The organism is Collinsella aerofaciens, assembly GCF_025289055.1.
Classification (GTDB): Bacteria; Actinomycetota; Coriobacteriia; order Coriobacteriales; family Coriobacteriaceae; genus Collinsella.
Map to the genome: position 1 here is coordinate 42,606 of NZ_JAESIQ010000003.1, position 57,671 is coordinate 100,276.

53 protein-coding genes and 1 tRNA gene (2 of these 54 cut by a window edge) are annotated in these 57,671 nt (G+C 60.3%); 50 read left to right on the top strand and 4 right to left on the bottom strand.

Translation table 11 applies throughout. The annotated features are described in order from the left end of the window. The 15 genes from JMJ97_RS01645 to ffh form a co-directional block, all read left to right on the top strand. Positions 1-23: transfer RNA gene (locus tag JMJ97_RS01645), tRNA-Asn, on the top strand; it begins 152 nt to the left of the window's first position. A 195-nt stretch (positions 24-218) separates the two neighbouring features. Continuing rightward, positions 219-575 (top strand): Asp23/Gls24 family envelope stress response protein, encoded by a 357-nt coding sequence (locus tag JMJ97_RS01650; protein ID WP_022093773.1) that lies wholly within the window; start codon positions 219-221, stop codon positions 573-575. Positions 576-602: 27 nt separating this feature from the next. Continuing rightward, the gene (locus JMJ97_RS01655; protein ID WP_055309525.1) at positions 603-2,264 is read left to right on the top strand and encodes a DAK2 domain-containing protein; all 1,662 of its coding nucleotides are present in this window, start codon (positions 603-605) and stop codon (positions 2,262-2,264) included. Positions 2,265-2,274: 10 nt separating this feature from the next. Beyond that, positions 2,275-4,452 (top strand): ATP-dependent DNA helicase RecG, encoded by a 2,178-nt coding sequence (gene recG / locus JMJ97_RS01660; protein ID WP_260698932.1) that lies wholly within the window; start codon positions 2,275-2,277, stop codon positions 4,450-4,452. Then, a complete protein-coding gene (gene rsmD / locus JMJ97_RS01665) occupies positions 4,449-5,105 on the top strand; it encodes a 16S rRNA (guanine(966)-N(2))-methyltransferase RsmD (protein ID WP_260698933.1) in 657 nt (218 codons plus the stop codon). Before recG ends, rsmD begins: the two co-directional genes overlap by 4 nt. Further along, on the top strand, positions 5,098-5,595 hold the full coding sequence (gene coaD, locus JMJ97_RS01670; RefSeq protein ID WP_152068081.1) for a pantetheine-phosphate adenylyltransferase: 498 nt from the start codon (positions 5,098-5,100) through the stop codon (positions 5,593-5,595). Before rsmD ends, coaD begins: the two co-directional genes overlap by 8 nt. A gap of 68 nt (positions 5,596-5,663) precedes the next feature. Beyond that, positions 5,664-6,161 carry an ATP synthase subunit B family protein gene (locus JMJ97_RS01675; protein WP_260698934.1) on the top strand — a complete coding sequence of 166 codons (498 nt, stop codon included), beginning with the start codon at positions 5,664-5,666 and terminating at the stop codon, positions 6,159-6,161. Beyond that, positions 6,161-6,715: a YceD family protein gene (locus JMJ97_RS01680; protein WP_260698935.1), complete on the top strand. Its 555-nt coding sequence runs from the start codon at positions 6,161-6,163 to the stop codon at positions 6,713-6,715. Before JMJ97_RS01675 ends, JMJ97_RS01680 begins: the two co-directional genes overlap by 1 nt. Before the next feature lie 64 nt (positions 6,716-6,779). Further along, on the top strand, positions 6,780-6,959 hold the full coding sequence (gene rpmF / locus JMJ97_RS01685) for a 50S ribosomal protein L32 (RefSeq protein ID WP_022094017.1): 180 nt from the start codon (positions 6,780-6,782) through the stop codon (positions 6,957-6,959). An 87-nt stretch (positions 6,960-7,046) separates the two neighbouring features. Further along, positions 7,047-8,066 (top strand): phosphate acyltransferase PlsX, encoded by a 1,020-nt coding sequence (gene plsX / locus JMJ97_RS01690; RefSeq protein WP_195363929.1) that lies wholly within the window; start codon positions 7,047-7,049, stop codon positions 8,064-8,066. A gap of 124 nt (positions 8,067-8,190) precedes the next feature. Then, positions 8,191-8,433, top strand: a complete 243-nt coding sequence (locus JMJ97_RS01695; RefSeq protein ID WP_055286398.1) for an acyl carrier protein — start codon at positions 8,191-8,193, stop codon at positions 8,431-8,433. A 3-nt stretch (positions 8,434-8,436) separates the two neighbouring features. Next, on the top strand, positions 8,437-9,162 hold the full coding sequence (rnc, locus tag JMJ97_RS01700) for a ribonuclease III (RefSeq protein WP_138112385.1): 726 nt from the start codon (positions 8,437-8,439) through the stop codon (positions 9,160-9,162). A 10-nt stretch (positions 9,163-9,172) separates the two neighbouring features. After that, a complete protein-coding gene (gene smc, locus JMJ97_RS01705; RefSeq protein ID WP_260698936.1) occupies positions 9,173-12,709 on the top strand; it encodes a chromosome segregation protein SMC in 3,537 nt (1,178 codons plus the stop codon). Next, on the top strand, positions 12,709-13,626 hold the full coding sequence (ftsY, locus tag JMJ97_RS01710; RefSeq protein WP_260698937.1) for a signal recognition particle-docking protein FtsY: 918 nt from the start codon (positions 12,709-12,711) through the stop codon (positions 13,624-13,626). The genes smc and ftsY overlap by 1 nt, the downstream gene beginning before the upstream one ends. Positions 13,627-13,636: 10 nt before the next feature. Further along, positions 13,637-15,112: a signal recognition particle protein gene (gene ffh, locus JMJ97_RS01715; RefSeq protein ID WP_260698938.1), complete on the top strand. Its 1,476-nt coding sequence runs from the start codon at positions 13,637-13,639 to the stop codon at positions 15,110-15,112. 116 nt (positions 15,113-15,228) lie between these two features. Here the strand turns inward: ffh and JMJ97_RS01720 are convergent, their stop codons facing one another. Beyond that, a complete protein-coding gene (locus JMJ97_RS01720; protein WP_260698939.1) occupies positions 15,229-15,993 on the bottom strand; it encodes a NifB/NifX family molybdenum-iron cluster-binding protein in 765 nt (254 codons plus the stop codon). Positions 15,994-16,211: 218 nt separating this feature from the next. Between JMJ97_RS01720 and thyA the strand changes: the two genes are divergently transcribed. From thyA to JMJ97_RS01740, 4 genes are all read left to right on the top strand, one after another. Next, the gene (gene thyA / locus JMJ97_RS01725; RefSeq protein WP_260698940.1) at positions 16,212-17,060 is read left to right on the top strand and encodes a thymidylate synthase; all 849 of its coding nucleotides are present in this window, start codon (positions 16,212-16,214) and stop codon (positions 17,058-17,060) included. Between the two features lie 9 nt (positions 17,061-17,069). Further along, on the top strand, positions 17,070-17,588 hold the full coding sequence (locus JMJ97_RS01730; protein ID WP_260698941.1) for a dihydrofolate reductase: 519 nt from the start codon (positions 17,070-17,072) through the stop codon (positions 17,586-17,588). Between the two features lie 109 nt (positions 17,589-17,697). Beyond that, a complete protein-coding gene (locus JMJ97_RS01735) occupies positions 17,698-18,612 on the top strand; it encodes a TrmH family RNA methyltransferase (protein ID WP_260698942.1) in 915 nt (304 codons plus the stop codon). 125 nt (positions 18,613-18,737) lie between these two features. After that, entirely contained in the window at positions 18,738-20,087 is a 1,350-nt protein-coding gene (locus JMJ97_RS01740; protein WP_260698943.1) for an MATE family efflux transporter, read from the top strand. A 129-nt stretch (positions 20,088-20,216) separates the two neighbouring features. Here JMJ97_RS01740 and JMJ97_RS01745 read toward each other — a convergent pair whose 3' ends face one another. Beyond that, positions 20,217-20,702, bottom strand: a complete 486-nt coding sequence (locus JMJ97_RS01745) for a cob(I)yrinic acid a,c-diamide adenosyltransferase (RefSeq protein ID WP_260698944.1) — start codon at positions 20,700-20,702, stop codon at positions 20,217-20,219. A 92-nt stretch (positions 20,703-20,794) separates the two neighbouring features. Here JMJ97_RS01745 and ftsH point away from each other — a divergent pair, with 92 nt between their 5' ends. Next, positions 20,795-22,687 carry an ATP-dependent zinc metalloprotease FtsH gene (gene ftsH, locus JMJ97_RS01750; protein ID WP_172544932.1) on the top strand — a complete coding sequence of 631 codons (1,893 nt, stop codon included), beginning with the start codon at positions 20,795-20,797 and terminating at the stop codon, positions 22,685-22,687. A 76-nt stretch (positions 22,688-22,763) separates the two neighbouring features. Further along, positions 22,764-23,216, top strand: a complete 453-nt coding sequence (locus JMJ97_RS01755; RefSeq protein WP_260698945.1) for a 2-thiouracil desulfurase family protein — start codon at positions 22,764-22,766, stop codon at positions 23,214-23,216. Positions 23,217-23,345: 129 nt separating this feature from the next. Here JMJ97_RS01755 and JMJ97_RS01760 read toward each other — a convergent pair whose 3' ends face one another. Beyond that, a complete protein-coding gene (locus JMJ97_RS01760) occupies positions 23,346-24,434 on the bottom strand; it encodes an iron-containing alcohol dehydrogenase family protein (protein WP_260698946.1) in 1,089 nt (362 codons plus the stop codon). A 511-nt stretch (positions 24,435-24,945) separates the two neighbouring features. On the opposite strand from JMJ97_RS01760, the gene ileS reads away from it, so the two are divergent. The 25 genes from ileS (at position 24,946) to JMJ97_RS01885 (ending at position 50,886) form a co-directional block, all read left to right on the top strand. Next, on the top strand, positions 24,946-27,723 hold the full coding sequence (gene ileS / locus JMJ97_RS01765; protein WP_276550520.1) for an isoleucine--tRNA ligase: 2,778 nt from the start codon (positions 24,946-24,948) through the stop codon (positions 27,721-27,723). Between the two features lie 445 nt (positions 27,724-28,168). Further along, a complete protein-coding gene (gene lspA / locus JMJ97_RS01770; RefSeq protein ID WP_260698948.1) occupies positions 28,169-28,696 on the top strand; it encodes a signal peptidase II in 528 nt (175 codons plus the stop codon). Beyond that, complete coding sequence (locus JMJ97_RS01775; RefSeq protein ID WP_260698949.1) at positions 28,696-29,709, top strand: RluA family pseudouridine synthase; 1,014 nt, start codon at positions 28,696-28,698, stop codon at positions 29,707-29,709. The genes lspA and JMJ97_RS01775 overlap by 1 nt, the downstream gene beginning before the upstream one ends. 82 nt (positions 29,710-29,791) lie before the next feature. After that, positions 29,792-31,087 carry a glycosyltransferase family 2 protein gene (locus JMJ97_RS01780; RefSeq protein WP_260698950.1) on the top strand — a complete coding sequence of 432 codons (1,296 nt, stop codon included), beginning with the start codon at positions 29,792-29,794 and terminating at the stop codon, positions 31,085-31,087. Between the two features lie 81 nt (positions 31,088-31,168). Further along, positions 31,169-31,591, top strand: coding sequence for a prepilin peptidase (locus JMJ97_RS01785; protein ID WP_260698951.1), 423 nt, complete (start codon positions 31,169-31,171; stop codon positions 31,589-31,591). Between the two features lie 31 nt (positions 31,592-31,622). Next, entirely contained in the window at positions 31,623-32,870 is a 1,248-nt protein-coding gene (locus JMJ97_RS01790) for a deoxyguanosinetriphosphate triphosphohydrolase family protein (RefSeq protein ID WP_260698952.1), read from the top strand. 61 nt (positions 32,871-32,931) lie between these two features. Beyond that, positions 32,932-34,281 carry a replication-associated recombination protein A gene (locus JMJ97_RS01795; RefSeq protein WP_260698953.1) on the top strand — a complete coding sequence of 450 codons (1,350 nt, stop codon included), beginning with the start codon at positions 32,932-32,934 and terminating at the stop codon, positions 34,279-34,281. A 100-nt stretch (positions 34,282-34,381) separates the two neighbouring features. After that, a complete protein-coding gene (locus JMJ97_RS01800; RefSeq protein ID WP_260698954.1) occupies positions 34,382-34,969 on the top strand; it encodes a hypothetical protein in 588 nt (195 codons plus the stop codon). Then, complete coding sequence (locus tag JMJ97_RS01805) at positions 34,962-35,339, top strand: ATP-binding protein (protein WP_117746030.1); 378 nt, start codon at positions 34,962-34,964, stop codon at positions 35,337-35,339. The genes JMJ97_RS01800 and JMJ97_RS01805 overlap by 8 nt, the downstream gene beginning before the upstream one ends. A gap of 1 nt (position 35,340) precedes the next feature. Then, positions 35,341-36,132, top strand: coding sequence for an RNA polymerase sigma factor SigF (locus JMJ97_RS01810; protein WP_022094589.1), 792 nt, complete (start codon positions 35,341-35,343; stop codon positions 36,130-36,132). Next, a complete protein-coding gene (locus tag JMJ97_RS01815; RefSeq protein WP_260698955.1) occupies positions 36,129-37,538 on the top strand; it encodes an AI-2E family transporter in 1,410 nt (469 codons plus the stop codon). The genes JMJ97_RS01810 and JMJ97_RS01815 overlap by 4 nt, the downstream gene beginning before the upstream one ends. A 151-nt stretch (positions 37,539-37,689) precedes the next feature. Then, positions 37,690-40,347 carry an alanine--tRNA ligase gene (gene alaS, locus JMJ97_RS01820; RefSeq protein WP_260698956.1) on the top strand — a complete coding sequence of 886 codons (2,658 nt, stop codon included), beginning with the start codon at positions 37,690-37,692 and terminating at the stop codon, positions 40,345-40,347. Between the two features lie 17 nt (positions 40,348-40,364). Continuing rightward, on the top strand, positions 40,365-40,793 hold the full coding sequence (gene ruvX / locus JMJ97_RS01825; RefSeq protein WP_089571740.1) for a Holliday junction resolvase RuvX: 429 nt from the start codon (positions 40,365-40,367) through the stop codon (positions 40,791-40,793). After that, positions 40,786-42,219, top strand: a complete 1,434-nt coding sequence (gene mltG, locus JMJ97_RS01830; protein WP_260698957.1) for an endolytic transglycosylase MltG — start codon at positions 40,786-40,788, stop codon at positions 42,217-42,219. The genes ruvX and mltG overlap by 8 nt, the downstream gene beginning before the upstream one ends. 1 nt (position 42,220) lies before the next feature. Continuing rightward, positions 42,221-42,718, top strand: a complete 498-nt coding sequence (locus JMJ97_RS01835) for a YqeG family HAD IIIA-type phosphatase (RefSeq protein ID WP_260698958.1) — start codon at positions 42,221-42,223, stop codon at positions 42,716-42,718. An 8-nt stretch (positions 42,719-42,726) separates the two neighbouring features. Beyond that, entirely contained in the window at positions 42,727-43,260 is a 534-nt protein-coding gene (locus JMJ97_RS01840; protein WP_260698959.1) for a shikimate kinase, read from the top strand. Next, entirely contained in the window at positions 43,257-44,366 is a 1,110-nt protein-coding gene (locus JMJ97_RS01845; RefSeq protein WP_260698960.1) for a hypothetical protein, read from the top strand. The genes JMJ97_RS01840 and JMJ97_RS01845 overlap by 4 nt, the downstream gene beginning before the upstream one ends. 132 nt (positions 44,367-44,498) lie before the next feature. Next, entirely contained in the window at positions 44,499-45,629 is a 1,131-nt protein-coding gene (locus JMJ97_RS01850) for a M24 family metallopeptidase (RefSeq protein WP_117635154.1), read from the top strand. A gap of 159 nt (positions 45,630-45,788) precedes the next feature. Continuing rightward, positions 45,789-46,352 carry an elongation factor P gene (gene efp / locus JMJ97_RS01855; protein WP_006233983.1) on the top strand — a complete coding sequence of 188 codons (564 nt, stop codon included), beginning with the start codon at positions 45,789-45,791 and terminating at the stop codon, positions 46,350-46,352. Between the two features lie 24 nt (positions 46,353-46,376). Beyond that, on the top strand, positions 46,377-46,739 hold the full coding sequence (locus tag JMJ97_RS01860; RefSeq protein ID WP_006233982.1) for an Asp23/Gls24 family envelope stress response protein: 363 nt from the start codon (positions 46,377-46,379) through the stop codon (positions 46,737-46,739). Positions 46,740-46,742: 3 nt separating this feature from the next. Next, on the top strand, positions 46,743-47,330 hold the full coding sequence (gene nusB, locus JMJ97_RS01865; RefSeq protein WP_260698961.1) for a transcription antitermination factor NusB: 588 nt from the start codon (positions 46,743-46,745) through the stop codon (positions 47,328-47,330). A 2-nt stretch (positions 47,331-47,332) separates the two neighbouring features. Beyond that, positions 47,333-47,599 (top strand): exodeoxyribonuclease VII small subunit, encoded by a 267-nt coding sequence (locus JMJ97_RS01870; protein WP_260698962.1) that lies wholly within the window; start codon positions 47,333-47,335, stop codon positions 47,597-47,599. 8 nt (positions 47,600-47,607) lie between these two features. Further along, positions 47,608-48,411, top strand: a complete 804-nt coding sequence (locus JMJ97_RS01875) for a TlyA family RNA methyltransferase (protein ID WP_260698970.1) — start codon at positions 47,608-47,610, stop codon at positions 48,409-48,411. After that, positions 48,408-49,268, top strand: a complete 861-nt coding sequence (locus tag JMJ97_RS01880; RefSeq protein WP_260698963.1) for an NAD(+)/NADH kinase — start codon at positions 48,408-48,410, stop codon at positions 49,266-49,268. The genes JMJ97_RS01875 and JMJ97_RS01880 overlap by 4 nt, the downstream gene beginning before the upstream one ends. Next, on the top strand, positions 49,258-50,886 hold the full coding sequence (locus JMJ97_RS01885; protein WP_260698964.1) for a DNA repair protein RecN: 1,629 nt from the start codon (positions 49,258-49,260) through the stop codon (positions 50,884-50,886). The genes JMJ97_RS01880 and JMJ97_RS01885 overlap by 11 nt, the downstream gene beginning before the upstream one ends. Positions 50,887-50,945: 59 nt before the next feature. Here the strand turns inward: JMJ97_RS01885 and JMJ97_RS01890 are convergent, their stop codons facing one another. After that, positions 50,946-51,803 carry a MurR/RpiR family transcriptional regulator gene (locus JMJ97_RS01890; RefSeq protein WP_260698965.1) on the bottom strand — a complete coding sequence of 286 codons (858 nt, stop codon included), beginning with the start codon at positions 51,801-51,803 and terminating at the stop codon, positions 50,946-50,948. A gap of 272 nt (positions 51,804-52,075) precedes the next feature. Here JMJ97_RS01890 and JMJ97_RS01895 point away from each other — a divergent pair, with 272 nt between their 5' ends. The 4 genes from JMJ97_RS01895 to JMJ97_RS01910 all read left to right on the top strand — a co-directional run. Then, positions 52,076-54,079: a fructose-specific PTS transporter subunit EIIC gene (locus JMJ97_RS01895; RefSeq protein ID WP_138341158.1), complete on the top strand. Its 2,004-nt coding sequence runs from the start codon at positions 52,076-52,078 to the stop codon at positions 54,077-54,079. Between the two features lie 538 nt (positions 54,080-54,617). Further along, positions 54,618-54,881 carry an HPr family phosphocarrier protein gene (locus JMJ97_RS01900; RefSeq protein ID WP_260698966.1) on the top strand — a complete coding sequence of 88 codons (264 nt, stop codon included), beginning with the start codon at positions 54,618-54,620 and terminating at the stop codon, positions 54,879-54,881. A gap of 133 nt (positions 54,882-55,014) precedes the next feature. Further along, complete coding sequence (ptsP, locus tag JMJ97_RS01905; RefSeq protein WP_260698967.1) at positions 55,015-56,718, top strand: phosphoenolpyruvate--protein phosphotransferase; 1,704 nt, start codon at positions 55,015-55,017, stop codon at positions 56,716-56,718. Positions 56,719-56,792: 74 nt separating this feature from the next. Next, on the top strand, positions 56,793-57,671 hold the 5' portion of the coding sequence (locus tag JMJ97_RS01910; protein WP_006233969.1) for a 1-phosphofructokinase family hexose kinase. Its footprint extends 54 nt past the window's final position; only the first 879 of its 933 coding nucleotides appear in the window; its start codon is at positions 56,793-56,795; its stop codon lies beyond the right edge, outside the window.

A 57,671-nucleotide genomic window follows, 5' to 3' on the forward strand; every position in this document is an offset into this window, starting at 1 on the left:
TTCGAGTCCTACCCGGGGAGCCAGGTTGTAAAACCCGTCGCTTATGCGGCGGGTTTTTTCATGCCGCGATCGCCGTTCGCGAACGTTACCATATCAACATTTCGTGTCGAGGATGTAATCCCGAGGCCCGCCACCTCAACATGGCGCGGTCGTTGTAGAATATTGCAATGATTGCTCCCACGACATGGTGCCGCGAGCACCAAGAAAAGGAGATTCTTGTGTCTGAGACCATTAACGGCAGCCTGAGCGTCTCGAACGACGTTATTGCCGATATTGCCGGTTATGCCGCGATGACGTGCTATGGCGTTGTCGGTATGGCTGAGCAGCTCCAGGGCGCCGAGAGCGTGCGCCTGCTTGCCGGTCAGCGCCTCCGCAAGGGCGTGCTTGTCTCCGCCGACGAGAACGGCCTTACGGTCGATCTTCACGTCGTGCTCGAGAACGGCGTCAACATGAAGTCCGTCTGCCACAATCTTTCGAGCTCCGTTGCCTTCACCCTGCAGGAGATCGCCCAGATCGATCCCGCCAGCCTTAAGATCGGCATCCATATCGACGCGCTCAAGAGCCGTCTGAACTAGCATCCGAAAACGGAGATTCAAATACCCATGATTGCAAAGACCATTCGCACCTGTTTTCCGATCGCTGCGGCTGCCGTTTCCGACAAGGCCGAGGAGATCAACAAGCTCAACGTCTTCCCCGTACCCGACGGCGACACCGGTACCAACATGTCGCTCACGCTCGCCTCGGTGACCAAGGAGCTTTCCGCCCTTCCCGCCGATGCCGACATGGAGGCCATCGCCGGCGCCATCACCCACGGTTCCCTGATGGGCGCCCGCGGTAACTCCGGCGTCATCACCTCGCAGATTCTGCGCGGTGTGGCCGAGGGCCTTGTCTCTGCCGACGAGCCCATTACGTCCGCCAACATTGCCTTCGCCTTCCGTCGCGCCGTCAAGGTCGCCTTCCAGGCTGTCCGCAAGCCCATCGAGGGCACGATCCTCACGGTCCTGCGCGATGTCTCGACCAAGGCCGACGAGTGCGAGAAGAAGAAGTTCTCGGCCGAGGATGCGCTCGATGCCATCGTCGTCGAGGCGTACCAGTCCGTCGCCCGCACGCCCGACTTGCTGCCCGTCCTCAAAGAGAACGGCGTGGTCGACTCAGGCGCCTTCGGCTTTGCCATCTTCCTGGAGAACTTTGTTGCCGCCGCGCTTGGTCGCAGCACCGTTGTCGAGGATTTCTCCGCTACGTTTGACTCCGCCGGCTCTGCCCGCGATGCCGCTCTTGGCCGTGTTGAGATCGAGGCTAACGACGACTGGGAGGGCTCGGAGTTCCGCTACTGCAACGAGTTCCTGTTTAAGGCCGACGCCCCGTTTGACGAGGACGAGTGCCTTAAGTTCCTAGGCTCCATGGGCGACTGTGAGCTGCTCGTGGGCGCCTATCCCGACTACAAGATCCATGTGCACTCCAACACCCCCAACCTGGTGCTCGAGCACATGCTGCAGCTCGGTCAGATCTATGAGGTCTTTATCCACAACATGGAGATGGAGGCCCACGACCGTACCGCCAAGATCCACGAGGATCAGGAAAAGGCCGCCGAGCCCGCCAAGGCGCTGGGCTTTGTCGCCGTTGCCGCCGGTTCCGGCGAGGCCGACATCCTCAAGTCCCTTGGCGTCGACGTGGTCGTCTCCGGTGGCCAGACCATGAACCCCTCGACCGCCGACCTGCTGGGCGCGGTGGACCAGGTCAACGCGACCTCAGTCATCATCCTGCCCAATAACGGTAACATCCGCATGGCTGCCGAGGCCGCAGCTTCTGCCTGCACCGACAAGAAGGTCGCCGTCGTTCCCACCAAGACCGTCCCGCAGGCGTTCTCCGCGCTGTTCGCGGTCCTGCCCGATTCCGAGCTCGAGGATGCCGTCGCCGCTATGGTCGACGCCATCAGCGAGGTCCGCGATGGCGAGGTCACCCGCGCCGTGCGCGACTCCAGCGCATCTGATGGCTCTCCGATTCACTCCGGTGACGTCATGGGTATCATCGCCGGCTCCATCGACGTGGTCGGCTCCGACGTGAAGCAGGTCACGCTCGATTGCATCAACCGCATGCAGGAGGAAGAGGAGGGCGACGCGCTGACGATTCTGGCCGGCGAGGAGCTGTCCGATGAGGCCTTCCAGGAGATCGTCGACGCTATTGAGGAGGCTCAGCCCGACCTGGAGATCGACGCCCATCGTGGCGAGCAGCCGCTCTATCCCGTGATCTTCTCGATCGAGTAGGCAACTGCCCATGTCCGAGCTGTGCTCCGTGCCGCGCGTCTCGGAGCGCTTTGCCCAGAGCAATGCGCTCGACGAGGATATCGCGCGACTCAAATATGTTTCGGGTAAACGCGAGGAGGCCCTTCGCCGTCTGGGAATTCGGACGGTGGGGGACCTCCTTCTCCATATCCCTCATCGATACCTCGACTTTACCCGTTCTTGGTCTATCGAGATGGCGCCCATCGGTACCGTGTGCACCATCATCGCCACGGTCGACCGTATCGTCCAAAAGCAGCCGCGTCCGCGCATGCAGGTGACCGAGGTCTCGCTTGTTGACGAGACGGGCGTGCTGCAGGTCGCCTTTTTCCGCCAGCCCTGGATTGCCCAGCAGCTTAAACAGGGCGACCGCCTGGCCGTGATGGGCAAGGTCGAGTTTGCCTACGGCTTTAAGCAGATGGCCTCGCCGCACTTTGAAAAGCTCGAGGACGGGCGTGCCACAGGCACCATCCTGCCGGTCCATTACGTGAGTGATGGCGTGAGCCAGGCGTGGATGCGCCGCATCGTAAGCGGCGCGCTCGAGGTCGTCGGCAATCCCTTTGATCCCATTCCGGCACGCTTACGCGTTAAGCGTCGCCTGATGAGCAATGCTCGTGCGCTTCGAGCGATCCACTTTCCTTCGAGCATGGCAGAGCGCGACATCGCGCGCGCACGGCTTGCCTACGAGGAGTGCCTCTACCTGCAGCTGGCGTTGCGTCTGCGCAACGATGGCGGCCTGGTCGATGTGGTGCCCTATGCCCATACCGCGGGCGAGCACCTGGCCGCGCTCAAGCAAGCCCTGCCGTTTTCGCTGAGCGACGAGCAGGAGGCCGCGTTCCAGGAAATCCTGCGCGATATGTGCGATGACGGGCGCGTGATGAACCGCCTGCTGCTGGGTGATGTCGGTACCGGTAAGACCGCCGTTGCCGCCTGCGCGCTGGCTGTGGCTGCCGATAGCGGCACGCAGGCCTGCGTTATGGCGCCCACGGGCGTGCTGGCGCGCCAATATGCCGATAAGACCGGCCCTCTGCTCTCCCAGGCCGGCATGTCCTGGGCACTTCTGACGGGTGCCACGCCGGCCGCAGAGCGCGAGCGCATCCATGCACAGCTGGAATCGGGCGAGCTTGACGTGCTCTTTGGCACCCACGCGGTTCTTTCGGATAACGTTGCGTTCAAGCATCTGTCGCTCGTGGTCATCGATGAACAGCACCGGTTTGGTGTGGGCCAACGCAACGCCCTGCGCGCGAAGGGACCGGGTGCCGATCTGCTCGTTATGACGGCGACGCCCATCCCGCGTACGCTGGCGCTTTCGGTCTACGGCGATCTGGACACGAGCGTCATTCGCCATCGGCCCGTCCCTGGTGCTGGCGTGACGACACGCGTGCTCACCGAGTCGAGCCGTGACCTCGCCTATGGCGCCATCCGCGAGGCGCATGAAAAGGGTCAGCAGGCCTACGTGATTTGTCCGCTCGTGGAGCCGAGTGACTCGGCCGATGAGCTGGAAGATGTGCCCGGTATCGCCCGCGACGACGAGGGCCGCGTGACGGTCCCCGTGCCACTGCACGATACGGCAACCGAGCTCGACCGCCTGCGTCTGGCGTTGCCGGGTCTTGCCATCGAGCGCCTTCACGGCCGTATGCCAGCGGGGGAGAAGGATCGGGTCATCGATGCCTTCAAGCGTGGCGAGATCGACGTGCTCGTCTCGACTACGGTGGTCGAGGTGGGCGTCGACGTGCCTAACGCCACCGTTATGGTCATCGAGAACGGTGAGCGCTTTGGCTTGGCGGCCTTGCACCAGCTGCGCGGTCGCGTGGGCCGCGGCAGCGTGTCGGGCACCTGCCTGGTTATGACGCACTCCAAGGGCAACGGCGGCGCATCGGCGGCGCAAGACCGTCTCCAGTCGCTCGAAAAGACCTCGGACGGCTTTACGCTCGCCCAAATGGACCTGCGTTTGCGCCACGAGGGCGAAATTCTGGGGTACCGCCAGCATGGTGGTGTGACCCTGCGCTTTGTCGACCTGGATGCCGATGAGGACCTTATCGAATGGGCCCATTTGGACGCGGTCGAGCTCTTGCGGTATGCTTGCAACCTTGACTCTGTGGCGACGCGTCCCTTGCGCGAGGCGGTCGCCATGCGTTATCGACATATCTTTAAGGAGGTCAGCGGAGGATGAGAATCATCGGCGGCGAATGGCGCGGTCGTAAGATCGAGGAGCCCCGTGGTCGCGATGTCACCCGCCCCACGACTGATCGCGTGCGCGAGGCGTGCGCATCTATGGTCATGTCGGCATTCGATTTCGATTTGGACGAGGTTCGTGTGCTGGACGCCTTTGGCGGCTCCGGTGCCTTAGGGTTAGAGATGCTCTCTCGTGGGGCCCGCTCGCTCACGACGTTTGAGATCGATCGCAACGCCGCGCGGCTCATTACCAAGAATATCGAGTCGCTCTGCCGTGACCGTGCGCGTTGGCGTGTGGTCACGGGCGACATGCTGGCAAGTGCCTCGCGCGGTCGTGTACCGGGCGGCCCCTTTGATTTGGTCCTGCTCGACCCGCCCTATGCTTTTGGTGCCGAGCCGGTCGAGGAACTGCTGCAGAACCTGGCTCAGCAGGGTCTGCTTGCGCCTGGCGCTTATGCCCTGTTTGAGCATGCCTCCGCCGATGCGGGCGCGCATCCGGCAGGCTTTGAGACTGTACGTGAGAAGCGCTACGGCATTACCTCGGTCGACCTGCTTCGTTGGGTCGGCGATGACGACGGTGAGGACGATAGTGCCGTCACCGATGCCGATAACAACGATGCCACGACGTTTCAGGAGGACGCCCATGAATGACACCATCAACCGCGTGATCGTCCCGGGCACCTTCGATCCCATCACGTTTGGCCATATCGATGTGATCCGCCGCGCCCGCCGCATCTTTCCCAGTGTGATCGTCGCTGTTGCAGAGTCGCAGGGTAAAAACGGTGTGGGCACCACGTTTATGCTCGATGAGCGCGTGGCGCTGGCCCGCGAGGCGCTCGGTAATATCGACGGCGTCGAAGTCCTGCCCTTTACCGGCCTCTTGGTCGACTTCGCTCGTGAGCAGGGGGCGGGGGCCGTGGTCAAGGGCCTGCGCGCCATGACCGACTTTGAGTATGAGCTGCAGCAGGCCGACCTCAATTATCGCTTGGATAGCGAGCTGGAGTCCATCTTTGTCATGAGTGCTCCGCAGTACGGTTACATCTCGAGCTCGGTCGTTCGCCAGATCGCCTCGCTCGGCAGCGATGTATCGACGTTTGTGCCGCCCAACGTGGTCGAAGCGCTCAGACATCGCTTTTCGTGACGTTTTTTATTGCCTGGTGGCATGTGGTAAACTAGCACGATGATATGTTACCTATGAAAGGAGACCGGATGCCGGGCGAGAATTTTCCTGGCGATAGGATCGTCAGCTTGGTCGATGAGCTCGAAGGGCTGATCGAGGAAGCCAAGCCGCCTTTCGGCAAGAACGCTCAGTTCAAGGTCATCGACGCCGACGTGTCCTTCAATATCCTCGACGAGATCCGCATGAGCTATCCCGAGGAGTGGCAGAAGTCCCGCCGTATCCTTAAGGAGCGCGAGGAGCTTATGGCTTCCGCCGCCGCTCAGGCCGATTCCATCATCGCCGACGCTCAGCAGCAGGCCCTCACCATTGCCGGTGAGCAGGAGATCGTCCGACTTGCGCAGCAGCAGGCCGACGACATCCGCGATCGTGCCCAGCAGTACGAGCGCGAGACGCGTTATGCTGCCGAGGACTACGCAGAGCAGGTCTTTACGCACCTGGAGGAGAACCTCAAGAGCCTGACCGGCACCGTTACCCGTTGCCGTCAGCAGCTCAACGAGGGTGCCGCCCAACAGAATGGTCAGTGGTAATGGCTGAGTTCCCGAGCGTTACCGTCGATCTTTCCGAGCAGCTCGAGTTTCCTGGAGATTCGTATCCGCTGACCGGTAAGGTCGATGTCGCCACCTACACGGTGGGCGAGAAGGAGTACCAGCTACAGGACGGCATCGACTACGACGTTGTCTTTACCAATGCCGGTACCGGTGTCTTGCTCACGGGCATGGTCCGCGCGCACGCCACCGGCGAGTGCGACCGTTGCCTGGAGCCCGCCTCGTTTGATATCGCTGGCGAGATCGAGGAGTTCTACCTCTTTGAGGAGCCCGAGGATCCCGAGGCCTACGAGGATGGCTACGAGCTCCTGGGTGAGGACCGCATCGTCGATCTGGGCGAGCCCATCAATGACGCGGTCGTTATGGACACGTCGTTTGTGGTGCTTTGCAAGCCCGATTGTCGCGGTCTGTGCCCCACTTGCGGTTGCAATCTCAACGTCGAGCAATGCGATTGCGCCGCCCAGGCAGAGGCAGAATGGGCCGCTGCCACGGAAAATCCATTTGCAGCATTGAAGAATCTCAAGCTTGATGAGTAAAACTGTGGTAGTATCGCTACTTGCGCGTAATCGCCACACTGGATAGTTCATAAGGAAGGTCACTATGCCCGTACCTAAACAAAAGCAGGGTCGTATCCGCACTCACACCCGTCGTTCCGCCAACATGAAGATCTCGGCTGCGGCTCAGTCCACGTGCCCCCGTTGCGGCGCTGTTAAGCTTCCGCACCACGTGTGCCCCAGCTGCGGTTTCTACAAGGACCGCGAGGTTATCGTTACCGAGTAACGGTATACTCTGGATGCGATGCCGTTCCAAATGGAACCACAATGGCCGGCTCAATGAGTCGGCCATTTTTGTATAAGGAGCATGTATATGAGTAACGTTCGCGTTTGTGTAGACGTTGTGGGCGGAGACGAAAAACCTCAGGTTGTTCTCGATGGTATCGAGGCTGCACTTGCTGCCGATCCCGATATTGAGGTCTTGGCAGCTGGCCCCGCCGAAATCGTCAATCCCTTTGCAGCTTCTCACGCACGTGTTGAGGCCCTTGAGGCGCCTGACGTTATCGCCATGGATGACGATCCCATTCGCGCCGTGATGACCAAGCGTAAGTCGTCGATCGTGCTTTCTTGCCGCGCCATTAAGAAGGGCAACGCGGATGCGTTCTTCTCCGCCGGTTCCACCGGTGCCATGACCGCTGCCGCCACCGCCTACGTGACGCCGTTTAGGTATCAGGCCGAAGGCAAGAAGCAGCCGGTGCGCCCCTGTCTGACCAATGCGCTGCCCAATCGTGCCGGCGGTCTGACGGTGCTGTGCGATATGGGCGCCAACCCCGATGTTGAGGTCGATGACATGGTGCGTTTTGCTCAGATGGGTAGCGCTTATGCCCGCGTTGTCCTGGGCATCGAGCATCCCCGCGTGGGCCTGCTTGCCAACGGCACCGAGGACGAGAAGGGCTCCAACTTTACCAAGGCCTGCTTCCCGGCCATGAAAGCCGCCGTTCCCGGCTTTGTTGGTAACTGCGAGGGAACGGACATCACCTCAGGTAACTTCGATGTCATCGTTGCCGATGGCATGTCGGGCAATATTGCGCTCAAGGCCACCGAGGGCGCTGCCAAGTTTTTGCTGCAGGAGCTCAAGGGTGTCTTTATGTCTTCGCTCGGCACCAAGATTGCCGCGCTGCTCATCAAAAAGCAGATGCGCGAGATTAAAGCCAAGCTCTCTGGCGACGCCAAGGGCGGCGCGATTCTTTTGGGCCTGCGCGGCGTGGTCCTGATCGGCCATGGTGCCACCTCGGTCGAGGCTGTCAAAAACGGTACGCTCGCGGCGGCCGAAGCCGTGCGCGCCGGGCTGGTCGAGAATGTCGCCAACTCTATGGACGGTATCGTTTTATAAGAGCGAGTTAGAGCGCTGTTATGTGCTTCGCGGTGCACGTCGTGGGGTAGAATCAGAACCGTGTCTTGGTACCGCCCGGGCGGTACCATTCTTTTGGTATTCATGCACTATGAGAGGAAGCGCTATGGACCGCTCCGAAATCTTCGACAAGATCGCCGAGGTCGCTGCTGACGTTCTGGGCGTCGATGTTGCCGAAATTAGCGAGGAGACCACCTTTGACGACCTCGATGCCAACTCGCTCGAGCGCCTGCAGCTGGTTACGGCTATCGAGGACGAGTTCAACCTCGAGATCGATGACGAGACTCTGCTCTCGCTCAACTCTGTCGCCGACGCCGTCGACGCTATCGAAGCTGCCAAGGAGGCTTAAGTCTTGGCTTTATCCGACCGACTTACGCGCGCCCAGGAAATCCTGGGCCACGAGTTCAACAATAAGGTGCTGCTGCGCGCGGCGCTTACGCATCCCTCGGCAGTCGAGGGCCAGCCGGTTTCAGCCAGCTATGAGCGCCTTGAGTTCTTGGGCGATTCCATTTTGGGCGCTGTGGTCGCACGCTCCCTGTTTGAGTCCTATCCGGAGTTTGACGAGGGCAAGCTCACGCGCTTGAAGGTGTCGCTTGTCTCGGGCGCTACGCTGTCCGAGGTTTCTCACGAGCTGGGCATCGACGACATCATCATCTTTGGTGCCTCCGAGACCGGTACCGGTGCGCGCGGCCTGCATTCGGCCCTCGAGAACGTCTATGAGTCGCTCGTGGGCGCGCTGTACCTGGATGCCGGCTGGGACGTTGCGGCGGAGTTCATTCACCGTACGCTTAAGCCGCATTTGGCTTCCGAGCGTGCCGAGCATCCTGCGAACCCCAAGTCGTTTTTGCAGGAGTGCGTGCAAGCCGACGGTCACGAACCTCCGGCGTACAAGCTCGTTGGCTCCGAGGGCCCGGCGCATGCGCCCACCTTTACCGCTGTGGTTTTGATCGATGGTATTCGCCAGGGTCGCGGCTCCGGCTCCTCAAAGAAGGAAGCCGAGGGAGCTGCCGCGCTCGAAGCGCTCGACCGCATGGGTTACACCACCAACGGCGTGATTCTGAACAAGAAGCACGTGTAAGCGAGGAACCGTGTATCTCAAGTCCCTCACGCTCAAAGGGTTCAAGTCGTTTGCCGACCGCGCCCATATGACGTTTGAGCCGGGCCTGACCGTCATCGTCGGTCCAAACGGCTCGGGAAAATCGAACATCTCTGACTCGATTCTGTGGGTCCTGGGCGAGCAGAGCGCCAAGCAGCTGCGTGGCCAGGCCATGGAGGATGTCATCTTCTCGGGCTCGTCGGCGCGCAAGCCGGTGGGTGTCGCCGAGGTCACGCTGGTGCTCGATAACTCGGACCATATGTTGCCCGTCGACTTTGACGAGGTCGCTATCACCCGTCGCATGTATCGCTCGGGCGAAAGCGAGTACCTCATCAACTCGAGTCCGTGCCGCCTGATGGACATTCAGGACATCCTGCACGATTCGGGCCTGGGCAAGGATACGCATTCCATCATCAGCCAGGGCAAGCTCGACGCCATTTTGCAGAGCCGCCCCGAGGAGCGTCGCGCCCTCATCGAGGAGGCCGCCGGCATTTCCAAGCACAAGCGCCGCAAGGAGCGTGCGCTCAAAAAGATTAAGTCGATGGACGAGCACCTGACGCGTGCCCGCGACATCAATAAGGAAATCGCCCGTCAGCTGCGACCGCTGGAGCGTCAGGTCGATCGCGCGCGCAAGTACAAAGAGCTGTCCTCGCGCGCGAACGAGCTTACGCAGATGCTGGCTGTCGATGAGCTTCGTTCGCTGCAGTCGCAGTGGAACGACCTGGAGAGCCGCTCCAAGGAAGGTGCTGCCGAGCTGGAGCTTGCGCAGTACCGCATGAGCGAAAAGGAGCGCGAGCTCGAGAAGCTCCAGGTTATGCTTGAGGAAAAGGGCCTGTTTGTGGGCGACCTGGGCGAGCAACGCCGTCATATGCAAGATGTGGTCGGCCGCATTAACTCCGACATGCGCCTGCTCGAGGAAAAGGGCCACAACATGGTGTCGCGCCTGTCTGACATGCGCGGTCAGATTTCGAGCTCCGAGCATCAGCGTCGTCGCGTGGTCGAGGAGCTCGAGGACGCGCGTGCGCAGCTTGAGGAAGTGACCGGTGCGCACATGCAGGCCCAGGAGGACGTTGACGCCGCTGGTCCTGCTGCCGCTGAGCTCCACGAGCGGCGCGTGGCGCTCGACAATCAGATTTCGCAGCTTACGCGCGAGCAACGCGATGTGCAGCGCGTGGCCGATAACGCCGCGCTCGAGCTCGCCAAGGTGAAGGACTCGCTGAGCAACGCCGAGGTCGAGGACAACATGTACGCCTCGCGCCTGGAGCAGATCGACGAGCAGCTCGAGGAGGTCACGGCCTCGCTCGAGAGCCGTCGCGACCGCGCTGAGGAGCTTGAAGGCGCGCTCGATCAGGCCCGCCAGGCTCAGGTCGATGCGCGCGAGGCCACCGAGGTCGCCCGTGCAGCCCTTAAGGACCTGCGTAATCGCGAGAGCAAGGCGCGCAACAAGCTGTCCGAGGTGCGCTCGGAGCTTGCCAGCCAAAAGAAGCTCGATGCCCGCATGGCCGATAGCTCGCCGCTGGTGAGCCGTCTGATGGGTGCGCTGGGCGATGATGTCTCGGGTCGTTTGGGCGACGTGCTCGAGGCTCCTCGTGAGCTCGAGGGCCTGGTCGAGCAGCTGCTTGCCGGCGATATCGATGCTCTTTTGTTTGATGACGCCGCCACGCTTGAGCGTGCCGGTCGTGCGGCTCTGGACCAAAAGAAGGCCTCGGGCGAGGCACTGCTGATGGCGCGCGGCGTGAGCGGCTCTGCTGCCGCTAAGGGTGCTGCCGGTTCGCGTCTGGTCGATCACCTGTCCGTGCGCTCCGGTTATGGCCCGGTTGTCGAGGCCCTGCTCGGCGGCTATTACGTGGTCGATGATTTGGCTGCCGCTCTGGCGGCGCCTGTCGTTGACGATGTGACCTATGTGACGCCCGATGGCGCCCGTGTGAGCTGTGGCGGCCTGGTGCGGGTGGGGCTCGATGCCGGCGAGGCTTCGGGTGCCCTGGAGCGCAAGCGTCGTATTCGCGAGCTAGAGGGCCTGGAGCCCGATCTGGCTGCCGTGTTTGAGCATGTGTCGGATCAGGTCGTCGAGGCCAATGCGGCCGTCGAGGAGGCACGTGCCGCCGAGGGCGATGCTGCCGGCGAGATTGCCCGTCTTGAGGGCGAGCGCCGCTCGCTGCTCTCCGAGATTGGCCGCTTGGAGCAAAGCGCCAACAATGCCGAGGTCGAGCGCGTGCGCATCTCCAAGCGCCGCGAGCAGGCCGCCGAGGCCGTTCGCGCTGCGCGCCCGCGCGTTGACGAGCTCACCCGTTCGCGCGACGAGGCCCGTGCGCAGGCAAGCGACCTGGGTCTTCAGATTGCCGAAGCCAACGACGAGCTCGATCGCGTGCGCCGTGACGACTCCGAGGCAGCCGGTAAGCTCGCCGATGCCAAGGTCCGCCTGGCTCAGACGAGCGAGCGTCTGCGTTCGCTGAAGGGCCGTGTGCCTGACCTGGAGCATCGCCTGGAGGGCATCGACCGCCGTATCCGCGGAACACGCCAGGCCTCGCGCTCGCTCGAGTTGCTGCGCCTGCGCGTCGATCCCATGCACGAGCGCTATTCGGCCCTGCTGGAGCGCGCGTCGGATTGGGCCGCGCGCTTGCGTGACCAGGCTTCGCTCGAGGAGGCGGACTCGGCCTCGCTCAAGAAGACTATCGAGGACGCCAAGGCCGAGGTCTCCCGCGCCAAGGAGCGGGTCGATGCCGCCACGGTGACGCAAAACGAGTTCAAGGTCGCGCGTGGCAAGCTCGAGGTGCAGGTAGAGGCCGCCATTAAGGCCATTACCGCCGATGGCACCACGGTACTCGAGGAAGCGCTCATGCTTCCGGCGCCCACGGACCGCGATGCCGCCGAGCGCGAACTCAACCAGCTTGTGCGCCAGATCAACAACCTTGGTCCCGTTAACCAAGTTGCCATGGAGGAGTACGAGCAGCTCAAGCGCCGCGCCGACTACATCGAGGAGCAGCTGGCCGATCTGGAGAGCGCGCGCAAGGCGCTCACCAAGATCACGGTGGCCATTGATCGCAAGATGCGCAAGGCGTTCCTGGTGACGTTTGAGAAGGTTGATGCGAATTTCCGCGAGATCTTTGCCATGCTCTTCCCGGGTGGTCAGGCTCATCTGGAGATGACCGATCCCGAGCATCCGGCCGAGACGGGCATTGAGGTCGTGGCGCAGCCGCGCGGCAAGCGCATCACCAAGATGATGCTCATGTCGGGCGGCGAGAAGAGTCTGACGGCGCTCGCACTGCTCTTTGCCGTGTACCGTACACGCACGGTGCCGTTCTATGTGCTGGACGAGGTCGAGGCAGCGCTTGATGACGCCAACCTGTCCAAGCTCATCGGCGCGCTCGATGTGTTGCGTTCCGATACGCAGCTCTTGGTCATTTCGCATCAGCGCCGTACTATGGAGGACGCTGACGTCCTCTATGGCGTCTCGATGCAAGCCGACGGCGTCAGTCGCGTCGTCTCGCAAAAACTCGATCGCGAAACCGGAAAGGTCGTGAATGCATAATGGGATTCTTTGACGCTCTCTCGCGCGGACTTGAGCGCAGCCGCGAGGCACTCAACGAGGTCTTCTACTTTGGCGGCGAGGTCGACGAGGACTTTTGGGAGGACCTGGAGGACACCCTCGTCATGGGTGACATGGGTGCCGAGGTCGCCATTCAGGTCTCTGATGACCTGCGCGACGCCGCGGCCAAGAAGAACCTCAAGACCGCCCCGCAACTCCGTCGCGCCCTGGCCGAGCAGCTTGAGCAGCACTTTGTGCCCATCGAGCGCGATCCGTTCTCCGATACGCCGAGCTGCGTGCTGTTTGTGGGCATTAACGGTGCCGGCAAGACCACGACGGTCGGTAAGATCGCGAGCGCCATGGCCGCCCGCGGCAAGAACGTCGTGATCGGTTCGGCCGATACCTTCCGCGCTGCAGCTATCGAGCAGCTCGATGTGTGGGGCCAGCGAGCTGGCGTCCCCGTCATCAAGCGCGACCGCGGCTCCGACCCGGCAAGTGTTTGCTACGACGTGCTCGACGAGGCCGACAAGCGCGGTAGCGACCTGGTGCTCATCGATACCGCCGGTCGTCTGCACACGAGCCCCGAGCTCATGCGCGAGCTTGCCAAGGTGGTCAATGTGACCCGTAAGCGCGCCGCCAATATGGCCGCCGGCCCCATGCCCGTCTATGTCGTGCTCGTGATCGATGCCGCAACGGGCCAAAACGGCCTCAATCAGGCGCTCGAGTTTAACGAGGCGCTGGGTCTGGACGGTATTATCATGACAAAGCTCGACGGCACGGCAAAGGGCGGTATCGCCATGGCCGTGGCCGAGAAGCTCAAGCTTCCCATCCTGCGCATCGGCGTGGGCGAGCAGGTCGATGACCTGCAGGAGTTCAATGCCAAAGATTTCTGCCGCGCCCTGGTGGGCGAGTCCAACTAAGGAGTAACCAGTGTTTGATTCCCTGAGCGATCGCCTCAACGACACATTTGACCGCCTGCGTGGCAAGGGTAAGCTGACCGAGGCCGACATTACCTCGGCCATGCGCGACATTCGCATGGCGCTGCTCGAGGCCGACGTCAACTTCAAGGTCGTCAAGGAGTTCGTCGCCAAGACCAAGGAGCGCTGCATGACCGCCGAGGTCATGGAGTCACTGTCGCCGGCGCAAAACGTCGTCAAGATCGTGCTCGACGAGCTCACCGAGATGCTCGGCTCCACCGAGAGCAAGCTCGTCTTTAGCAACCGCATTCCCAATGTCATCATGCTCGTGGGCCTGCAGGGCTCCGGTAAGACCACGGCGGCCGTAAAGCTGGCCTACCAGCTCAAGAAGCAGGGCCGCTCGCCGCTGCTCGCCGCGTGCGACGTCTACCGTCCCGCCGCTGCCGACCAGCTGGCCACACTCGGTGGAGAGATCGGCGTGCCGGTCTTCCGCGGCGACGGCGAGCACCCGGTCGATATCGCCAAGGGTGCCATCCAGGAGGCAGTCGACCACCTGCGCGATGTAGTCATCGTCGATACCGCCGGTCGTCTGCAGATCGACGAGCAGATGATGCAGGAGGCCGTGGATATCAAGAAGGCCGTCAAGCCCGATCAGGTGCTGATGGTCGTCGATGCCATGACCGGCCAGGATATCGTCAACGTCGTCTCGACCTTCGCCGAGCGCACCGACTTTGACGGCGTGATCATCTCCAAGCTCGACGGCGATGCCCGTGGCGGCGGCGCGCTTTCCGTGCGCCAGGTGACCGGCAAGCCCATCAAGTTCGTGAGCATGGGCGAGAAGCCCGATTCGCTGGAGCCGTTCTATCCCGACCGAATGGCCAAGCGAATCTTGGGCATGGGCGATGTTGTCGGCATCATCGAGAAAGCCCAGGAGGCGGCCGACGCCGAGCAGCTCGAGGCTGCCGAGCGTATGCTGCGCGAGGGCTTCACCATGAACGACATGCTCGAGCAGATGAAGGCTGTCAAGAAGATGGGCGGCATGAAGGGCATCCTGGGCATGCTCCCCGGCGGCCAGCGTGCGCTCAACCAGATGGGCGGCAACCTGGACGAGGGCATCTTCGACAAGAACGAGGCCATCATCATGTCGATGACCAAGGAGGAGCGCCTGCGTCCCTCCATCATCAACGGCCAGCGCCGCGCCCGTATCGCCAAGGGCGCCGGCGTGACTCCCACCGAGGTCAATAGCCTTATGAAGCAGTGGGGCGAGATGAACAAGATGATGGGCCGCATGCGCTCGATGGCCAATCAGGCTCAGGCCGGTGGCAAGAAGGGCAAGAAGGGTAAGAAGGGCAAAAAGATGCGCATGCCCAATATTCCCGGTCTGGATGCCATGGGCCTGGGCGGCATGGGCGGCCTGGGAATGGGCGGTCCTAAGTCCGATATGGACCTGCTGCGCCAGATGGAAGCGCAGATGCGCAATAAGAAGTAACGACTGGTTGAGTCGTGTATGGCGTAGGCCGCCTGGATGGTACTCCAGGCGGCCTACGCCGTTTGTTCGCAGGTTGTCGCACGCGCGGAAGCGTGTTGACGTCGAGGTGCTTGCCGCTAGTGGCAGCTGCAGCCCTCATGTCCGTCGTGGTCGTGATGGCCGTGGCAGCCGCAGGACTCGCCATGCTCATGGGTGTGCTCGTGGTCGTGGCCATGGCAGTCGCAGGTGGCCTCGCCGGTCTGAGCGAGCGTGCCTGCAATGAGGGCCTCGACGCAGGCGTCGCAGCTGCCCTGGGCGCCCGCATAGACCGTGATGCCGGCCTGGGTGAGCGCGTTTATGGCGCCGCCGCCGATACCGCCGCAGATGAGCGTGTCGACGCCACCGTTGGCGAGCAGGCCCGCCAGGGCGCCGTGACCGGTGCCGCCGGTGCCTACGACCTGCTCGTTGAGCACCTTGCCATCCTGGATGTCGTAGATCTTGAACTGCTCGCTGCGGCCAAAGTGCATAAAGATGTTGCCGTTGTCGTACGTCGTTGCCACCCTCATGATGCCGACCTCCTTCGCTGGCCATGCGGCCGTTGTCGTGGTGATGGGGGAGTATGCGATATTGCCGCCCTCGATACTGAGCGCCCGCCCGTTGACCAGCGCGTTTGCCACCTTGCGATGTGCGCGGCTGCAGATGGCCGCCACGGTGGCACGAGCGATACCCATGTGCTGGGCGACGGTCTCCTGATTAAGGCCTTCCAGGTCGCACAGCCGCAGGACTTCGAGCTCGTCGACCGTCATCTCGATGGCGTCTCCGCTGGCAAGGCCGTCAGGGGTAAAGCCGCGATATTCGGGGATGATCCCTACGCGGCGTAATTTTTCGCGTCTTCCTGCCATACACTCTCCAAATCTGACATATGTCAACAATAGGATAACGCATGCATGGCGCGGCGCAAGGCATTATTGACATATGTCAGAAAATGCAGAGGAGTTGTGTGTGCGATTGCGGAGCCGCGCTGTCGTGCATTGCATGTGCCGGACTAAGTGTCCAATCCGACACTCGCGCACCTAGGCTAGAATAAAAAATAGCCTATAGGCTACCGACAGGAGGGTCAATGAGTAAGGCTGATCAGCAGTTTGTAACCATGTGCCGCGATATTCTGGACCACGGCACCACCACCGAGGGCCAGAAGGTCCGTCCGGTGTGGGAGGACGGCACCCCTGCCTATACCATTAAAAACTTTGGCGTTACGGCGCGCTACGACCTGCGCGAGGAGTTCCCTGCGCTCACCCTGCGCCGCACGGCGCTTAAGTCTGCGATGGACGAGATTTTGTGGATCTATCAAAAAAAGTCCAATAACGTCCATGACCTCAACAGCCATATTTGGGATGAGTGGGCCGACGAGACTGGTTCCATCGGCAAGGCCTACGGGTACCAGATTGGCCAGAAGAGCCATTATGCCGAGGGCGATTTCGACCAGATGGACCGAGTGCTGTACGATCTTACGCACACACCGTACAGTCGCCGCATCATGACCAACACGTATGTGTTTAGCGACCTGTCCGAGATGCACCTGTATCCGTGCGCGTACAGCGTGACCTATAACGTCACGCAGCGCCCGCAGGACGATAAGCCCACACTTAACATGATTCTCAACCAGCGCAGCCAGGACATTTTGGCCGCGAACAACTGGAATGTGTGCCAGTACGCCATCTTGCTGATGATGGTTGCGCAGTCGGTCGATATGATTCCCGGCGAGCTGCTGCATGTGATCGCCGACGCCCATATCTACGACCGTCATGTCGATATTGTCCGCGAACTTATCGAGCGTCCGCAGTTTGCGGCGCCTAAGGTAACGCTTAACCCCGACGTGCACGATTTCTATGCGTTTACGACCGACGACCTGATTGTGGAGGGCTACGAGCACGGTCCGCAGGTCAAGAACATTCCCATTGCGGTGTAGGTGGTGCTCATGACGTGTAAGCTATCTGCTATCGTTGCCGTGTGTGACGATTGGGGCATTGGGTGCGAGGGCGACATGGTGGTGTCCAATCGCGCCGACATGCGCCATTTTGTGGCCTGCACCAAGGGCTGCCCGGTCATCATGGGGCGCAAGACGCTGCTGAGTTTTCCCGGTGGGCGTCCACTCAAGAACCGTCGCAATATCGTGCTCACTCGCGACGAGAGCTTTGCTCCCGAGGGCGTCGACGTGGTGCATAGCATCGACGAGGCGCTCGCCGCGGTTGCCGATGAGCCCGTTGCGTGGGTGATCGGCGGCGGCGATGTCTATCGGCAGTTTTTGCCGTATTGCGTGGAGGCCGAGGTCACTCATAACCACTGCGTCCGTCCCGTGGACACGTACTTTCCCGACTTGGACGCCGATCCCGCGTGGGAGATTGCGCGGGCCAGCGAATCGGCGGTTGTCGCTGCCGGAGAAGGCGATGAGGGCCTCAAATATGAGTTCGTGACGTATCGTCGCGTTGATGCGTAAACTCGATTATCCCTTCGGTATTATCGGGTTGGAATGAGTGGCGGGGCAGCGCATGGCGTTGCCCCGATATTTGTATAGGTGCTGTAAAGAAGGGTGTGGGCTGGCTGCTATGACTGATGCCGTTGAGGTTCTGCGAATTGATTCTCTCGAGGACGAGCGGCTTGATGCCTATGTTCGACTGACCGAGCGCGAGCTGCGCTGCGTGTTGGAGCCGCAAAAGGGCATCTTTATCGCCGAGAGCGCCAAGGTTATCGAGCGCGCGGTGCGTGCCGGATACGAGCCGGTGAGCTTTCTTTTGGGTGAACGCTGGCTCGACCAGATGATGCCGCTGTTTGAGCGCCTGGTTGTGCGCGAGGGCGCGGATCCGGTTCCTGTGTTCGTGGCCTCCATGGAGCTCATGGAGCAGTTGACGGGCTTTAATGTGACGCGCGGTGCGCTCGCGGCGTTTCGTCGCCCGCGGCAGATTCCGGTTGATGAGTTCTTGGGTGGCGTCATCGAGGCGGCGGGGGAGCGCCCGGTGCGCGTGTGCGTGCTCGAGGGTATTGTCGATCACACCAATGTTGGCGCGATTTTCCGCTCGGCTGCCGCATTGAACGTTGACGGTATTTTGGTCAGCCCGACGTGCTGCGACCCGCTGTACCGTCGCTCGGCCCGCGTGAGCATGGGCACCGTGTTTCAGGTGCCGTGGACGCGCATTGGCAGCGAGGCTCGTGTGTGGCCGCATGATGGCCTGAGCGCGCTGCACGATGCTGGCTTTTCGTGTGCCGCTATGGCGTTGACGGACGATTCCGTTTCGCTTGATGATCCTGTGCTGCAGAAGATTGATCGCTTGGCGATTTTTATGGGCACCGAGGGTGCCGGCCTGGGCGCCAAGACTATCGCGGGCTGCGACCGGGCCGTGCGCATTCCGATGGCGCACGGGGTTGATTCACTCAACGTTGCCGCGGCGAGTGCCGTCGCCTTTTGGCAGCTGTGCCCGCACGTGAGCAATGAGTATCACTACCAGCCGGGTTTGTATCACTAGGCAGTTATTCCGCACCGTGCTCTAATTCGGGGTGTTTCGGTCGCCGCCAGTCGGTGCTAAGCTGGTTTTGGCTTTGGTTTTAAATTGCTGTTTTGCTGTTTGGCGTATGCATGTGGGGAGGGCGTGTGGCTAAAAAATCTACGGCTATCGATGTAACGCAAGGAGTCATTTGGCAGCAATTGCTGTCGCTGTGCGTTCCCATCTTTTTTAGTTCGTTTTTTCAGCAGGCCTACACGCTTATCGGTACGTATATCGTTGGCCAGTTTGGCGGCAAGCTCGCGCTGGGTGGCATTCAAGCCACGATGGTGCTCACCGAGCTCTGCATTGGCTTTTGCGTTGGCGTCGGCGCCGGCTGCGCGGTCATTACCGGTCAGTATTTTGGCCAGCACGATGATGAGCGACTGAGTCGTTCGGTCCATACCGCCATGACGCTCGCGCTGGTGGGCGGTATCGTTTTCTCGATTCTTGGCATAGTGTTCGTTGAGCCCATGCTGGTGCTTATGAACACGCCCCATGAACTATTGGCCGAGGGCGTGGCCTATGCTCGCTGTTATTTTGCCGCGATGGTTGCGGCACTGCTGCTTAATATGGGAACCGCACTGCTGCGTGCCGTGGGCGACACGCGCGGGCCCGCCGTGATCATTGCCTCTGGCTGCCTGGTTAACGTCGTGCTGGATATCATTTTTGTCGCCGTGTTGCATATGGAGGCGCTGGGCTGCGGCATCGCAGTGGCGCTGACCATTTGCTCCAATGCAACTATGATCGTGTTGCGCATGATGCGCGCTCCGGGCGCATGGCGTCTTTCGCTGTCTAAGCTCGGCATCGATCGCGGTATTTGCAAGAGTATGATCTCGTGTGGTCTGCCACTCGGTTTTCAATCGGCTGCCTATTCGATCTCGAACGTGCTGATCCAGGTGTCGGTTAATTCGTTTGGCGCCGATGTCACGACTGCTTGGGGTCTATCTGGGCGCCTGGATGGCATTATCTGGATGGTGACCGAGGCGCTCGGCGTATCGATCACTACGTTCTCGGCGCAGAACTTTGGCGCGCGCAATTACGAGCGCATGCGCAAGGGATATCACACGTCGCTCGTGCTTTCGTTTATGCTCATTGGTGGCCTGTCTGCCGTGCTCCTGGTGTTCTCGGGTCCTCTGTCGCGTTTGTTTGTCGACGATGCTTCGATTTCGGCGTACACCACGACGATTCTTCATTTCATCGCGCCGTTCTACGCGATCTTCTCGATTATCGAGAACGCGTCGGGCTCCATTCGCGGCGCCGGCGTGAGCTTGCAGCCCATGCTGCTCACGATTTTTGGCACCGTCGTGCTCAGGGTGATCTGGGTGTTTGCGATTATGCCGTTCGATCCGTCTCTTGAGCACCTGCTGTTGGTTTACCCCGTAACCTGGCTCATCACGGCCACGATGTTCACCATCTACCACCACAGCGGCAACTGGCTAGGCCGCGCCACCGCCTAGCTCATCCGTCAGATACCCCTGATAAGTTGCGGTGAAATAGTTCCTGAAAAGCCCTTGCGGACTGTCAAACAAGTACTATTCCACCGCAACTTCCTTATGAGCTGTAGGTGTTGGCGGAAAACGAATCAATTAGTATTCGATGCCTTGGCGGGCTAGGAGGCCTTCGTCGAAGTAGTGTTTGATGGGACGCATTTCGGTGACTAAGTCCGCGAGGTCGGCCAACGGCAGCAGCCCGCGGCCGGTGAGCACGAGTTCCGTGGTGGCGGGCTTTATCGCGATCAGCGCTTCGACATCCTCGCGTGTCACGAAGCCGCGGCGCATGGCCTCGCCGAGTTCGTCCAAAATCAGAACGTCGACCTGTGATATCTGCTCGCATGCGAGCTCCATGATCTGTGCGGCGCAAGCCTCGGGCGTGTCGCGGTCAGCTTGTACGATGTGCAGCCCCAGGCGCGGCGCGGCATCGTGTTCGGCGCAGTGCAGTTTCTTGGCAAACTGCAGCCTAAGAACGTCGAGCCCGTAGCCCGTCGCGCGCAGCGCGAGCCCCAGCGCAGCCGTCGTCTTGCCCTTGCCGTCGCCCGTATAGATTTGAACCTTGCCGACTTCCAGTGATGCCATCTCTGTCCTTTCGTGCCCGGCGTCGGTTTATCGTCGCTCGGGTTGGGTATTCTAGAAACCATTATCAACCCCAGTAGATGGAGTTCAGCCAGATGGAGATGGATGACAACAAGCGTAGACGGAATATGATCCTCTACGTGCTCATCGCCTTCGTCGTCTACCTCGTGCTCTCGACCGTTCTGTTCCCCAACATCGGTCACACGCAGCAGATTACGAAGACCGATTACTCGACGTTTGTCAAAGCGCTCGATAAGAAGAGTGTCGACAAGGTCGAGTACAACACGGACGATTACTCGATTTATTACACCAAGAAGGGCGAGGACGAGAACATCGCCTATAAGACGACCGGTGTGCCGAACGATGCGGGCTTTACCGATCGCGTGCTTGAGTCTGGCGCTTCGCTGGAGTCGGTCGTTCCCGATAAAAACTCGGGTTTGATGACCTACTACCTGCTTACGCTCATCCTTCCCATGGCGATTTTCTTCCTGATCGGCTGGTGGCTCAACCGCCGCATGAAGAAGGCCATGGGTGATGACGGTCCTTCGATGAACTTTGGCGGCGGTGGCTTTGGCGGCGGTGGACTGGGCAAGTCCGGCGCGCGCGTGATCGCCTCCAAGGACGTGGGCGTGACCTTTAAGGATGTCGCCGGCCAGGAAGAGGCCAAGGAGTCCCTCAAGGAGGTCGTCGACTTTCTGGAGAAGCCCCAGCGCTACGAGGAGATTGGCGCCAAGCTGCCGCGCGGTGCTCTCCTTGTTGGCCCTCCGGGTACCGGTAAGACCCTGCTAGCCAAGGCTGTTGCCGGCGAGGCTGGTGTTCCGTTCTTTAGCATTTCGGGTTCTGAGTTCGTCGAGATGTTCGTCGGCCGTGGCGCCGCCAAGGTGCGCGACCTGTTTAAGCAGGCCAAGGAAAAGGCCCCGTGCATTGTGTTTATCGACGAGATCGATACCATCGGCAAAAAGCGTGACGGCGGCGGCTTTAGCGGCAACGACGAGCGCGAGCAGACGCTCAATCAGTTGCTGACCGAGATGGATGGCTTCGATAACCACAAGGGTATCGTTGTCCTCGCTGCCACCAACCGTCCCGACAGCCTCGATCCGGCCCTGCTGCGCCCCGGTCGTTTTGACCGCCGCATCCCCGTTGAGCTGCCCGATCTGACCGGCCGCAAGAACATCCTCGAGCTGCATGCCAAGAGCGTGAAGACGCAGCCGCCGATCGACCTGACCGCGATTGCCCGCGCCACGCCCGGTGCCTCGGGCGCTGACCTGGCCAATATCATCAACGAGGGCGCCCTGCGTGCCGTCCGTGAGGGCCGCAAGCGCGCTACGCAGGACGATTTTGAGGAGTCGGTGGAGGTCGTCATCGCCGGTCAGCAGCGTAAGTCTACGGTGCTGTCCGACCACGAGAAGCAGGTCGTGTCCTACCACGAGATCGGCCATGCCATCGTTGCCGCTCGCCAGAAGGGTTCTGCGCCGGTTACCAAGATTACCATCGTGCCGCGCACGAGCGGCGCTCTGGGCTACACCATGCAGGTCGAGGAGGACGAGCGCTTCCTGACCACGCGCCAGGAGGTGTTGGACAAGCTCGCCGTCTACTGCGGTGGACGTGCCGCCGAGGAGCTCATCTTTGGTGAGATGACGACCGGCGCGGCCAACGATATCGAGCAGGCCACCAAGCTCGCCCGTAACATGGTGACGCGCTTTGGTATGTCCGATGAGTTTGGCATGATGGCGCTCGGTACCGTCCAGAATGCGTACCTCAACCAGGACACGTCGCTCACCTGCGCCCCCGGTACGGCCGAGCGCGTGGACGCGATTGTCGCCAAGCTGATCGAGGATGCGCACGACCGCGCCCTGCAGATCCTGAAGGAGAACAAGTTCAAGCTTCATGAGCTGGCTCGTTATCTGTACAAGAAGGAGACCATCACGGGCGAGGAGTTTATGAATCTCCTTACGCGCGAGAATCCGCTGATGCCAAAGCAGCAGTAATACTAGTTGCGCAGTGTCAATCGCCCCATTTGAGTGTCAAACTCAAATGGGGCGTTTTGCGTGGGGAGAGTTGTATATGAAGATCGTGGTAAGTGCCTGTTTGATGGGCGAGAGCTGCAAGTATAACGGGCTCGATAACTACCATCGCGAGCTGGTCGAAGCGTGCGAACGCACGGGAACCGAGGTTCTGTTGGTGTGCCCCGAGGTTTTTGGCGGTCTGCCCACGCCGCGCAAGCCTTCCGAGATTGTGAACGGCGAGGTACGTAACTGCGAGGGTATCTCGGTCGATCGCGAGTTTCGCCTGGGCGCTCAACGTGCGCTCGATATGTGCGAGCAGGAGGGCGGCCCGTCCGAGATCGCTGCATGTATCTTGCAGGACCGCAGTCCCTCGTGCGGCGCGGGTCGCATCTACGACGGCTCCTTTAGCGGTACGCTCACCGTGGGCAACGGTGTTTTTGTCGATTTGCTGCTGCGTCACGGGTACCGTGTGATTCCGGCTAGCGAGTTCGACCCCAGCATGTTGAAGTAGTAAATAAAAGGGGCGGCCATCGAGTAGATGGTCGCCCCTTTTGCTGGCAAGCTAAACTATTTCACCAATTGTTCAATGGTATTTACCCATATAAAACCTGCCAAAATAAACCTGTCACTTTTTGGTAGGTTAGGCGAGGAGGGTGTGGCCGTAGGCGTCGGCGGCCTTGATGGCGGCGGCGAACTTTTCGTCGGTGAAGGGCTCGGGGTTTCCCTGCTTCCACTCGTTGGTGGCGTGTGCGAACTCGCACAGGGCCGGGATGTCTGCCTCGGAAAGCCCGACCTGCTCAAGCGTCACGGGCAGGCCCATCTGCTTGTTAAAGGCAGCGTAGCGTTCAAGGTTCTCGGTGTCGCCCGTAAAGGCAAACAGGACCAGCACGCCCAGGCTCACGACCTCGCCGTGCAGATAGGTGCCCTCACGCGGAATGCTGCACGTGGCGTTGTAGAACGCATGTGCCACGCTCGAGTTGTAGTAGTAATCGTTTTGGTTGGTCAGGTTGGAGACGTAGCCCGTGTTGACCACGATGTCGAGCGCGATCTGCTTGACGGCCTCGCTCGACAGGTCCTGGCGCACGTCCTCTAGACCCTGGACGCCATAGGTAAACAGCGGCTCGGAGCAGGTATGGGCGAGTGCCAGGCCAAGTCCAGCGGTGTGCTCCAGGTTGCCAGCGCTCGTGGCGTACTCGACCTCGGGCTGCTTGGACAGGGCATCGCCTACGCCGGCCCAGAAGTACTCCGCCGGAGCCTCGGCGATTATCTTGGGGTTGATGAAGATGTGCGCAGGGCGGTTGGGGTACGAATAGCCCTCGAGCGAGCCATCGTCGTTGTACACGACGGCAATGGCGGTCGCGGCGGAGCAGTTGGAACAGATTGTCGGGACGGTGAAGACTATCTTCTTGAGCTCGATGGCTGCGGTCTTCACGGTGTCGAGCGCCTTGCCGCCGCCGCATGCGATAAGCACGTCAGCTTCCTGACAGGCGGTGGAGTTCACGACTTTGGCGATATTGGCACGCGTGCTGTTGGTGCCATAGACGCGCGTCTCCAGAATCTCGACGTCGGTACCTGCCAGTGCGGCTTCAATGCCGGGAAGAGCTGCGGCCAGTGCCCGCTTGCCACCGATGATCGCGACCTTGGTCGCTCCGTATTCGGCCAGCGCGCCGGGCAGCTCGTCAAAGCAATCCTCGCCGACGGTATAGTCGCTCATTCCAATTGTGCGCATAGGTACCTTCTTTCGTGAGATAGAGTGCTTTCAGGTATTTTGCTCCTAGAGCAGGGCTGTAATAGCGAGAAATTTCGAACGTATAAAACCAGTGTTGAGGGTTTTTCGCCGGCGCGGAACGTGCTAGCATACTCCGCATAAGCGTTGATGGGGACGAGTAGTCGGCCGTCCGCATGCTACAGAGAGCGGGGAGCGCTGAGAACCCGTGCATGCGACCGATGAAAATCACCCCGGAGCTGCGGTCCCAACGGACGTGCCGCGCAGGCACGTCTTAGTAGATATCGCCGAGATGGTCGTCGATACAGGCCAGCCGAGTAACGGATGCGAGCGCGCGAATACGCGGGCGAGGGCATCTAAGCTGGGTGGTTAAGCGAAGAGCTTTTGCGGGCGTGCAGCCCGTTTTGTGGCGCTTCGTCCCAGCTTGCAGGGACGGGCGCTTTTTTTGGTGCCCATCGGGCGTGCGCGCCCACGACATGAAAGGGGTACCGTGGCAAACGAGTACAAGCAGACGATGAATCTGCCCAAGACCGGTTTTCCCATGCGTGCCGGTCTTTCCAAGTCCGAGCCCAAGCGACTCAAGGACTGGCAGGACAACAAGGTCTACGAGCAGGTTCTGAAGAAGAACGAGGGTCACAAGAAGTTCGTGCTGCACGACGGTCCTCCGTACGCCAACGGTCCGATCCACATCGGCCATGCCATGAACAAGATCTCCAAGGACATGATCAACCGTTACTGGATGATGCAGGGCTGCGAAGTTCCCTATGTCCCCGGTTGGGACTGCCACGGTCAGCCGATCGAGCACAAGGTCGAGGAGAAGCTCGGCACCGAGAAGTTCAACCAGACCTCCACGGCTAAGATCCGCGAGCTTTGCAACAAGTTCGCTGTCGAGAACATCGAGCTGCAGAAGGCCGGCTTCCGTCGCCTGGGCGTTCTTGGCGACTGGGACAACCCCTACCTGACGCTCTATCACCAGCATGACGCTGCCGACATCGAGGTCTTCAAGGCCATGTTCGATAAGGGTATGATCTATCGCGGTCACAAGCCCGTCCATTGGTGCAAGCACTGCCACACCGCGCTGGCCGAGGCCGAGATCGAGTACTCCGACGAGACGAGCCCGTCCATCTTCGTGCGCTTTGAGATGACTTCCAAGCCCGCCGGCCTCGAGAACTTCGACGGCCCGGTCGACTTTATCATCTGGACGACCACGCCGTGGACCATCCCCTCCGACCAGGCCGTTTCCCTTAAGCCCGGCGCCGCCTATGTCGCCGTTGAGCACGAGGGTCGTGCCGAGGTCATGCTCGAGGACCTGGCTCCCAAGTGCTGCGAGGAGTTTGGCTGGGAGTACACCCCGGTTATGGTCGACGGCAAGCCCTATGTGGTTCCCGCCGAGACCTTCCACCACATCCACTACAAGCAGCCGATCTTTGACGGTGTCGAGGGTGTGGCGCTGCTGGCCGATTACGTCGGTGTCGATGACGGTACCGGTATCGTCCACAACTCGCCCGGCCACGGCGTCGACGACTACTTTGCCTGCCTCAAGGAGGGCATCACCGACATCTGCATGCCGGTCGATGACGACGGCAAGTTCTACACCGGCGAGGAGTTTGGTACCGGTGGCCCCTTCAGCGGTATGGATACCGATGAGGCCAACCCGCACATCATCGAGTTCCTGCGCGAGCGCGGCACCCTGGTCCTCGAGAAGAAGATCACGCACAGCTATCCGCACTGCTGGCGCTGCAAGCACCCGGTGCTCTTCCGTGCTACCGACCAGTGGTTTGTCTCGATGGACAAGACCGGCTTGCGCGAGCAGGCTGGCAAGGAGGTCCGCGAGAACGTCAAGTGGTATCCGGCCCATGCCGCCAACCGCATTGGCGCCATGGTCGAGCAGCGTCCCGACTGGTGCATCAGCCGCCAGCGCAACTGGGGTGTGCCTATCCCCAGCTACACCTGCGCCGACTGCGGCGAGAAGGTCATGAACGACGCTACGCTCGACGCCGTCATCAAGCTCTTCCACGAGAAGGGCTCGGACGCCTGGTTCACCGACGCTCCCGAGAGCTACCTGGGCGAGGCCTGCGTCTGCCCCAAGTGCGGCGGCCATCACCTCAAGGCCGATAAGGACATCCTCGACGTGTGGTGGGATTCCGGCGTCTCCTGGAAGGCCGTCTGCGAGTATCGACCCGAGCTTGAGTACCCGGCTGACGTGTATCTCGAGGGCTCCGACCAGCATCGCGGTTGGTTCCAGAGCTCGCTGCTCACCTCGGTGGGTGCCAACGGCCATGCTCCGTACAAGGCGGTCGTCTCGCAGGGCTTCACGCTCGATGGCCAGGGCCGCAAGATGTCCAAGTCGCTCGGCAACGTCATCGACCCCAACAAGGTCTGCGACGAGATGGGCGCTGACATCATCCGTCTGTGGGTTGCCTCCGTCGACACCAGCTCCGACGTCTCCATCGACCATGAGATTCTCGCTCGTACGTCCGATGCCTACCGTCGTTTCCGCAACACGCTGCGCTTCCTGCTCTCCGAGCTCGAGGGTCAGTTTGAGCCCGAGACCGACGGCGTCGCCTTTGCCGACCTGCTGCCGCTCGACAAGCTCATGGTTGCCCGCCTGACTCAGGTTCAGGCCGAGGTCGACGACGCTTACTCTTGCTACGAGTTCCCGCGCGCTTACCGTGCGCTTTATGACTTCGTGGTTACCGAGCTTTCCAACGTGTACCTCGACGCCCTGAAGGACCGTCTGTACTGCGATAAGCCCGGCTCGCTCGAGCGCCGCAGCGCCCAGACCGTGCTGGCCGAGCTCTTCTCGATGCTCATGCGCGACCTGCAGCCGATTTTGTCCTACACCGTCGACGAGGCCATGGCATATGCGCCCGCCGGCTGCGTCGATCACCAGAAGTACGCCGCGCTGCTCGATTGGTACAAGTCGCCCATCACGGTCGATGAGGCCAACGAGTTTGAGGGCGTGCTCGAGGCTTCTCTTGAGCTCCGTAGTGCCGTGACCAAGGCCCTTGAGGATGCCCGTTCTGCCGGCACCTTCACCAAGAGCCAGCAGGTTCGCGTCAAGGCGGCCGTTCCCGCCGAGATGTACGCGCTGCTGACCGGTGACAAAGCGGTCGACCTGGCCGAGTTCTACATCGTCTCCGATGTTGAGCTGACCCAGGGCGAAGAGCTTTCCGTCTGCATTGATGCTGCCGAGGGCGAGTGCTGCGACCGTTGCTGGAACTACCGCACCACCGTCGGCGAGTACAACGGCCACGCTCATATTTGCAAGCGCTGCGCCGATGCTTTGTAGGTTACGGCGTTCGTAGAACGCCGTAACCTACCGACGCTGCAAACGCCCCTAAGCGGCAATCTGACGTTCAATCGTCGGTCGCGTACCAAAGTACGCTTCCCTCCTCTTTCACGTCACCTTGCTCGCTTAGGGACGTTTTCGCTGTTGGTGACGATAACGCGGCGTTTCCATTGCTGGAGCTAGAGGCTTTCTTTCGACTTGCGTTTTTAGTCGAAAGCTATTAAGCGACATTCCGTTATTCGGAATGTCGCTTTCGTTTTTAGCTGGTTATTTCGCTTGCGTTGGTGGATATGTCGTGCGTTCTGCGTATGGCAATATAAGATAGTTCTTTGTATTAAACGTAATTCGATGATCTTGAGGGTAGGGGATTTCTTTGGGTCGTGCTGGGGATATGACGCCGCCTTTGCGCTGGCGGTTAGGTGTTGCTGGTGGGGTGGTGCTGGTTGTGCTGCTTTTTGATCAGCTGACCAAGCTTGCGGTTCGTGCCGTGGGCGACGCTTTGCATGTGACTGTTATCCCCGGTGTGATCGACTTCCTGTTTGTCCGCAATATCGGTGCTGCCTTTAGCATGGGCGAGGGGCATGGCGTTGCGTTTGCTTTGCTGGCGCTTGCGGTCATTGTCGCCATTGCCGTGTACTTGCTTCGCGCGCCCCAGCTTGCTCGCTTGGAGGTTGTGGGCATGGCTATGGTCGCGGGCGGCGCCATTGGCAACGCGATCGACCGTCTGGCCTTTGGCTTCGTGACCGATTTTATTGCCACCACCTTCATCGACTTTCCCGTCTTCAATGTGGCCGATATCGGCATTACCGTGGGCGTTGTGCTCGCCCTCTTCGGCTACATGTTCTTGAGTCCCGCGGCCCGCGAGGTTGATGCGACTGCCGAGCTCAATGCCCGTGATGAGGCCCGCGCTAAGCGCAAAGCCAAGCAGCGTGGGGAGCGTGCCCGCAAGATTCGCGAAAGGAATGAGCGTTAATGGCCGACATCCATATTCTTGTTGCCGACGATTCCGCTGGTCAGCGTCTTGACGCCTATTTGGGCGCCAACGATGGCTGTCCCACGCGCTCTGCCTGCGCGCATCTGATCGAGGGAGGCGCCGTTGCCGTCAACGGTGAGACTTGTCTCTCTAAAAAGTACGCCGTACGCGCCGGCGATCGCATCTCGGTCGACTTGCCCGAGCCGCACGACCCGACCGACGTGATTCCCGAGGCCATTCCCCTCGATATCCGCTACGAGGACGACTACCTTATCGTGCTCTCCAAGCAGCGGGGCCTGGTGTGCCATCCCGCCCATGGCCACGAGAGCGGCACCCTTGCGAACGCTCTGGTCTACCACTGCGGCATCGATCATCTTGGTACTGTGCAGGGTGAGGACCGCCCCGGCATCGTGCATCGCCTGGATCGCGATACCTCGGGCCTTATGCTCGCGGCAAAAGACGACGACACCCAGCGCGCGCTTCAGAATCTCATCCGCACGCGCACGCTCGACCGTCGCTATATCACGCTCGTTCACGGTCACATCGCCATGGACGAGGGCACTATCAACACCGGTATTGCCCGTTCCACGCGCGACCGCGTGAAGATGGCGGTTTCGGATGACCCCTTTGCCCGTCAGGCCATTACGACCTTTAAGGTCCTCGAGCGCTTTGATTCCACGCGTTTTGACGACGGCTATACGCTCGTTGAGTGCCACCTGTTTACGGGCCGCACACATCAGATTCGCGTGCATATGCGCCATATCAACCACGCCTGCGTGGGCGATCCGCTCTACGGCAAGTGCGATGCGCGTGCCGATCAGGGCCTGACCAGGCAGTTCCTGCATTCTTGGCGCGTTGCGTTCGATCATCCCGTAACGGGGAAGCGCATTGAGTGCCGTGACGAGTTGCCGTGGGATCTCGCTGCGGTTCTCGACGATCTGGCTCCGCGCTCGTTCGGTCGCACGGCCGTTGGAGATGAAATCGTTCCGCAGCTCGGTCTTCTCGAAGCCTAGCCAGTATTAGGTGGTTTCTTGAACTCGGTAAGCCTGCGGTAAGATATACGATTGTTTACGTTACACGTTGCTGGGAGCCTGCATGCTCGCCTTTTTACAAACCAACACACCCATCGTGATCTTCAACCAGATTGTCGTCACGCTGCTCACGGTCTGCTTTCTGTACCAGGTGGTCTTCTTTGTCATTGGCGCTCTTCGTGGCGAGGTCGCGCCTCCCAAGGCCAAAAAACTCCATCGCTATGCCTTTTTTATCGCGGCGCATAACGAGGAAGCCGTAATTGCCAATCTCGTACGCTCCATCAAGGACCAGGACTATCCGTCCGAGCTTATCGAGGTCTTTGTCGTTGCCGACGCCTGCACCGACAACACCGCGCAGCTCGCACGCGAGGCCGGTGCCATTGTTTACGAGCGCAATGACCTGGCCCGAAAGGGCAAGAGCTGGGTCATGGACTTTGGTTTCGATCGCATTCTCAACGAGTATCCCGACACGTTTGAGGGCTACTTTATCTTCGATGCCGACAACGTTATCTCCCGCGATTACGTGTCCAAGATGAACGATGCCTTTGACCAGGGCTTCCATGTGGTCACGAGCTATCGCAATTCCAAGAACTTCGGCAGCTCGTGGATCTCGGCTGCTAATGCCACGTGGTATCTACGCGAGGCGCGCTTCCTCAACAACGCGCGCAATATCTGTAAGACGTCCTGCGCTGTTTCGGGTTCGGGTTACCTTATCTCGTCAAGCGTTATCGAGGGCATGCACGGTTGGCAGTTCCACACGCTGACCGAGGACATTCAGTTCACTACGTTCTGCGCTATTCACGGTATTCGCATTGGCTATGCGCCGGCGGAGTTCTTTGACGAGCAACCCGTGACGTTCAAGGCATCCTGGAAGCAGCGTATGCGCTGGACCAAGGGCTTTTACCAGGTGTTCTTTACCTACGGTAAGCATCTGGTCAAGTCGATGTTCCGCTATCATCGCTTTGCCGCCTACGACATGTTCATGACGATCGCCCCGGGTATGCTGCTATCGCTGATCTCGATGCTCGCTAATGCGACGTTCTTGATTGTGGGTGGCCTTTCGCATGGTTTCTTGGCAACCGAAGTCGAGATGCAGGCGTGCGCCGCTTCGCTCATTATGACCTTCGCCATGATGTATCAGACGTTCTTTATCCTGGCGCTGCTCACGACTATCTTTGAGTACAAGCATATTCACTGCGCGCAAAAGTGGCGCCTGGTGACTAACCTGTTTACCTTCCCGATCTTTATGTTCAGCTATATCCCCATCACGGTGGCCGCGCTGTTCCTGAAGGTCGACTGGGTGCCGACGCAGCACGCCGTCAACGTTACCCTTGACGAGGTCATGCAAGGCGCCAAATAACCACCACCAAAACCACCGCAAAGGGGACAGGCACCTTTGTGGTGGTTTTTGCTTTTGCGATGCAGCTCGAGGAGGAGTCCGATGGCCTATATCCCGTTTTGGATTTGCATCTTTGCCGGCGTGGCAATTGATGCCCGAGAGCGACGGTTTCCCAATGGGCTTGCCGGCGCATGTGCCGTGGCGGCGTTGGCGGGCGTTTGGCTCGACCTCGGTTTGAACACAGCGCTTGACCACGCCGGTCTTGCGGTCATCGTCTACCTTGCCCTTGTGCTCACTGAGTCGCTCTGGCGGCGCCTTCGCCACGCCCCGGGCATCGGCATGGGGGATGCCAAGGCGCTCTTCGCGCTTTGCACGCTCGACCCTATGGGTGGCATCGTGGCATTTGCCGTCGCACTCCTGGCCCTGGCCCTCTCCTGCCTCTTCACAAAATCACGCTCCCTGCCATTGCTCCCGTTTTTGGTGCCGATTTTTGCCATAATCGAGGTCGTGGGCTGCACTTTGTAACCGATTGCGCATCCTTCTTAAGGAGCATGCCATGGCAACTAATCAAGAAACGGCCGTCATTAAGGCGCGCATGGACCGTATTCCCTCGGCGTTGTCGCCCGAACTTGTCGAGCGCATTGCCGCCGATCGTGCTTCGGGCTATGTCAACCCGTATCGTTGCAACGACGATCAGGTCATTCGTCGTATTGATCGCGCCGCCGACAAAGGCACGCTTATGCGTCCGGCGTTTATGCGCGATACCGAAAAGATACTTCATCTTCCGGCGTACACCCGTTATGCAGGCAAAACGCAGGTCTTTAGCTTCCGTAGCAATGACGATCTGTCACGCCGCGGTTTGCACGTGCAGCTCGTCTCCCGCATTGCGCGCGATATCGGTCGCGCCCTGGGGCTCAATTGCGATCTGATCGAGGCGATTGGCCTGGGTCACGACTTGGGACACACGCCTTTCGGCCATGCCGGCGAGCGTTTCCTCAACGATATCTATCATGAGCGTACGGGGCGTTATTTTTTCCATAACGTGCAGTCGGTCCGCGTGCTCGACACACTGTACGGCCGCAACGTGTCGCTCCAGACGCTCGACGGCGTGCTATGCCATAACGGCGAGTACGAGCAGCGTGTGTTTGAGTTCTCGGACATGAGCTCCTTTGACCAGTTTGACCAGACGGTTGAGGATTGCATTGCCACGGGCTATAGCGCAATTGGGCATCTGCGTCCCATGACGCTCGAGGGCTGCGTCGTTCGCATCTCGGATATTCTTGCCTACGTCGGTCGTGACCGTCAGGATGCGATCGCGGCGGGCCTGCTTTCGCCCGACGTTTTTGATGATGGCCGGGGCGGTGCCTACAACAGTTGGATCCTTACGCATGCTTCCATCGATATCGTTGAGCACAGCTATGGTAAGCCGCGCATCGAGATGAGCGAGGACCTGTTTGGGGAAATCCGCCGAGCCAAGCGCGAGAACTACGAGAAGATCTATAGCAAGGGCGGTATCGAAGGCGATTCCGAGGTGGAGCTGCGCGAGGCCTTCGAAAAGCTCTACGACCGTTGCCTGCGGGATCTAAATAGTGGTGACGAGTCCTCTTACATCTTTAAGCACCATATTTCGCGCATTGAGCAGCAACTTTCCTACTACGATCGCACCTATGCCTGGCAGGACGACAAGGATCAAGCCGTGGTGGATTATATCGCGAGCATGACGGACGGTTATTTCTGCGAACTGACGAGCAAGCTGTTCCCGGGTCTAAAGTTTCCGCATCGTACCTATATTAACGAACGGTAGTTCGTATCCTTTCGGTATACTGGTTAGTTGAAAACGTTTTTGATTGATGCACGGGATGGCTATGGACGACCTTTTTTCTGCCTCGACGCGCGAGCGTTCCTTTAAAAATGCGCCGCTCGCGGTGCGCATGCGACCCAATTCGCTCGACGAGTACGTGGGCCAGCAAAAGGCCGTCGGTAAGGGCTCATGGTTGCGTGCCGCGATCGAGCACGACGTGCTTTCGAGCGTGATTCTGTACGGGCCGGCCGGTACGGGTAAGACGACGCTGGCCCACATTATCGCCAACCATACCAAGAGCGAGTTTGTCGAGGTCAGCGCCGTGACGGGTACCGTGAAGGATCTTCGCCGCGTGATTGACGAGGCCAAGACGCGCCTGAATACCTACGACCGCCGCACCATCCTGTTTATCGACGAGATTCACCGCTTCTCCAAGTCTCAGCAGGATGCCTTGCTGCATGCGGTTGAGAACCGTACCGTCATTATGATTGGCGCCACGACGGAGAATCCGTACTTCGAGGTCAACTCGGCATTGCTCTCGCGCGGTCGCGTGATGGAGCTTGAGCATCTTAAAGACGAGGATATCGCCACGCTTATCGAGCGTGCGCTCGAGGCGCCGCAGGGTTTGAACGGCAAGTTCTCGGCCGATGAGGATACGGTTAAGACCATCTGCACGCTGGCAGCGGGTGACGCTCGCTCGGCGCTCACGACGCTCGAACTTGCGAGCGAGATTGCCGTTACGCGTCCCGATACCGAGGGGACGCCAGCGCCGGCGGCGGGGGAGCGCTATCCCATCACCGTGGATGACGTAAAGATTGCCAACCCGCGTCGCGGCTTTACGTATGACAAAAACGGCGACATGCACTACGACATCATCAGTGCGTTCATCAAGTCCATGCGCGGTAGCGACCCCGATGCCACGGTCTACTGGCTTGCGCGCATGATCGATGCGGGGGAGGATCCTAAGTTTATCGCCCGTCGCATTATGATTCATGCTTCCGAGGATGTTGGCAATGCCGATCCGCAGGCTCTTCTTATAGCACATGCTGCGTTTAAATCTGCCGAGGTTATTGGCTATCCCGAGTGCCGTATTAACCTCGCTCAGGCTGCACTCTATGTGTGCTTGGCGCCAAAATCCAACGCGTGCGAGGCTTCGATCGATGCGGCGCTGGCCGATATCCATTCTAGTGGGCTTCGCGAGGTGCCGAGTTATCTGCGCGATCGCCATCGCCCGGGCAGCGATGAATACGGTATGTATAAGTATCCACATGATTATCCCGAAGGCTGGGTCGATCAGCGCTATTTGCCCGAGGGGCTGGAGCGCGGCGCGTTCTGGCAGCCTGCCGGCCGCGGTTGGGAAGAATGGCGCGTAGAGCAAAGTGAACGCGACCGCAGCGGGAATGCGCCGAAGTAGCTGCTGATAATTTTGTCCCACGTTGCTGCTCTTGGCATGTTCGGTCCCCTTTGGGGTACCATGGAAACCGTCTGTATATCGATTCCTTTGGGAGGCTTGTATGAGTCCCATTCAGATTGCCCTGCTGCTGCTCGCCGTTGCCGGCGTGTGGGCCATCGTTGAGCTCGCGCTTACCCTGCGCAAGACCCGCACCGTTGTCGACTCGTTCGATAAGACCGTGAACGACCTCAACAACACCATCGCCGAGGCTCAGCCTGTGGTGGCAAAGCTCGATGGCGCTGTCGATGAGCTTACGCCGGCGCTTGCCCAGATGGAGCCGCTGCTTAAGTCGAGCAAGACGGCAGTTGATGCCCTTACCTCCAATCTCGTAGAGGTCGAAGCCGTGGTTCGCGACATTTCCGAGGTTACGGGCAGCATGGCCGAGGCCAGCAATGCTGTGTCGAGCGTGACTGACTCTGCCGCCGGTGCTGTGCAGAAGCTCTTCAATAAGGTGAAGGCTCCTGCAGCCGATGCCGATCGCAAGCTCGCCGCTGCCGCTGCGGAGGCCGAGCAGCCTACCGAGCGCGTCCTAATTGGCGAGGACGAGGCCGCCGATGGCGCGGATGTGGCTCAGAATTCTGTAGCCAAGCCGGCTCATTATTACACCTATACGCCCGCCGAGACCTCTGAGGAGTCCTGCGATGAGTAGCGAAGCAACCTGCCCTATCACGCTGACCGTTGCCGGTGACCCGCGTCTCGCTCGCCTTGTGCGCATGACGGCAGCCAACGTTGGTGCCCTGTGCTCTATGTCTGTCGATCGCATCGAGGACATCCGCATGGCTGCCGAGGAGGCTTTCATCTTTGGTTGCACCGCGGTCGACTGCGACGACATCACCATCAAATTCGATGTCGATGAGACCCACGTTGGCATGACTATTACCTTTGGTGACCAGGCTACGGTCGATGAAGACGACCAGGCTGCGGTGTATGCCGAGCTCATCCTCGCGAGCGTGTGCGACTCCTACGAAAAGACTGCGGCGCCCCTGACGCTTTCCCTCGACCTCAAGGCGGATATTTAATATGACCGAACGTTCCCGGAGCGGCAAGACCGCTTGGGACAAGGAGAAAACCCGCGAGCTGTTTCGTCGCTACAAGGAGACCGGTGATCCGGACGCCCGCGAACAGCTCGTCATGTCCCATATGAACCTGGTAAGGTTTCTTGCCAACAAATTTAAGAATCGCGGCGAGCCGCTCGACGACCTCATGCAGGTCGGCTATCTGGGTTTGCTCAAGGCTATTGACCGTTTTGATCCCGAGCGCGGTCTTGAGTTCACGACGTTTGCGACACCCACTATCCTGGGTGAGATCAAGCGCCATTTCCGCGACAAGGGCTGGAGCGTGCGCGTACCGCGTCGTCTGCAGGAGCTCTCGGCCAAGGTCAACCAGGCTACTGACAAACTTACCAACGAGCTGCAGCGTTCGCCCAAGGTTGAGGAGATCGCTGAGTATCTAGATGTGACTGTCGATGAGGTCCTCGAGGCTATGGAATCGTCTTCGGCCTATACCTCGGTGCCCATCGAGGCTCCTGGTGCGTCCGATTCCGACGATGCCCCTTCGATTCTCGACCGTTACGCCGACGACGACAACGAGCTCGACTTTACCGATGACCGCCTAGTGATCGAGGAAGCCATCCGTGATTTCTCGCCGCGCGAGCGCGAGGTGATCGAGCTGCGCTTTGTGAAGGGCATGACCCAGATCGAGATCGCCAAGAAGCTGGGTATTTCTCAGGTGCAGGTTTCGCGTCTGCTGCGCCGCACGCTTAAGAAGATTCAGGACAAGATCGACCCCGACGGAGTGATGATTCGTTCATGAGTGAGCACCCCCAACAAACCGATCGCGTGCTGCGCGACACCCGCATTCTGACGCTGCGCATTTGGGCTGTTGTCGGCTGCATTGTTATTGCTGCTGTCATCTTTAACCTTATGGGCATCCTGGCGCCGGTTATTGAGTTTCTTGCCGTCGGCTCCATCATTGCTTTTGTGATGTCCCCGATCACCAACTGGCTCGAGCACCATGGCGTGAATCGCGGCATCGGTTCGCTTATCGCGCTTATTGTTGTTGTTGCCGTGCTCGTCGGTGTCGTTTGTATCTTGTCGCCGATTCTCTTTGGTCAGATCATGGAAGTCCTGAGCCGCCTGCCCGAGCAGCTTCGTGTTGCAGGTGGCGATCTCAACGAGATGATCTCGCATGCAAAGACGCTCAACAACACGCCGCTCAAGGAGTATTTGGACGATAATCTTTCGTCGCTGGTTGCCGTGGCATCGAGGTATGTGTCTCAGATTGCCGCCGAGCTTGGTCGTGGTGTGTTCCCACTCATCACCAATACGGCCTCGCAGCTGTTCGTTATCTTCCTTGGCCTGGTGCTTGCCTACTGGATGGCCTGCGACTACCCTCGCATGCACCACGAGATTTGCACCATCATCGGTCAGGAGAAGGAGACCTCGTACCGCTTTATGGTCGCCATCCTTTCTCGCTCTGTCGGCGGCTACATGCGCGGTATGGTCGTGACGTCCATCTGCGGTGGTTTCCTCGCCTTTATCGGTTTTATGATCATCGGCCATCCGTATGCGGCGCTCATGGCTATCTTTACCGGCATCATGCATTTGGTTCCGGTCGTCGGTCCCTGGGTGAGCGCAGCAATCGCCACGGTGCTCGGTTTCATGTTCAGCCCCATGTTGGCGTTATGGACGCTCATCGTGACGATGGTCGCGCAAAACGTCACCGATAACGTCATTTCGCCCAAGGTCATGCAGAGCTCGGTGCAGGTGCATCCCATCATGAGCCTCACGGCGCTCGTTATTGGCTCGGCACTCATGGGCCCCATCGGCATGATTATTGCCATCCCGCTTTGTGCGGCCCTCAAGGGTATCTTCGTGTACTACTTCGAGAATGAGACCGGCCGACAGCTTGTGGCCTATGACGGCGCCGTGTTTAAGGGCACGCCGTACCGCGATGCCGATGGCAACCCGGTCGCCGCCTACGACGCGCTCGGCGACGACACCTTCATCTACGAGTCCGAGCTCATCGGCAACGAGACTGCGCCCGAGGCCAAGGCCATGCCCAAGCCCGAGCTCGATAATCCCTGGATCAAGCTCTCAGGTCTGCAACCTGATGCCACGGGCTTCTTCAAGAACCCCTTTGCCAAGGACGATGACTCCAACTCGGACGACGATACCAAAACCGGTATCGACGGCTCCATGGACGATGACGATAACTAGCGGGGTAATTCGGGTTAACATTCATACGTGCTAACATGCAATTTCGCTGGAGGGTCGCTGTTTGGCGGCCCTCTTTTTTGCACAGGCGCGGTGGGATGGTAATATCGTTACGTTTGAACTGTTTCGATGTGAAACCGAGGAGATTCCCTCTATGAGTGCTGACTACCCGTCAATGACTACGGCCGAGATTCGCTCCAAGTTCCTCAACTTCTTTGAGGAGCGCGGTCTTAAGCTCTATCCTTCTTCGTCCCTCGTCCCCGACGATCCTTCGCTGCTGCTTGCCAACGCCGGCATGAACCAGTTTAAGGAGTACTACCAGGGCAAGAAGACCATGAAGGAGATCGGCGCGATCTCCTGCCAGAAGTGCGTCCGTACCAACGACATCGACTGCATCGGCGAGGACGGCCGTCACCTGTCCTTCTTTGAGATGCTCGGCGACTTCTCCTTTGGCGGCGTCTCCAAGCAGCAGGCCTGCGCTTGGGCCTTTGAGCTCATCACCAAGGAGTTCAAGCTGCCGCTCGACCGCCTGTACTTTACCGTCTTTACCGAGGACGACGAGACTCACGACGTGTGGCGCTCCCTGGGCGTTGCCGAGGATCACATCTCGCGTCTGGGCGAGGACGACAACTTCTGGGCCGCTGGCCCCACCGGTCCCTGCGGTCCGTGCTCCGAGATCTACTTTGACATGGGCGAGGAGGTCGGTTGCGGCAGCCCCGACTGCAAGCCCGGCTGCGACTGCGACCGCTTCCTTGAGTTCTGGAACCTCGTGTTTACCCAGTACGACCGCCAGGAGGACGGCTCCATGCCGGAGCTGCCGCACCGCAACCTCGATACGGGCATGGGTCTGGAGCGCATGGCCGCTATCATGCAGCACAAGACCGCTAACTACGACGGCGATCTAATGCAGCACCTCATCAAGCTGGGCGAGGAGATCAGCGGCAAGACCTATGACGCCGACGATTACTCCGGTGCCAGCCGCTCGCTGCGCATTATCGCCGATCACTCCCGTGCCGTCGACTTTATGATCTCGGACGGCATCCTGCCCGGCAACGAGGGCCGCGAGTACGTCCTTCGCCGCCTGCTCCGTCGTGCCGTGTTCCACGGCCGCCTGCTGGGCATCGAGGGCGCTTTCCTGACCAAGTTCATTGACGAGGTTAACGCTCAGATGGGCGAGGCCTATCCCGAGCTGCTCAAGAACGTCGCGCTCGTTAAGGGCATCGTCGCCTCCGAGGAGGAGCGTTTCTCCACGACGCTCGACAACGGCCGTGTTTACCTGGACGAGGCCTTGGCCGCGCTCGCCGACGGCGCCGTCCTTCCGGGCGACGTTGCCTTTAAGCTGCACGACACCTTTGGTTTCCCCATCGACCTGACCGTCGAGATCGCCGGCGCTGCTGGCCACGACGTCGACATGGACGGCTTCACCGCCTGCATGGAGGACCAGAAGGCCCGCGCTCGCGCCAATGCCAAGGGCGACGCCTGGGGCAGCTTCAACGACGTGTGGGTCGAGCTTTCGGACAAGGTCGCTGCGACTGAGTTCGATGGCTACGACAACGATGTGATCGAGAGCGCCAAGGTGGTCGCCATCGTGCGCAACGGCGAGTCCGTTGAGTCCGCTGCTGCGGGCGAGGACGTTGAGGTCGTGCTCGACCGCACCCCGTTCTATGCTGAGATGGGCGGCCAGCAGGGTGACGCCGGTGAGCTTTCCGCCGAGGGCGTTGCACTGACCGTTTCCGACACCAAGAACCACAACGGCCTGTATGCCCATGTCGCGCACGTCGCCGAGGGTACGCTGACCGTCGGTGCTACCGTGACCGCTGCGCTCGACGCCGAGCGCCGTGGCTTCCTGCGCCGCAACCACACCGCCACCCACCTGCTCGACGCCGCGCTTAAGCAGGTCCTGGGCGAGCATGTTTCCCAGGCCGGATCGCTGGTGACGCCCGAGCACCTGCGCTTTGACTTCACGCACTTTGAGGCCCTGTCCTCCGAGCAGCTCAAGGCTGTCGAGGATCTGGTCAACCAGCAGATTTTCGCTTCCAAGCCGGTCGTGACCCGCGTCATGGGCATCGACGAGGCCAAGGCCGCCGGTGCTGTTGCCCTGTTTGGCGAGAAGTACGGCGACGTCGTCCGTGTCGTCTCCGTGGGCGCCGAGGACCAGCCGTTCTCCCGTGAGCTCTGTGGTGGCACCCATGCCGCCAACACTGCCGAGATCGGCCTGTTCAAGATCATTTCCGAGTCCTCCACGGGCTCCAATGTCCGCCGTATCGAGGCCGTGACCTCTAAGGGCGCCCTCGACTACATGGCCGACCGTCTGTCGCTCGTTGACGCCGCTGCCGCTGCGCTCAAGTGCCGCGTGGACGAGGTTCCCGCCCGCGTTGAGAACCTGCAGGCCGAGCTGCGCGAGACGTCCAATAAGCTTAAGAAGGCGCTGACCGGTGGCTCTTCCGACGCCATCTCCAGCGCCATCGAGGGCGCCGTCGAGCTCGATGGCTACAAGCTCGTCGTCGCCGAGCTGCAGGGCCTTGAGGCTGCCGATTTGCGTAACGTGTGGGATACCGTGCACCAGAAGGTCGCCGGCCCTGTCGCCTGCGTCGTCGCCAGCGTGACCGAGAAGGGCACCCCGGCCCTGCTCGCCGCTGGTTCCGATGACGCCGTCAAGGCCGGTTTCCACGCCGGCAACGTGATCAAGCAGGTCGCGGGCCTGGTCGATGGTCGCGGTGGCGGTCGTCCCAACATGGCCCAGGCCGGTGGCAAGAACGCCGCCGGTATCGCCGATGCCCTCGCGGCCGCCAAGACCGCGCTCGGCGCCTAAGAACCTAGGTTGTCGCTGTGGTCGCGCTCGCGCTGGACATAGGGGAGACCAGGATTGGCATTGCCGTCTCGAGCCGTGATGGCAAGATGGCGATGCCTGTCAAGGTGCTTCCTGCTGCCGAGGTCACAGGCATGGCAAAGACGTTTCGCTACCTGGTCGAGGACTATGAGCCCGATATCCTGGTAAGCGGACGTCCCTTGACCATGGCCGGTGAGCCCGGCCCCCAGGCCGAGCGCGTCGCCGCTGTGGCCCAAAAGATTGCCGACGAGCTCGAACTTCCGCTGGAGTTTGAGGACGAGCGTCTGTCCTCGCAAGAGGCCAAGCGTATCCTGCGCGAGCAGGGACTCAACGAAAAGCAGATGAGGGGCAAGATCGACATGATTGCCGCCAGCCTGTTTTTGCAGACGTGGCTCGATCGTAAAAACGAGGAGGTTTCGCATGCCTAGTGCTTCCGATCCGCGCCAGCCGAATCGTACACAGCAGCCGGCGTCGCGCCCTGCCCAGCCTGGCCAGCGTCCGGCACAGCCGACGCAGCGCGCAGCTCAGCCTGCCGCGCGCCCGGCGCAGTCCTTCTCTCGTTCGGCCCAACCTGTTCAACGGACGGGTCAGCAGCCTTCTGCTCGTTCGGTTCAGCATTCGGCTTCTCACGCGGCTCAGCAGCCCACTGCTCGTACGGCCCAGCCTGCAGGCGGCACCCGCTTTAAGCAGCAGGCACCTACCCAGCGAACGCAGGCCCCCCAATCGCATTCGCATCACGCTCGTGGTTCACATGGCGTTGCTCCGGCGACCCGCTCGAGCTACAACACGCATGCTCGTCGCGGTGCTCAAAAGAAAAGCTCCCCGGTGCCTATGATTATCGGTGGCGTTGTTGCCGTGCTTGCGCTTGTCGCGATCGTTTTCTTTGTCGTGCCAGCCGTCAAGGGCTTCTTTGGCGGTGAGGGTGCGAAAGTCGTTGCAGGCCAGCAGGTTACTATCACGATTCCCGATGGTGCCTCGGGTGACAGCATCGCTTCGATTCTCTCCGAGAACCATATCGTCGAAAATCCCAAGGATTACTATGCGGCGGTGAAAAAGCTCAACGCCGATATGTCGCTCAAGCCTGGTACTTATTCGTTCACCACACTCATGGATGCGACCAAGGTTGTTCAGCAGCTCATGGAAGGCCCCAACGCGGGCTCCAATGCGCTGACTATCCCTGAGGGCCTAACGGTCGATCAAGTCGCCGACCGTGTGGCCCAGGCCTACGACAGCATCTCTAAGGAAGACTTCCTCAACCAGGCCAAGGCCTCCAACTACGTGGACGACTATAGCTTCCTTAAGGGCGCCGCTAACGACTCGCTCGAGGGTTTCTTGTTCCCCAAGACCTATTCGTTGGGTGATTCGCCGACGGCCGATGGCGTGATTCGCGCTATGCTCGATCAGTTTAAGACCGAGTACAAGTCGTTTGACTTTGCGAGCTGCGAAGCCAAGATCAAGGAACGCTACGGTGTGGAGATGTCCGACTACGACATCGTCAACTTGGCCTCTATCGTTGAGCGCGAGGGCCTCAACGCCGATCAACGTGCGCATGTGGCCTCGGTCTTCTACAACCGCCTTGCCGGCAAGCTCGACGGTCTGCGCTATCTCAACAGCGATGCGACCATGATGTATGTCACCGGTGGCGAGGTTACCGCCGACGACCTGCAGAGCGATAGTCCGTATAACACCTATAAACACGAGGGTCTGCCGCCCACGCCCATCTGCTCTCCGTCGCTCGAGGCACTCAAGGCCACGCTTGAGCCGACCGACTCCGATGACCTGTATTTCTACATTACGCAGGACGAGGAGTACTTCTCGCAAACCTACGAAGAGCATCAACAGTCTTGGAATTAGCATGAGGATTTTTAGCCCCAAACGATACGTTGCCTCGGTCGATCGCATCGACCTCGATACCTTGTGGGCCGACGGCAAACGCGCCATTCTGCTCGATCGCGATAACACCCTGGTGCCGCGCGACACCGAGCAGGTTCCCGCCGCGGTTTCCGCTTGGCTCGATGCCGCCCGCGCCAAAGGCTTTAAGCTGTGCATGGTGTCCAACAACTGGCATCGCGACCAGGTCATGGCATCGGCACGCGAGCTGGGACTCGAGGCCATCAGCCACGCCATGAAGCCGGCACCGTTTGCCCTCAAGGCGGGTCTTAAGCGCCTCGGCGCCACGGCTAACGAGGCGGTGCTGATCGGTGATCAGCTCTACACGGACGTGTGGAGCGGCAATTTCGCCGGCGTCGATACCATCTTGGTTAAGCCGCAGGCGACGCAGGACCTGTGGTATACGCAGATCTTCCGTATCTTTGAGCGCCGGGCCCTGCGCGACCTTCCCTGCGAGGAATAGGTCTCGTCATGTCCCAGCACACCAAACACGGCTGCGACCATATCTTCTTTATCGGCTTTTTGGGCGCGGGCAAATCGACGCTCGCGCGCAACGTCGGCACTATGTTCAAGCGGCGTTTTATCGATACCGACCGCCTAGTCGTGCGCCGTTGCGGCAAGTCGGTAACCGAGATTTTTGAGACCGAGGGTGAGGATCGTTTTCGCGAGCTCGAGACCTCGGCGCTCCGTTCGCTCCAAAGCGAGCGTAGCCTGTTGGTTTCGTGCGGTGGCGGTATCGTCGAGACGCCGGTGAATATTGAGCTGATGCACGAAATGGGTACGTGTGTGTACCTCGAGGGCGACTTCGAGGATTCGATTCGCCAGATTCGTCGGTCCGACACGCGCCCCGATTTTCGCTCGCCTGAGCATGCCGCGCGCCTGCTTGAGCATCGCCGTCCGCTGTATCGCCAGGCCGCCGACCTTACCCTTGATATTCGCAACAAGTCCTTCGAGGACGTTTCCTACCTTTGTGCCGAGATGCTTTTGGAGCGTGGGCTGCTATGATTCGCCGTCAACTGATCAATTTCCAAAACCGCAGCGTCGATGTCCGTGTCGGATTGGGTGCGTTCGATGAACTGTCGCGTATGTTTGCCTCGGCCGTGGGCAAGCCTAAGCGCGCGATGGTCGTTTGGAACACCGCCACATCCGAGCGTTTTGGTGAAGTCGTCGAGCATGCGCTGGTCGACGCCGGTTTTGCCGTGTCGCCGCTAGTCCTCGAGGTTTCGCCTGCTGGTGCCACGCTGGCTGATGCTGATGCTATGTTTGGCGCCCTGTCTGCCAACGGCATTACCTGCGACGATCTGGTTGTCGCCGTTGGCGATGCCGCAACCTGCTCGGTTGTTAGCTGGTGCGCCAACCAGTGGTGCGGCCGAACCGAGTGCGCGCTGTTGCCGACGACCTTCGACGCCATGCTCACGGTCGCGACGACCATGAAGCCGCTCGTCGCCTCGTCGGCCAATGCGCTTCCCGCTATCGCGTTCCGTCCCGAACCGGGCTTGGTCGTGTGTGACCTCGACCTTGTTCGTGAGGCGGACCCCGAGGACCTCAAGCTCGGCTTTGTGGTGCTTGTTGGCACCATGCTTTCGAGCAGTAAGTCCCGCTGGAATCAGTTTACTGAGACCGTCCCCGAGATTCTCGCGGGCGAGGAGGTCGCGCTCGTCAATGCCGTTCAATGGTCTCAGACTGCCCGTAAGGACGTACTGATGGCCACGAACCCGAGCGCTCGCCATGCGCTCGATTTTGGCAAGACGGGGGAGCGTACCCTGCGCGCCTGCTTGGGCGATGCCGCTTCGCAGGTCCCTGCCTATCAGCTGTTATCCGAGGGCATGCGCTTTGAGGCGCGCCTAGCACATGATGCCTGCGACTTTGATATCGATTACGTCTTTGAGGTCGATGACTGCCTGGAGGACTTTGGTATCGAGGAACTTGCCTTCGATCTGGAGCCTGTCGCATATATCGAGGAGTTCCGCAGGCAGCAGTTTGCCCGCTCAAACCGTAGCATGTTGCCGCTGCCCGCGGCACTCGGCGCCATTCGTCTAACGAGCGTTGAGGACGAGGTTCTTGAGCGCCATGTTCACGCCTACTTGGCTTCTCGCAAAGAACTTCTCTAAGATTTATTGACATCCATCGTCTTTCGTATCATGTTGAGGGGCGGGTTTTCAATCGGTTGCGGATCGCATGCGATTCCGTCGTTCGGTTGAGACCCGTCCCGTCTATATAGAGACAACAAGAAAGGAAACTGCATGTCTGAGTTTGCTGCCGGTCCTGCCGGTCGTATCGAGCGTGTCCGTGCCCTGATGGTCGAGCGTGGCTACGATGCCATCGTGGTGCGCGACGAGGCTAACCTTCGTTGGCTCACGGGCGTGAAGGGCGTCTTCGACTACACCTTCGAGTTCCCGCACGCCGCGTTTATTACGGCTGACCAGTGCCTGTTCCACACCGACTCGCGCTACCTCAACAGCTTTGAGGAGAACACGCCCGCCGGCAGCCCCTGGGTCTACGACATGGACGAGGGCACCATTCCCGGCTGGGTCGCCGGCAAGATCGCGGCCAACAAGTGCCGCGTCTGCGCTGTCGAGGATGACATGCAGATTAACTTCTACCAGGGCATTCAGCGCGGCCTGGAGGACCGCTCTGTCGCCTGCATGCTGCCGTTGATGCACGACGACATCCGCAAGATGCGCGCCATCAAGGATGCCGAGGAGATCGAGCTCATGCGCCATGCGCAGTCGATCACCGATGCCGCCTTCCAGCATATGCTCGGCTTTATTAAACCCGGTATGACCGAGAAGCAGGTTCGCAACGAGCTCGAGAACTTTATGTTCGCCAACGGCGCCGACAGCCTGGCCTTCGGTTCCATTGTGGCGAGCGGTCCCAACACCGCCAACCCGCATGCCGTGCCGAGTGACCGTGTCATCGAGAAGGGCGACTTCGTCCTCATGGATTACGGCGCGGGCTACTGCGATTATCGTTCCGACATGACGCGCACCGTCGTGATGGGCGAGCCTACCCAGGAACAGCTCGACCTGTACGCGCTCGTGCGCCGTACGCACGAGGAGTGCGTCGCCGCCATCCATCCGGGCGTCGAGGGCAACGACATTTTCAAGCTTTCCAAGAAGATCATCGGCGATGCCGGTTATGGCGATTACTACAACCATGGCCTGGGCCACGGCGTTGGTATCGACATCCACGAGCTGCCCAACTTTAACCGCAGCAAGAACATCATCGAGGTCGGCTCGGTTGTCACCATGGAGCCCGGCGTCTACCTGCCCGGTGTGGGCGGCGTGCGCCTGGAGGACTACGGCGTCGTCACCGAGAACGGATATGAGCCCTTCACCAAGACCCCGCACGACCTGCACGTCATCGATTGCTAGCCCATTTCGATAGATTTTTGGGGCGGGGCGTCCGGAGCAATTCGGACGCCCCGCGTTCTCTTTTTATGCGCTCGCTGCAGGCGCCGTCTGCAAGTGTATAATTTCGGTCGTATGTAATTTGGACGCTTGTGCGTTCTGCCCATAACAAGAAAGGTCGCTATGCCTACCATTTCTACCGCCGACTTCAAGAACGGCCTCGGTCTCCGCATTAAGGACAAGGTCTACACTATCGTCGAGTTCCAGCATGTCAAGCCGGGCAAGGGTGGCGCTTTTGTGCGCTACAAGACCCGCGACATCAAGAGCGGCCGCGTCGTCGAGAACACCTGCAACGCCGGCACCAAGTTCGAGAGCGTCATGCTCACCACCCGTGAGTTCCAGTACCTCTACAACGATGGCACCGACTACATCTTCATGGACAACGAGTCCTATGAGCAGGTTCCCGTTCCCGAGGACATGGTGGGCGAGAACTCCAAGTGGCTGCGCGAGAACGACATATGCCAGCTGCTCTTCGCCGACGATGAGCTCATGGGCGTGACTCCGCCGATGTTCATCGAGACCACCATCGTCCAGACCGACCCGGGCTTTAAGGGCGACACCGTCCAGGGTTCCACTAAGCCGGCCACGATCGACACCGGCGCTGTCATCCAGGTCCCCATGTACCTCAACGAGGGCGAGGTCATCAAGGTTGACACCCGCGACGGCAAGTTCGTCTCCCGCGTCTAGCAACCAAATCTTCTAGGAGGACTCATGCCCCAGGAAATCAAGATTGACGGCATCGGCATTTCGCCCGATGTTCTGACCGCCATCGTCTCGCGCGCCGTGTCGGATGTCGAGGGCATCGCCTCCGTTGGCGTCAAAGACCTTGCCACCAACCTTGTCTCCATGATGCTCTCGTCCAAGGCCCCGGCTTCCGAGCCGGCGGTCGAGGCCGAGGTCGTCGGCGACAAGCTCGCACTCACCGTGCGTGTCGTGGTGTTCTTTGGCTATCCGTTCAAGAAACTCGCCGAGGCCGTTCGCGCCGCCGTGGTCGCCGCCATCGATGCCCAGGTGGGCGTCGAGGTCGAACGCGTTGACGTTTGCATCGACGGCCTCGTTTTCCCCAAGGAGTAACCTTTGAGCCTTAAGGTTTATCGCGGGCGCACGCTTGCCCGCAGTCAGGCGCTGCAGCTGCTGTTCCAGGCCGAGGCCACGGACAGCCCGCTCGAGCGCGTCCTCGAGGGCGATTTCCTGATTTCGAAGGGTCCCCTCGACCCCTATGCGCTGGAGCTTTGCCGCGGTGCCTACGAGCATATTGATCGCATCGATTGTGCCCTGCGAGCCGTCGCCAAGAACTGGGATCTTATGCGCATGCCCGGTGCTGACCGCAACCTGCTGCGTATCGCCATCTACGAGATGCGCTTCCTTACCGACGAAGAGGTCTCGGACGCCATCGTCATCAACGAGGCGGTCGAGATTGCTAAGGCTTATGGTACCGACCAGTCCGCATCGTTTGTTAACGGCGTGCTGGGCAAGATCGCTCGCAGCGAGGAACTGCCGGGCGAGGACCTGTACCAAGAGCTGCTGGCCGAGGATCGCGCTCGCGAGGAGGCACAGGCTGCCGAGGCAGCCGCCAAGGTCGCTGCTGCTCAGGCTGCTGCCGGCGTGCTTGCCGAGGATGCGGACGCTGCTGAGGCCGTCGAGGCCGACTCCGTCGAGGAGTAGCCATGCCAGGGGGTTCCGTCCGCAACTTCGATGAGATCTCGGATCGCCTGGACCAGATCATCGCCACCGTTCGCTCCAAGGATACGTCCTTGGAGCGTTCGCTCGATTTGTTTGACGAGGCGATTGAGCTGGGCTCCCGTGCGGTCGATATGGTCGACAAGTTTGAGCTGACGCCGCGTGAGGCCGACAAGCTCGAGCAGGAATACGATGAGGATGCGGCAAGCGAGTCCCAAGATAGACAGGCTGCATCCCCGGATACGAATGGTTGATGGCATTCATGAAACGCGTGCGTCTTGATGACGAACTGATTTCACAGGGCATCTGCGCCGATCGCGCGGATGCCCTTCGCACTCTTATGGCCGGCTTGGTCTCGAGCGGCGGTGAGCGTTTGACCTCTCCGGGGCTCAAGGTGACGCCGGGCCTGCCGCTGCACGTTAAGGGGCGCATTCCGTACGTTGGGCGCGGCGGCCTTAAACTCGAGGGCGCGCTCGATGCGTTTGGGATTGATCCGACGGACCTTGCTTGCCTCGATGTGGGCTGCTCCACGGGCGGCTTTACCGATTGCCTGCTCAAGCGCAGTGCCGCCACGGTCGTTTCGGTCGACGTGGGCCGTGCTCAGTTCGATTGGTCGCTTCGTCAGGACGATCGCGTGACGCTCCACGAGCGCACGAATGTGACACAGCTGCCTGAGCTTGGCTATGCCGGCACCATCGACTTGGCTGTGTGTGATGTCTCGTTTACCAGCATCGCGAACATTATCGATGCGGTGCTGGCGTGCCTGGAGCCCACGGGTGCATTCTGCACGCTCGTAAAGCCGCAGTTTGAGGCTCCGGCGGCGCTGGTGGGCGAGGGCGGCATTGTGACCGATCCCGCCGTGCGCCGCGATACACTCGTGGCGGCGGTTGAACTCTTTGCTGCCAAGGGCCTGTTCCCGGTCGATGTGTGCGTGTCACCCATTCATGGTGCCAAGGGCAACGTTGAGTTTTTCCTGTACGGCACGAGATTTGACCCCGGCGACCGCACGCAAGACGAGCTGCAATCCCAGGTATCGGTTTTGAGCGAGAAAGCTGCAACGCTATGAAGGTCTTTCTGGTTCCCAATTACTACAAGCAAGAGGCGGTCGAGAGCGGCCTGATGCTCGAGCTTTGGCTGACGCGCCAGGGCTATGAGGTCGCATGGGCTGCCGACCAGCGATCCAAGATTCAGAACACGCCTGATATTGACGGCTCCGATCTGGTCATTACGCTCGGCGGCGACGGTACGTTGCTGCGCGCTGCCCGCATCCTCAACCATCGCGAGATTCCTATCCTCGGTCTTTCCTATGGTCACCTGGGCTTTTTAACTGCTGCGAGCCCCGAGGAGCGCGACATTCTGCAGGTCGTGAGCGACGCCCTTTCCGGCGAGCTGCATGTGAGCCGTCGCGCTACCATCGCCGCGGATATCGTGTCCGTGCGCGAAGACGGTACGAAGGATGTCGTGCGCACCTTCGCCCTCAACGACATGGCGCTTACCCGAGGTCCGCTGTCCGATATGGTCGAGTTCGACATCACGGTGTCGGGCCACCATATCGACCGACTGCGTGGCGACGGCGTGGTCGTGTCCACGGCGACTGGTTCTACGGGTTACGCGCTCAGCGCCGGTGGCCCCATCGTGAGCCCCGATTACACGGGCATGGTCTGCGTGCCCATCGCTCCACATACCATTCAGGCTCGCGCTTTCTTGACTTCGCCGAGTGATGTCGTTGAGATCTTTATGTCCGATGATCGCCCGAGCGTGCCGGCTATCGCCATCGACGGACAGTTTATTACCTGCGATGGCACGGTCGAGAGCGTGGCTGTGCGTCGCGGGCCCGGAGATGTGCTGCTGCTCGATTATGGCCCCGAGAGCTTCTATAACTCGGTGAGCCGCGTATTCTACGGAGTCCGTCATGATCGATGAGCTGCAGGTTTCTAACATTGCACTCATTCGCGAGGCGACGCTGGTGCCGAGTGCCGGTCTGACTGTCCTGACCGGCGAGACCGGCGCCGGCAAGACCGCGCTGCTCTCGGCTCTCAAGCTTATTTTGGGTGAGCGCGCGGATTCGTCGACGGTGCGCGAGGGCGAGGCGCTGGCGAGCGTCGAGGCGCGGCTGTTTGACGGCCCGCACGACACGGAAGGCTTCACGGTCCAGCGCAGCCTTTCTGCCGAGGGCCGCAGCCGCGTGAAGATTGACGGCCGCATCGCCAGTGTGCACGAGCTTTCGGAGCGCGTTGGTGTGATGATGGATCTGTGCGGCCAACACGAGCACCAGCGCTTGCTCGATCCGGCGCATCACGTTGCGATGGTCGATGCATGGGCAGGGCGCCCGGCACTCGAGGCGCTGGATGCGTACCGCGCCTGCTTTAAAGCATCGCGCGCTGCAGCCAAGGAGGTTCGACGTGTCGAAGAGGCCTCGCGTGCCCAGGGGAGCCGCGTCGAGGAGGCGCGCTTTGCCCTCGAGCGCATCGGCGAGGTCGACCCCAAGCCGGGTGAGTATGAGGAACTCGAGGAGCTGCTGCCGCGCTCCGAACATGCCGAGGTACTGGTTGCCACGGCTAACGATGCCCATGCATCGCTTGCCTCTGAAGGGGGAGCGCTCGATGCCGTGAACAGCGCCGTGGCAGAGCTTTCCCGAATGGCTACCGTCGATCGCAAACTCTGCGACATTGCCGATGCACTTTCGGATGCCTGTATCTCCCTTGAGGATTGCGCGAACGAGCTTCGTGCCTATCGCGATGGCATCGCCTTCGACCCGCGCGAGCTCGCTCGCATGCGTGAGCGGTATTCCGACCTCAAGGGCCTGTTGCGTCAGTGGGGCCCCACCATGGACGATGTTTTTGCCATGCGCGATCGCTCGCAAGAGCTGCTGTCCCTGGTCGATGATGGCGATGAACAGATCAAAAAGGCGCGTGAGGCACTCGGGAGCGCTGAGCGCGAGTTGTTTACCGCTGCCAAGGCACTTAAGCGCGCTCGCAATACGGCGGCCCCGCGCTTCTGCCACGAGGTTGGCCGCCAGATGGCTCGCCTGGAAATGGGCGGCGCCGAGCTCGTCTGGGAGTCGCGCGATCTTCCCCGTGCTGAGTGGACGCCCGTTGGTCCTTCGAGCTACGAGCTGCTATACCGTAGCGGTGCTGGTTTGACGCCGCGTCCCCTGCGTCGAATTGCGTCGGGCGGCGAGCTCAGCCGCGTCATGTTGGCAAGCAAAGTTGTCCTCGGTAATGCGGACGGTGTCGATACGCTTGTGTTTGACGAGGTCGATGCTGGTGTCGGTGGCTCCACGGCGCGTGCACTCGCGGGCGTGCTGGCAGATCTCGCCGCTACGCATCAGGTGATTGTCGTAACCCACTTGGCGCAGGTCGCCGTCATGGCCGACAAGCATTATGTCGTCAGCAAGGAACCGGGCGATGTTCCCCAGACGCATTTGGACGAGGTAACCGGCGAAGCGCGTATCGCCGAGATCGCCCGCATGTTGAGCGGCGATCAGTCCGAGGCAAGCTTGGTCCACGCAAAGCAGATGCTCGAAGAAGCTCGAGGTTAGGTCGTATCAGCGGTGTTGGTGGGACAAAATAGACTGAAATTTTTGTCCCACTACGCGTTTTACTCCACAACCTTATCCGGCTGGATGAGCTCCTCGTAGTAGCTGATATGCTCACGCGCGTCTTCAATCTCGGGCAGCAGGAAGTTGTAGATGACTTCGATGATCATCGTGGCGCTGATCTTGGAGAACGCAAAGTCGCCCGTCGTCAGCAGCGCTTCGTGGTTGACGGTATTAAAAGTGTAGTCTGCCAGGCGCGCGAGCGGGGATTTGCTGTCACTGCTGATGACGACTACGGTTGCGCCGCAGTTGCGAGCCGCTTTTGCCATGCGATTCAGTCGGCGCGATTTACCGGAGTTTGAGATTAGCACGATGACGTCACCCGGGCGTAACGTGAGCGCAAAGCCGATTGATGTCTCGCTAATGGTGCTCGCCATGCAGCGCAGGCCCAGCTGCGAAAACTTAAACGTCGCATCGAGCGCGACCGCGTTCGTATTGCCCACGGCTGCAAACTCAATAACCCCTGCATGCTTAAAGGCATGCACAACAGCCGCCAGCGTATCGTGGTCGATTCCGTCGATGGTCGCATTAAGCTCGCTTACCTTGGCAGCCAGGATGTTCTTGAGGCTCTGCTCCATATTGTCGAGCGAGACCTCGTCGGTCAGGCCCTCGTTGCGCTGGCTTTCCAAATCCCTCGCCAACGAAAACTGAAAGCTGCGGAAGCTACCAAAGCCCAGCTTGCGGCAGAAGCGCGAAACGGTCGCTTCGGACGTGGCAGCGGCGCGCGAGAGCTGAGCCGCCGTGAGGCGTGGCGCCTCGGACTGGTGCTCCAATATATAGTCGACAATGCGCTGCTCGGACTCGCTGTATCCCTGGTGGGTACTAATGAGGGAAAGAGCGCTTTTGCTACTATCGGTCATGGATGGCTCCTGGTTGGCATGAAAATCTAACTTGATTTGCAATGCCATAGTATACGGGCATTTTCAATTACAAGATACACCTTGCCGTTTCAAGTGTTGATGGTAAACTTTCACTTGCCGTTTACGGTTATGAAAGAACCTTTCACCAGAGAATTGCGCCTTGTCTCTTCTCACGCGGACGGTAGGTTGGTATCTTTCAAGTGTGGAAAAACGCGCATCGAAGCGCGTGTAGGGGAGCGCCCGCGGGCGCTGTACTCAAGAAGGAGGGACACATGGCTAAGTTTGACATCATCGCCGCGACCGGTTGCCCGACCGGCATTGCGCACACCTTCATGGCGAAGGAGGCGCTGGAGAAGGCAGCTGCCGAGCGCGGTCTGACCATTAAGGTCGAGACTCATGGCCAGGTCGGTGTCGAGAACGAGCTCACCAAGAGTGAGATCGCTGGTGCCAAGGCCGTCGTCGTCGCAGCCGACAAGGATGTCCAGGCTGAGCGTTTCGCCGGCAAGCCCATGGTTTCCGTTGGTGTTTCCAAGGCCCTGTCCGTTGAGGCCGCCGGTAAGCTGATTGACCGCGCGCTCGCCGCCAAGGGTGACGACACGGTTGCGGCTGCTGCCGATGTCGAGGACGAGGTCGAGGAGAAGGAGTCCATCGGCCACATCATCTACAAGCACCTCATGAACGGCGTCAGCCACATGCTGGTCTTCGTCGTTGCCGGTGGTGTTCTGACCGCCGTCTCGTTCCTGTGGGGCATTACGTCCTTCGATTCGACGGCGTCTGACTACAACAGCTTTGCTGCGATGCTCAAGATCATCGGCGGCATCGCCATGAACCTCATGGTTCCGGTGCTTTCCGCCTACATCGCCGAATCCATCGGCAAGCGCCCGGCGCTCGTCCCCGGCTTTGTTGCCGGTATGATCGCCATCCAGGGCCTGCCTGTTAACGCCGAGACCGGCATGATCGACGCCGGCGGCGCCGGCGTGGGCTTCGGCTTCCTGGGCGGCATCGTCGGCGGCTTCCTCGCCGGTTATGTCATCCTGCTGCTCGAGAAGGTCTTTGCCGGTCTGCCCAAGAACCTGGACGGCCTCAAGGCTATCTTCCTGTACCCGCTGTTCTCGACGGCCATCGTCGGCCTGGTCATGCTCGGCATTTCCGGGCCCATGGCTGCCATCAACACCGCCATGATGGACTTCCTCAAGGGCCTGTCCGCCTCTGGCGCCGTTGTCCTGGGTCTTGCCATTGGCTGCATGTGCGCCTTTGACATGGGCGGCCCGGTCAACAAGGCTGCTTACGTCACTGGTACCGCTATGCTCACCGAGGCTCTGGCCGCCGGTGTTGGCACCGACACTTACAACTTCGGCACCAACTTCATGGCTGCCGTCTCCGCCGCTTGCATCGTTCCGCCGCTGATCACCACCTTCGCCGTCGTTGTCGGCAAGAAGTACTTCAGCCAGGAGGACCATGACGCCGGTGTCGTCAACCTCATCCTTGGTTGCACCCACATCACCGAGGGCGCCATTCCGTTCATGACCAAGAACATCTGGCCCGTCATGCCCATCATGATGCTCGGTTCCTCTATCGCTTCGATCCTGACCATTATGTTCAACGTTCACGATCCGGCGCCTCACGGTGGCTTCCTGGTCCTGCCCGTTGTCGAGAACGGTCCGCTGTGGGTCCTCGCGATCCTCATCGGCGCTGTGGTCGGTGGCATCCTGTTCGTAGCCTTCAAGAAGTACGACTTCGAGAAGAACCAGAAGGCCGCTCCTGCAGCCAAGCCGGTTGAGGCCCCCAAGGCCGCTGCCGTAGAGGCCCCCAAGGCCGAGGCTGCCGACTTCGTGAAGGTCGAGAATGTCTTTGTCGCCGAGGACTTCGCTTCTCGTGACGAGGCTCTGAGCTTCGTTTCCAACCAGGCCGTCAAGGCCGGTATCGCCAGCGACGCCGACGCCGTGATGAACGCCTTCCTGGCCCGCGAGGCCGAGGGCACCACGGGCATGATGGAGGGCTTCGCTATCCCGCATGCCAAGTCCGATGCCATTACCGAGGCTGCCGTCATCGTCGTCAAGGACGAGTCCGGCGTGACCGGTTGGGACACCATGGACGGCGCTCCCGTCAACGTGGCTATTGCCCTGCTCATCCCCGGCGCCCAGGCCGGAACCACGCACCTCAAGATCCTGTCCAAGGTCGCCGAGGCGCTCATGGACGAGGACTTCCGTGCCACCGTCAAGGGTTCCACCGACGCCGCCGAGATCGCCAAGACGATCAACGCCCGCTTGGTCTAATTCCACGGTACGCGAATAACATCGCCCCCTGTATATAAGGCGGAGCCCCTCTCCAGGGCCTCCGCCTTTTTTCTATCCCTCCCATAAGTTGCGGTGAAATAGGGACTGTTTAAACGATTCAACCCCAAATTCAGTCCCTATTTCACCGCAACTTATAAAAGGGCATAGAGGGAGCTGCCCATCGAGTCTTTGTCGCGAACAGTTCATCAGCCAGAATGATATTATTTAGGACCGACTGGGTTTCCGCAGCTTGCTCGCCCACAGGGGCCCGCGCGCGGCCTGTGAGATTTATCGCGAGTTCCGCACGAGCCGAAGAGCACTTAATGTGCTCTTCGTGCGAGCAGGACTGTAGAGCAGGAAATCTCACAGGCCGCGCGCGGGCCCCTGTGGGCGAGCAAGCGGAAGACAAACACATCTGTCCAATAATTCGTCTGAAACATAATGAAAAACCGTTTGATGTGAGTTAATATAAACAACGTCGTGAATCTGACTCCTGCCACATGCATGACAGGGGTTAAACACAAAAAAGGAGTCAACTATGGTTTCTGAGAAGGCTACCCTCGTTAATCCTCAGGGTCTGCACACGCGTCCGGCTGGTCTGTTCGCCTCCACCATGGGCAAGTACGCCTGTGACGTGACGGTCGTCACCCCCGAGAAGGAGGTCAACGGCAAGTCCCCGATGGCCCTCATGGCTGCTGGTATCCCCTGCGGCACCGAGGTCGAGGTCAAGTGCGACGGCGCTGACGAGGCCGAGGCTCTGGCTGCTGCCATCGAGCTCATCAAGAGCGGTCTTGGCGAGTAGAACTCAAACGGGTCGCATGTTGAACAACTAAGTTCATATTTGGGGGCGCAGTGACCTGTTGTAAGGTAGCTGCGCTCTTTTGTCATGGATATGGCAAAACGCTTTATCACATGACACGGAGAGAGGAATGGGAATGTATCAGGGAGTCAACGCTTCCGAGGGCATCGGTATCGGCACCGTCATGGTTGCCGTCGATCCCGACTTGACGTTTGAGCCGCACGAGGTTGCTGATTCGGCAGCAGAGAAGGAGCGCTATCAGTCCGCTCTTTCGGTCTTCTGCGAGAAGACCCAGGCTCAGGCCGACCACATGAAGGAGACGGTGGGCGAGGCCGAGGCCGAGATCATGAGCGGACACATTGTCCTGGCTCAGGACCCGGGCATGACCGACGCCATCAACGCCGCCATTGACGGCGGTACCTGCGCCGAGCAGGCGCTCATGGACACCTCGACCATGTTCGAGAACATGTTCCTGTCCATGGACGACGAGATGTTCCGTCTGCGCGCGGCCGACATCGCCGACATCCGCACCGGTATTCTGGCCGAGCTGCTGGGCAAGGAGGTCGTCGACCTCTCCGTCCTGCCCGAGAACACCGTCGTTGTCGTGCACGACCTTACGCCGTCCATGACCGCCACGATCGATAAGGCCCACGTTGCCGGTATCGTCACCGAGACCGGTGGCCGCACGTCGCACTCCGCGATCATTGCGCGCGCCCTCGAGATCCCGGCTGTCCTTTCGGTTTCCAACAGCTGCACCGCTCTGCGCAATGGCATGACCGTTGTCGTCGACGGTGGCAAGGGTATCGTCGAGGCCGATCCCGACGAGGAGACGCTCGCTGCCTACACCGCCAAGGCCGAGGCCTTCGCTGCTGAGAAGGCAGCCCTCGAGGCTTTCCGTGGCAAGCCGTCCGTGACTGCCGATGGCATCAAGAAGATCATCGCCTGCAACATCGGTAACCCCGATGACGTGCCCAACGCGCTCGATCACGACGCCGAGGCCATCGGTCTGTTCCGCTCCGAGTTCCTGTTCATGGACTCTGCCGAGCTTCCTTCCGAGGAGGAGCAGTTCAACGCCTACCGTAAGGTCGCCAGCGCGCTCAAGGGTGCTCCGGTCATCATCCGCACGCTCGATGTGGGTGGCGACAAGGAGATTCCGTATCTGCACATGGTCAAGGAAGACAACCCCTTCATGGGCTTCCGTGCCGTGCGTTACTGCCTGGCCAATCCCGACCAGTATAAGGTCCAGCTCCGCGCTCTGCTGCGCGCTAGCGCCTTCGGTGACGTCAAGATCATGATCCCGCTCGTCACCTGCGTCGAGGAGGTCTTGGCTGTCAAGGAGCTCGTCGAGCAGTGCAAGGTCGAGCTGACCGAAGAGGGTCGCAAGTTCAACGAGAACATCGAGGTCGGCATCATGGTCGAGACGCCCGCCGCTTCGCTGCTCGCAGACCGTCTGGCCGAGGTCGCCGACTTCTTCTCCATCGGCACCAACGACCTGATCGGCTACACCATGTGCGCCGACCGTGGCAACGACACCATCTCCAACCTGTACCAGGTGTACTATCCCGCCGTGCTCCGCTCGCTTAAGAACATCATCGAGAGCGGCGTGAAGGCCGGCATCATGGTCGGTATGTGCGGCGAGGCCGCTGCCGATCCGCTGCTCGAGCCGCTGCTGATCAGCTGGGGCCTGGAGGAGTTCTCGATGAGCGCTCCGTCGATCCTTCGCGCCCGCAAGACCATCAGCCAGTGGACCAAGGCCGAGTGCGACGAGCTCGCCGAGAAGGCGCTCGCCTGCAACACCGCCGCCGAGGTCAAGGCACTGCTTGAGTCCGCAGCTCGCTAATTTGGTATCAGAGGTAACCGCGTGGTTGGAATGGGCCGGCCACGCGGCCCTCACATATACAGGGGGTACTGTAAATGTTCTACACGCTAACCGCTAACCCGGCTGTCGACATGACGGTTTCGAGCTCTCCGCTCGAGCCCGACGAGAACGTCCGCACCGGCTCGGCCAGCTACACGGCTAACGGCAAGGGCCTCGACGTGTCCTTCGCCTTTAAGAAGATGGGCGTCGACACCGTCGCGCTCGGCTTCTTCGCCGGCTTCACGGGCAAGTTTATCGTCGAGGAGGTCATGAACCTGGGTTGCCTGTGCCGCCCGGTCTGGACCGACGGTATCACGCGCATCAACACCTACGTCAACGATGGCCAGCACGAGTACGGCATCCTGAACCCCGGCGCTCCGATCACGCCGCAGCACCAGGAGGAGCTCTACAACATCCTGGACACCGCGGGCGATCTTGAGTGCCTGATTGTCTCCGGCTCCGTGCCTCCCAAAGCTACGCCCGACTTCCTGGCTCAGGTCATGGAGCACGCTCAGGCTCGTGGCGCTGACGTCGTCCTGGACCTGTCCTCCGACAAGCTCAAGGAGCTCGCTCACAAGAAGCCGCTGCTCATCAAGCCGAACCATCACGAGATGAAGGCCATCTTCGGCGTGCCGGTCGATACCGACGACGAGGTTCGCGTTGCCATGAAGATGGCTCACGACGCTGGCGTTCAGAACGTGCTGCTCACCCGTGGTAGCCGCGGCGACGCTTACTTCTCCAACGGCGAGGACATCTGGTACGCCAAGCGTGAGTTCAACATCAAGCTGGTCTCTTCCGTCTGCGCCGGCGACTGCACCCTCGCTGCGTTCCTGCACAAGTGGTACAGGGATCGCGACAACGTCGAGGAGGCCATGAAGCTCGCTATGGCCACCGGCGCCAACGTTGCCGAGTCCGTCGGTATCGGCGACTTCGGT

Coding starts and splice junctions, on each gene's coding strand:
- JMJ97_RS01655 (WP_055309525.1), top strand. CDS start 603: ATGATTGCAAAGACCATTCGCACCTGTTTTCCGATCGCTGCGGCTGCC.
- recG (WP_260698932.1), top strand. CDS start 2,275: ATGTCCGAGCTGTGCTCCGTGCCGCGCGTCTCGGAGCGCTTTGCCCAG.
- rsmD (WP_260698933.1), top strand. CDS start 4,449: ATGAGAATCATCGGCGGCGAATGGCGCGGTCGTAAGATCGAGGAGCCC.
- coaD (WP_152068081.1), top strand. CDS start 5,098: ATGAATGACACCATCAACCGCGTGATCGTCCCGGGCACCTTCGATCCC.
- JMJ97_RS01675 (WP_260698934.1), top strand. CDS start 5,664: ATGCCGGGCGAGAATTTTCCTGGCGATAGGATCGTCAGCTTGGTCGAT.
- JMJ97_RS01680 (WP_260698935.1), top strand. CDS start 6,161: ATGGCTGAGTTCCCGAGCGTTACCGTCGATCTTTCCGAGCAGCTCGAG.
- rpmF (WP_022094017.1), top strand. CDS start 6,780: ATGCCCGTACCTAAACAAAAGCAGGGTCGTATCCGCACTCACACCCGT.
- plsX (WP_195363929.1), top strand. CDS start 7,047: ATGAGTAACGTTCGCGTTTGTGTAGACGTTGTGGGCGGAGACGAAAAA.
- JMJ97_RS01695 (WP_055286398.1), top strand. CDS start 8,191: ATGGACCGCTCCGAAATCTTCGACAAGATCGCCGAGGTCGCTGCTGAC.
- ftsY (WP_260698937.1), top strand. CDS start 12,709: ATGGGATTCTTTGACGCTCTCTCGCGCGGACTTGAGCGCAGCCGCGAG.
- JMJ97_RS01720 (WP_260698939.1), bottom strand. CDS start 15,993: ATGGCAGGAAGACGCGAAAAATTACGCCGCGTAGGGATCATCCCCGAA.
- thyA (WP_260698940.1), top strand. CDS start 16,212: ATGAGTAAGGCTGATCAGCAGTTTGTAACCATGTGCCGCGATATTCTG.
- JMJ97_RS01730 (WP_260698941.1), top strand. CDS start 17,070: ATGACGTGTAAGCTATCTGCTATCGTTGCCGTGTGTGACGATTGGGGC.
- JMJ97_RS01735 (WP_260698942.1), top strand. CDS start 17,698: ATGACTGATGCCGTTGAGGTTCTGCGAATTGATTCTCTCGAGGACGAG.
- JMJ97_RS01745 (WP_260698944.1), bottom strand. CDS start 20,702: ATGGCATCACTGGAAGTCGGCAAGGTTCAAATCTATACGGGCGACGGC.
- ftsH (WP_172544932.1), top strand. CDS start 20,795: ATGGAGATGGATGACAACAAGCGTAGACGGAATATGATCCTCTACGTG.
- JMJ97_RS01755 (WP_260698945.1), top strand. CDS start 22,764: ATGAAGATCGTGGTAAGTGCCTGTTTGATGGGCGAGAGCTGCAAGTAT.
- JMJ97_RS01760 (WP_260698946.1), bottom strand. CDS start 24,434: ATGCGCACAATTGGAATGAGCGACTATACCGTCGGCGAGGATTGCTTT.
- ileS (WP_276550520.1), top strand. CDS start 24,946: ATGAATCTGCCCAAGACCGGTTTTCCCATGCGTGCCGGTCTTTCCAAG.
- JMJ97_RS01775 (WP_260698949.1), top strand. CDS start 28,696: ATGGCCGACATCCATATTCTTGTTGCCGACGATTCCGCTGGTCAGCGT.
- JMJ97_RS01780 (WP_260698950.1), top strand. CDS start 29,792: ATGCTCGCCTTTTTACAAACCAACACACCCATCGTGATCTTCAACCAG.
- JMJ97_RS01785 (WP_260698951.1), top strand. CDS start 31,169: ATGGCCTATATCCCGTTTTGGATTTGCATCTTTGCCGGCGTGGCAATT.
- JMJ97_RS01790 (WP_260698952.1), top strand. CDS start 31,623: ATGGCAACTAATCAAGAAACGGCCGTCATTAAGGCGCGCATGGACCGT.
- JMJ97_RS01795 (WP_260698953.1), top strand. CDS start 32,932: ATGGACGACCTTTTTTCTGCCTCGACGCGCGAGCGTTCCTTTAAAAAT.
- JMJ97_RS01800 (WP_260698954.1), top strand. CDS start 34,382: ATGAGTCCCATTCAGATTGCCCTGCTGCTGCTCGCCGTTGCCGGCGTG.
- JMJ97_RS01805 (WP_117746030.1), top strand. CDS start 34,962: ATGAGTAGCGAAGCAACCTGCCCTATCACGCTGACCGTTGCCGGTGAC.
- JMJ97_RS01810 (WP_022094589.1), top strand. CDS start 35,341: ATGACCGAACGTTCCCGGAGCGGCAAGACCGCTTGGGACAAGGAGAAA.
- JMJ97_RS01815 (WP_260698955.1), top strand. CDS start 36,129: ATGAGTGAGCACCCCCAACAAACCGATCGCGTGCTGCGCGACACCCGC.
- alaS (WP_260698956.1), top strand. CDS start 37,690: ATGAGTGCTGACTACCCGTCAATGACTACGGCCGAGATTCGCTCCAAG.
- mltG (WP_260698957.1), top strand. CDS start 40,786: ATGCCTAGTGCTTCCGATCCGCGCCAGCCGAATCGTACACAGCAGCCG.
- JMJ97_RS01835 (WP_260698958.1), top strand. CDS start 42,221: ATGAGGATTTTTAGCCCCAAACGATACGTTGCCTCGGTCGATCGCATC.
- JMJ97_RS01840 (WP_260698959.1), top strand. CDS start 42,727: ATGTCCCAGCACACCAAACACGGCTGCGACCATATCTTCTTTATCGGC.
- JMJ97_RS01845 (WP_260698960.1), top strand. CDS start 43,257: ATGATTCGCCGTCAACTGATCAATTTCCAAAACCGCAGCGTCGATGTC.
- JMJ97_RS01850 (WP_117635154.1), top strand. CDS start 44,499: ATGTCTGAGTTTGCTGCCGGTCCTGCCGGTCGTATCGAGCGTGTCCGT.
- efp (WP_006233983.1), top strand. CDS start 45,789: ATGCCTACCATTTCTACCGCCGACTTCAAGAACGGCCTCGGTCTCCGC.
- JMJ97_RS01860 (WP_006233982.1), top strand. CDS start 46,377: ATGCCCCAGGAAATCAAGATTGACGGCATCGGCATTTCGCCCGATGTT.
- JMJ97_RS01870 (WP_260698962.1), top strand. CDS start 47,333: ATGCCAGGGGGTTCCGTCCGCAACTTCGATGAGATCTCGGATCGCCTG.
- JMJ97_RS01875 (WP_260698970.1), top strand. CDS start 47,608: ATGAAACGCGTGCGTCTTGATGACGAACTGATTTCACAGGGCATCTGC.
- JMJ97_RS01880 (WP_260698963.1), top strand. CDS start 48,408: ATGAAGGTCTTTCTGGTTCCCAATTACTACAAGCAAGAGGCGGTCGAG.
- JMJ97_RS01885 (WP_260698964.1), top strand. CDS start 49,258: ATGATCGATGAGCTGCAGGTTTCTAACATTGCACTCATTCGCGAGGCG.
- JMJ97_RS01890 (WP_260698965.1), bottom strand. CDS start 51,803: ATGACCGATAGTAGCAAAAGCGCTCTTTCCCTCATTAGTACCCACCAG.
- JMJ97_RS01895 (WP_138341158.1), top strand. CDS start 52,076: ATGGCTAAGTTTGACATCATCGCCGCGACCGGTTGCCCGACCGGCATT.
- JMJ97_RS01900 (WP_260698966.1), top strand. CDS start 54,618: ATGGTTTCTGAGAAGGCTACCCTCGTTAATCCTCAGGGTCTGCACACG.
- ptsP (WP_260698967.1), top strand. CDS start 55,015: ATGTATCAGGGAGTCAACGCTTCCGAGGGCATCGGTATCGGCACCGTC.